At 67.6% G+C, this 57,671-nt stretch carries 46 protein-coding genes and 2 tRNA genes (2 of these 48 only partly in view); 28 read left to right on the forward strand and 20 right to left on the reverse strand.

What is annotated here, in order from left to right; genetic code table 11:
- The 3 genes from ACF8ML_RS02655 to ACF8ML_RS02665 form a co-directional block, all read left to right on the forward strand.
- Positions 1-1,939, forward strand: the 3' portion of a protein-coding gene (locus ACF8ML_RS02655; protein WP_047326582.1) for an ATP-binding protein. Its footprint begins 41 nt before the window's first position; 1,939 of the gene's 1,980 nt are visible here — the last part of the coding sequence; its start codon lies off the left edge, out of view; its stop codon occupies positions 1,937-1,939.
- Positions 1,927-3,996, forward strand: a complete 2,070-nt coding sequence (locus ACF8ML_RS02660) for an ATP-binding protein (RefSeq protein ID WP_392406210.1) — start codon at positions 1,927-1,929, stop codon at positions 3,994-3,996. The genes ACF8ML_RS02655 and ACF8ML_RS02660 overlap by 13 nt, the downstream gene beginning before the upstream one ends.
- Positions 3,997-4,109: 113 nt before the next feature.
- The gene (locus ACF8ML_RS02665; RefSeq protein WP_392406212.1) at positions 4,110-5,426 is read left to right on the forward strand and encodes a methyltransferase domain-containing protein; all 1,317 of its coding nucleotides are present in this window, start codon (positions 4,110-4,112) and stop codon (positions 5,424-5,426) included.
- Positions 5,427-5,435: 9 nt separating this feature from the next.
- Here the strand turns inward: ACF8ML_RS02665 and ACF8ML_RS02670 are convergent, their stop codons facing one another.
- The gene (locus ACF8ML_RS02670) at positions 5,436-6,044 is read right to left on the reverse strand and encodes an HNH endonuclease (protein ID WP_016445747.1); all 609 of its coding nucleotides are present in this window, start codon (positions 6,042-6,044) and stop codon (positions 5,436-5,438) included.
- 157 nt (positions 6,045-6,201) lie between these two features.
- Here ACF8ML_RS02670 and ACF8ML_RS02675 point away from each other — a divergent pair, with 157 nt between their 5' ends.
- From ACF8ML_RS02675 to ACF8ML_RS02690, 4 genes are all read left to right on the forward strand, one after another.
- Positions 6,202-7,251: a bifunctional riboflavin kinase/FAD synthetase gene (locus tag ACF8ML_RS02675; RefSeq protein WP_034399628.1), complete on the forward strand. Its 1,050-nt coding sequence runs from the start codon at positions 6,202-6,204 to the stop codon at positions 7,249-7,251.
- Between the two features lie 105 nt (positions 7,252-7,356).
- Positions 7,357-10,212, forward strand: coding sequence for an isoleucine--tRNA ligase (gene ileS, locus ACF8ML_RS02680; protein ID WP_016445745.1), 2,856 nt, complete (start codon positions 7,357-7,359; stop codon positions 10,210-10,212).
- Between the two features lie 18 nt (positions 10,213-10,230).
- Positions 10,231-10,746, forward strand: a complete 516-nt coding sequence (gene lspA, locus ACF8ML_RS02685) for a signal peptidase II (protein ID WP_016445744.1) — start codon at positions 10,231-10,233, stop codon at positions 10,744-10,746.
- Positions 10,747-11,002: 256 nt separating this feature from the next.
- Positions 11,003-12,667 carry a Na/Pi cotransporter family protein gene (locus tag ACF8ML_RS02690; protein WP_016445743.1) on the forward strand — a complete coding sequence of 555 codons (1,665 nt, stop codon included), beginning with the start codon at positions 11,003-11,005 and terminating at the stop codon, positions 12,665-12,667.
- A 21-nt stretch (positions 12,668-12,688) separates the two neighbouring features.
- Here the strand turns inward: ACF8ML_RS02690 and ACF8ML_RS02695 are convergent, their stop codons facing one another.
- Entirely contained in the window at positions 12,689-13,513 is an 825-nt protein-coding gene (locus tag ACF8ML_RS02695; RefSeq protein ID WP_392406214.1) for an NUDIX domain-containing protein, read from the reverse strand.
- Positions 13,510-14,490: a quinone oxidoreductase family protein gene (locus ACF8ML_RS02700; RefSeq protein ID WP_392406216.1), complete on the reverse strand. Its 981-nt coding sequence runs from the start codon at positions 14,488-14,490 to the stop codon at positions 13,510-13,512. The genes ACF8ML_RS02695 and ACF8ML_RS02700 overlap by 4 nt, the downstream gene beginning before the upstream one ends.
- Before the next feature lie 141 nt (positions 14,491-14,631).
- Here ACF8ML_RS02700 and ACF8ML_RS02705 point away from each other — a divergent pair, with 141 nt between their 5' ends.
- A complete protein-coding gene (locus tag ACF8ML_RS02705) occupies positions 14,632-15,543 on the forward strand; it encodes a DMT family transporter (RefSeq protein WP_016445740.1) in 912 nt (303 codons plus the stop codon).
- Here ACF8ML_RS02705 and ACF8ML_RS02710 read toward each other — a convergent pair.
- From ACF8ML_RS02710 to ACF8ML_RS02750, 9 genes are all read right to left on the reverse strand, one after another.
- Positions 15,518-18,268: an EAL domain-containing protein gene (locus ACF8ML_RS02710; RefSeq protein ID WP_046984437.1), complete on the reverse strand. Its 2,751-nt coding sequence runs from the start codon at positions 18,266-18,268 to the stop codon at positions 15,518-15,520. The two genes, ACF8ML_RS02705 and ACF8ML_RS02710, sit on opposite strands and share 26 nt — an antisense overlap.
- A 183-nt stretch (positions 18,269-18,451) precedes the next feature.
- Positions 18,452-19,249, reverse strand: a complete 798-nt coding sequence (locus ACF8ML_RS02715; protein ID WP_392406219.1) for an SDR family oxidoreductase — start codon at positions 19,247-19,249, stop codon at positions 18,452-18,454.
- Positions 19,250-19,389: 140 nt separating this feature from the next.
- Positions 19,390-20,706, reverse strand: a complete 1,317-nt coding sequence (locus tag ACF8ML_RS02720; protein ID WP_016445737.1) for a DUF3422 family protein — start codon at positions 20,704-20,706, stop codon at positions 19,390-19,392.
- 152 nt (positions 20,707-20,858) lie between these two features.
- The gene (locus ACF8ML_RS02725) at positions 20,859-22,370 is read right to left on the reverse strand and encodes a tripartite tricarboxylate transporter permease (protein ID WP_016445736.1); all 1,512 of its coding nucleotides are present in this window, start codon (positions 22,368-22,370) and stop codon (positions 20,859-20,861) included.
- Positions 22,371-22,385: 15 nt separating this feature from the next.
- Positions 22,386-22,874, reverse strand: a complete 489-nt coding sequence (locus tag ACF8ML_RS02730; protein WP_016445735.1) for a tripartite tricarboxylate transporter TctB family protein — start codon at positions 22,872-22,874, stop codon at positions 22,386-22,388.
- 196 nt (positions 22,875-23,070) lie between these two features.
- Entirely contained in the window at positions 23,071-24,873 is a 1,803-nt protein-coding gene (locus ACF8ML_RS02735) for a GspE/PulE family protein (RefSeq protein WP_016445734.1), read from the reverse strand.
- A 69-nt stretch (positions 24,874-24,942) separates the two neighbouring features.
- A complete protein-coding gene (locus tag ACF8ML_RS02740) occupies positions 24,943-25,743 on the reverse strand; it encodes a hypothetical protein (protein WP_016445733.1) in 801 nt (266 codons plus the stop codon).
- A 20-nt stretch (positions 25,744-25,763) separates the two neighbouring features.
- Positions 25,764-26,309 carry a DNA-deoxyinosine glycosylase gene (locus tag ACF8ML_RS02745; RefSeq protein ID WP_016451089.1) on the reverse strand — a complete coding sequence of 182 codons (546 nt, stop codon included), beginning with the start codon at positions 26,307-26,309 and terminating at the stop codon, positions 25,764-25,766.
- 75 nt (positions 26,310-26,384) lie between these two features.
- Complete coding sequence (locus ACF8ML_RS02750; protein ID WP_043789797.1) at positions 26,385-27,206, reverse strand: TatD family hydrolase; 822 nt, start codon at positions 27,204-27,206, stop codon at positions 26,385-26,387.
- A 214-nt stretch (positions 27,207-27,420) separates the two neighbouring features.
- Here ACF8ML_RS02750 and ACF8ML_RS02755 point away from each other — a divergent pair, with 214 nt between their 5' ends.
- Positions 27,421-28,887 carry a methyl-accepting chemotaxis protein gene (locus ACF8ML_RS02755; protein ID WP_392406223.1) on the forward strand — a complete coding sequence of 489 codons (1,467 nt, stop codon included), beginning with the start codon at positions 27,421-27,423 and terminating at the stop codon, positions 28,885-28,887.
- Between the two features lie 43 nt (positions 28,888-28,930).
- Here ACF8ML_RS02755 and lolD read toward each other — a convergent pair whose 3' ends face one another.
- The 3 genes from lolD to ACF8ML_RS02770 all read right to left on the reverse strand — a co-directional run bounded on the left by lolD (position 28,931) and on the right by ACF8ML_RS02770 (position 31,425).
- Positions 28,931-29,647, reverse strand: a complete 717-nt coding sequence (lolD, locus tag ACF8ML_RS02760) for a lipoprotein-releasing ABC transporter ATP-binding protein LolD (RefSeq protein ID WP_013800885.1) — start codon at positions 29,645-29,647, stop codon at positions 28,931-28,933.
- Complete coding sequence (locus ACF8ML_RS02765) at positions 29,640-30,893, reverse strand: lipoprotein-releasing ABC transporter permease subunit (protein ID WP_026062761.1); 1,254 nt, start codon at positions 30,891-30,893, stop codon at positions 29,640-29,642. Before ACF8ML_RS02765 ends, lolD begins: the two co-directional genes overlap by 8 nt.
- A 61-nt stretch (positions 30,894-30,954) precedes the next feature.
- A complete protein-coding gene (locus tag ACF8ML_RS02770; RefSeq protein WP_016445728.1) occupies positions 30,955-31,425 on the reverse strand; it encodes a MarR family winged helix-turn-helix transcriptional regulator in 471 nt (156 codons plus the stop codon).
- Positions 31,426-31,604: 179 nt separating this feature from the next.
- Between ACF8ML_RS02770 and ACF8ML_RS02775 the strand changes: the two genes are divergently transcribed.
- The 7 genes from ACF8ML_RS02775 to ACF8ML_RS02805 all read left to right on the forward strand — a co-directional run bounded on the left by ACF8ML_RS02775 (position 31,605) and on the right by ACF8ML_RS02805 (position 38,605).
- Complete coding sequence (locus ACF8ML_RS02775) at positions 31,605-32,627, forward strand: tripartite tricarboxylate transporter substrate binding protein (RefSeq protein WP_392406225.1); 1,023 nt, start codon at positions 31,605-31,607, stop codon at positions 32,625-32,627.
- Between the two features lie 44 nt (positions 32,628-32,671).
- Complete coding sequence (locus tag ACF8ML_RS02780) at positions 32,672-33,997, forward strand: sulfatase (RefSeq protein WP_392406227.1); 1,326 nt, start codon at positions 32,672-32,674, stop codon at positions 33,995-33,997.
- A 66-nt stretch (positions 33,998-34,063) separates the two neighbouring features.
- Complete coding sequence (locus tag ACF8ML_RS02785) at positions 34,064-35,062, forward strand: hypothetical protein (RefSeq protein ID WP_063328199.1); 999 nt, start codon at positions 34,064-34,066, stop codon at positions 35,060-35,062.
- A gap of 10 nt (positions 35,063-35,072) precedes the next feature.
- A complete protein-coding gene (gene recJ / locus ACF8ML_RS02790) occupies positions 35,073-36,791 on the forward strand; it encodes a single-stranded-DNA-specific exonuclease RecJ (protein ID WP_392406229.1) in 1,719 nt (572 codons plus the stop codon).
- Positions 36,792-36,889: 98 nt separating this feature from the next.
- A complete protein-coding gene (locus ACF8ML_RS02795) occupies positions 36,890-37,570 on the forward strand; it encodes a CsgG/HfaB family protein (RefSeq protein ID WP_016445723.1) in 681 nt (226 codons plus the stop codon).
- The gene (locus ACF8ML_RS02800; protein ID WP_034364091.1) at positions 37,567-37,941 is read left to right on the forward strand and encodes a DUF4810 domain-containing protein; all 375 of its coding nucleotides are present in this window, start codon (positions 37,567-37,569) and stop codon (positions 37,939-37,941) included. Before ACF8ML_RS02795 ends, ACF8ML_RS02800 begins: the two co-directional genes overlap by 4 nt.
- A 1-nt stretch (position 37,942) precedes the next feature.
- Entirely contained in the window at positions 37,943-38,605 is a 663-nt protein-coding gene (locus tag ACF8ML_RS02805; RefSeq protein WP_017407772.1) for a DUF799 domain-containing protein, read from the forward strand.
- Between the two features lie 57 nt (positions 38,606-38,662).
- On the opposite strand, the gene ACF8ML_RS02810 is transcribed toward ACF8ML_RS02805, so the two are convergent.
- Positions 38,663-40,435, reverse strand: a complete 1,773-nt coding sequence (locus ACF8ML_RS02810; RefSeq protein WP_046984442.1) for a methyl-accepting chemotaxis protein — start codon at positions 40,433-40,435, stop codon at positions 38,663-38,665.
- 211 nt (positions 40,436-40,646) lie between these two features.
- Between ACF8ML_RS02810 and ACF8ML_RS02815 the strand changes: the two genes are divergently transcribed.
- Both ACF8ML_RS02815 and ACF8ML_RS02820 read left to right on the forward strand, forming a co-directional pair.
- On the forward strand, positions 40,647-41,510 hold the full coding sequence (locus tag ACF8ML_RS02815; protein WP_016445719.1) for a 3',5'-nucleoside bisphosphate phosphatase: 864 nt from the start codon (positions 40,647-40,649) through the stop codon (positions 41,508-41,510).
- A 25-nt stretch (positions 41,511-41,535) separates the two neighbouring features.
- Positions 41,536-42,180 carry an L-threonylcarbamoyladenylate synthase gene (locus ACF8ML_RS02820; protein ID WP_016445718.1) on the forward strand — a complete coding sequence of 215 codons (645 nt, stop codon included), beginning with the start codon at positions 41,536-41,538 and terminating at the stop codon, positions 42,178-42,180.
- 72 nt (positions 42,181-42,252) lie between these two features.
- Here the strand turns inward: ACF8ML_RS02820 and ACF8ML_RS02825 are convergent, their stop codons facing one another.
- Entirely contained in the window at positions 42,253-43,578 is a 1,326-nt protein-coding gene (locus ACF8ML_RS02825) for a methyl-accepting chemotaxis protein (RefSeq protein ID WP_392406233.1), read from the reverse strand.
- A gap of 176 nt (positions 43,579-43,754) precedes the next feature.
- Between ACF8ML_RS02825 and ACF8ML_RS02830 the strand changes: the two genes are divergently transcribed.
- The 5 genes from ACF8ML_RS02830 (at position 43,755) to ACF8ML_RS02850 (ending at position 50,802) form a co-directional block, all read left to right on the forward strand.
- Complete coding sequence (locus ACF8ML_RS02830) at positions 43,755-44,432, forward strand: site-2 protease family protein (RefSeq protein ID WP_016445716.1); 678 nt, start codon at positions 43,755-43,757, stop codon at positions 44,430-44,432.
- A gap of 75 nt (positions 44,433-44,507) precedes the next feature.
- On the forward strand, positions 44,508-45,800 hold the full coding sequence (locus ACF8ML_RS02835) for a tryptophan--tRNA ligase (protein ID WP_047326568.1): 1,293 nt from the start codon (positions 44,508-44,510) through the stop codon (positions 45,798-45,800).
- A gap of 95 nt (positions 45,801-45,895) precedes the next feature.
- Positions 45,896-46,609: a response regulator transcription factor gene (locus ACF8ML_RS02840; RefSeq protein ID WP_016445714.1), complete on the forward strand. Its 714-nt coding sequence runs from the start codon at positions 45,896-45,898 to the stop codon at positions 46,607-46,609.
- Complete coding sequence (locus ACF8ML_RS02845) at positions 46,606-48,396, forward strand: FecR domain-containing protein (protein WP_047326567.1); 1,791 nt, start codon at positions 46,606-46,608, stop codon at positions 48,394-48,396. Before ACF8ML_RS02840 ends, ACF8ML_RS02845 begins: the two co-directional genes overlap by 4 nt.
- A gap of 27 nt (positions 48,397-48,423) precedes the next feature.
- A complete protein-coding gene (locus ACF8ML_RS02850) occupies positions 48,424-50,802 on the forward strand; it encodes a CHASE2 domain-containing protein (protein ID WP_392406236.1) in 2,379 nt (792 codons plus the stop codon).
- 79 nt (positions 50,803-50,881) lie between these two features.
- Here the strand turns inward: ACF8ML_RS02850 and ACF8ML_RS02855 are convergent.
- The 3 genes from ACF8ML_RS02855 to hrcA form a co-directional block, all read right to left on the reverse strand.
- Positions 50,882-50,958 (reverse strand) — tRNA-Arg (locus ACF8ML_RS02855).
- Positions 50,959-51,136: 178 nt separating this feature from the next.
- Positions 51,137-51,215 (reverse strand) — tRNA-Ile (locus ACF8ML_RS02860).
- Between the two features lie 67 nt (positions 51,216-51,282).
- Positions 51,283-52,287 (reverse strand): heat-inducible transcriptional repressor HrcA, encoded by a 1,005-nt coding sequence (gene hrcA / locus ACF8ML_RS02865; protein ID WP_016445711.1) that lies wholly within the window; start codon positions 52,285-52,287, stop codon positions 51,283-51,285.
- A gap of 30 nt (positions 52,288-52,317) precedes the next feature.
- Between hrcA and ACF8ML_RS02870 the strand changes: the two genes are divergently transcribed.
- The 5 genes in view from ACF8ML_RS02870 to creC are tightly spaced (at most 30 nt apart) and all read left to right on the forward strand, a layout consistent with a single transcriptional unit that may run on beyond the window.
- A complete protein-coding gene (locus ACF8ML_RS02870) occupies positions 52,318-53,214 on the forward strand; it encodes an NAD kinase (protein WP_016451050.1) in 897 nt (298 codons plus the stop codon).
- Positions 53,215-53,216: 2 nt separating this feature from the next.
- Entirely contained in the window at positions 53,217-54,992 is a 1,776-nt protein-coding gene (gene recN / locus ACF8ML_RS02875) for a DNA repair protein RecN (protein WP_046986090.1), read from the forward strand.
- A 4-nt stretch (positions 54,993-54,996) separates the two neighbouring features.
- Entirely contained in the window at positions 54,997-55,899 is a 903-nt protein-coding gene (rapZ, locus tag ACF8ML_RS02880; protein WP_016445709.1) for an RNase adapter RapZ, read from the forward strand.
- Between the two features lie 30 nt (positions 55,900-55,929).
- Entirely contained in the window at positions 55,930-56,652 is a 723-nt protein-coding gene (gene creB, locus ACF8ML_RS02885) for a two-component system response regulator CreB (protein WP_016445708.1), read from the forward strand.
- A 16-nt stretch (positions 56,653-56,668) separates the two neighbouring features.
- Positions 56,669-57,671, forward strand: partial view of a two-component system sensor histidine kinase CreC gene (gene creC / locus ACF8ML_RS02890; protein ID WP_279494389.1) — the 5' portion only. 458 nt of this gene lie beyond the right edge of the window; 1,003 of the gene's 1,461 nt are visible here — the first part of the coding sequence; its start codon is at positions 56,669-56,671; the stop codon falls past the right edge of the window.

A 57,671-nucleotide genomic window follows, 5' to 3' on the forward strand; every position in this document is an offset into this window, starting at 1 on the left:
GCCGATGCAGGTGCTTGCCGATGCGGGCCGCAGCATGACCATTGAACAGGTCGCGGCCCTGCCCGATGATGCCTTCGAAACCCGGCGCACGCCTCTGAACGAGGGCTATACCCGCCAGGCTTACTGGGTGAGGGTTGCCATGCCTGCCCTCGCACCCGCCAGTGCGCTGGCCGGCAATGATCCGCTGTGGCTGGAGATCACGCCCACCTATCTGGACAGGGTCACGCTCTACCAGCAGGCGAATGGCCTGTGGCAGGCACGCGAAAGCGGCGACACGGTGCCCATGGCCCAGCGCATCCATGTGCGCCAGCTGGTGTTTCCACTGCGCGCCGGCCAGCCCTTTGTGCTGCGCATCGAGACCAGCAGCGCCATGCAGCTGTACGCCACGGTCTGGCGCAGCACGGGGCTGATGGCCTGGCTGTCCAGCGTGGAGTGGGCCTCGGGGGTGCACCAGGGCGTGAACCTGGTGCTGACCTTGCTGATCGCCGGCGCAGCCCTGGCCCTTCGCATGCGCAGCCTGATGGCCATGACGCTGCTGGCGTTCGTGGTTCTGACCCACAACGCCAATGTGCGCGGCTATGCCCAGCTGTGGCTGCCCGAGCCCTGGGCGCCGCATGCGGATATCTGGGTGAGCGTGGGCGTCTTCCTGCTGCCTGCCGCCTTTGCCTGGCAGGCACGCGAGACCTTGACGCGCGGCACGATCTGGCGCCGCATCGACCGCATGCTGGTGCTGCTGACCTTGGCGCCGCTGCTGGCCTTGCTCAGCATTCCCATGGGGCACTACACGCAATGGGCCTGGCTCGGAGTCAGCGTCCCCTGGATGGCCAGCATGCTGAGCGCTCTGGTGGCCTGGAAGAACCTGCTCCGCCAGGGCCCCAGCATCGTCAACCTGCTGGTGCTGATTCCCTACACGCTGCATGCGGTCATGGGCATCCACGTGGCTGCAGCGTTCACGGGGCTGGTGTCCTCCGACATCGAAGCCGGCATGTACTGGCAACTGGAATCGCTGCTGCTGTACATCCTCATCATCATTGCCGTGGGCGCCAGCCTGGTCGAGAAATTCCAGAACTCCATGGACAGGCAGGCGCAACTGGTGGAGTCATTGGCCCGCTCCGAGCACGCGCTCGAAGGCCGGGTACGCACACGCACGGCCGAGCTGCTGCATGCACAGAACGCGCTGCAGGCCGCGCTGCACGGCGAACGCACCCTGCGGCTGGAGCAGCGCCAGTTCTTCAACATGGTCAACCATGAATTCCGCACGCCGCTGGCCGTGGTGGACAGCGCGGCCACGGAGCAGTTGACCTTTCCGTCCACCGATATCGACTCCCAACTGGAGCGGGCCGCCCAGATCCGGCGTGCCTGCAGGCGCCTCACGGCCCTGGTGGACAACTGCCTGGTCAGCGACCGCCTGGACGCGCCTGCGTTCCGGCTGCAGCTCGACCGGGTTCCGGTGACGGACCTGATCGACGATGCCGTACAGCTCGTGCACTGGTCGCGCCGCCATCATCTGAGACTGGAGACTGCGGGCATCCCCGCCTCCTGGCAGTGCGATCCCACGCTGGTGCGCATCGCCCTGTCCAACCTCGTGGACAACGCCGTGAAATACGCCCAGGCCGGCGAAATCGCCGTGTGTGCCCGCCTGGACGGGCAGGGCCGGCTGGAGCTCACCGTCAGCGACGAGGGCCCTGGCCTGGCGCCCGAGCTGGCGCAGCGCATCTTCGAGCTGCACGAGCGCGGAGAGCGCTCGGACCAGACCCGAGGCTTCGGCCTGGGCCTGTGGGTGGCCCGGCGCGTGGCCCAGATGCATGGCGGCGATGTGCAGGTCACGCCAGCTGCGGGCGGAGGCACCTGCTTCACGCTGACGCTGCCCTGCAGCATTCCCGAAGACAGCGGCCTTGCCACAGCTGCAACACAGCCCGCCTCGCCATGCGTATCCTGAACCTGCTGCGTGTCCTGAACCGTCTGGCGCTGCCGGGCTGGCTGGTGTTTTCGCTGGTGCTGGTGGTCTGCTTCATCCTCAGTCCGGCCTGGCAGTCCCTTCCAGCCAAGCGCCTGCAGCTGGGCACGGACCTGCCCATGCTGGCGCTTGTCGATGCGCAGGGCAGCCTCACCATCGACCAGGTGGCAGCCCTGCCCGATACGGACTTCACCGCGCTCGACACACCGCTGAACAAGGGCTACACGCACGATGTGTATTGGCTCAAGGTGCAGGCTCCCTATATCGCGGCCGGGAAGATCGACCCCGAGCAGGACCCTCTGTGGCTGGAGATCCTGCCCAGCTACCTGGACCAGGTCGCGCTGTACCAGTACATGGACGGCGCCTGGCGCATGCGCAGCAGCGGCGATACGGCAACCGGCGAACCACGGGTCCATGTGCGCCAGCTCGTGTTTCCGCTGTACACGGACCAGCCCTTCATCCTGCGCGTGCAGACCTCAAGCCCCATGCAGCTGGACGCCACGATCTGGCGCAGCAGCGGTCTGATGACGCAGTTCTCGGCCGTGGAATGGGCATCGGGCATCCACCAGGGCATCAACCTCATGCTGGCCCTGCTGATCATCGGGGCAGCCCTGGCCTTGCGGTTGCGCAAACTGGCCGCCATGGCCGTGGCAGCCATCGCCGTACTGATACACGGCGCCAGCGACCGGGGCTACCTGCAGATCTGGCTGCCCGACCATCTGGCGCACTGGGGCCATCTGTGCGTCAGCCTTGGCACCCTGATGCTTCCCGCCGCCCTGGCCTGGCAGATGCGCGAGCTGCTGACCCGCGACACACGCTGGCGGCGCATGGACCGGGCCCTGCTCGCCCTGGGAATCATCCCGTTGCTGTGCCTGCCAAGCATCCCGCTCGGCCGCTACCAGGACTGGGCCTGGATAGGGGTCGGCGCGCCCTGGGCCATCAGCGCGCTGTTTGCGGTGGTCGCATGGAGCAATCTGCTGCGCGATCGTGCCAGCCTGGTGCATGTGCTGATGGTCGTTCCCAGCACCATGTACGGGCTCATGGGGCTGTATGTGACGGCAGCCTATGTGGGCCTTGCCAGCCTGCCCACCATAGAGACCAGCGTTTTCTGGCAGCTCAACACCTTGCTGGTCAACATCGTGATCACCGTGGCCGTCGGCGCCGGCCTGATCCAGAAATTCCGGGACTCCATGGCGCGCCAGGCACAACTGCTCGAATCCCTGGCCAAATCCGAGCATGCGCTGGAAGAGCGCGTGCGGCTGCGCACGGCCGAGCTGCTGCGGGCGCAGAACGCGCTGCAGGCGGCGCTGCACAGCGAACGCACGCTGCGACTGGAGCAGCGGCAGTTCTTCAACATGGTCAACCATGAGTTCCGCACGCCGCTGGCCGTGGTGGACAGTGCCGCCACCGAGCAACTTTCCTTTCCCTCCCCCGACATCGACTCCCAGCTCGAACGCGCCGCCCAGATCCGGCGCGCCTGCAGACGCCTCACGGCCCTGGTGGACAACTGCCTGATCAGCGACCGCCTGGACGCTCCCGCCTTCAGGCTGCAGTTGCACCGCGCTCCCGTCATGGAGCTGGTCGATGATGCCGCGCAGCTCGTGCACTGGTCTCGCCGCCACCGTCTGCGCCTGGACAGCGCGCAGGCGCCCGCCATCTGGGAGTGCGACTCCACGCTCATCCGCATCGCACTGTCCAACCTCGTGGACAACGCCGTGAAGTACGCCAAGGCCGGAGAAATCACCGTGCGCGCGCGCACCGACGACCGTGGTCAGCTGGAACTCACCGTCAGCGACCAGGGCCCAGGCCTGGCGCCCGAGCTGGCGCTGCGCATCTTCGAGCGCTTCGAGCGCGGCCACCGCTCCGACCAGGCCCGCGGCTTCGGCCTGGGCCTGTGGGTCGCCCGACGCATTGCGCGACTGCATGGCGGCGACATACAGGCGGCACCTTCACCGGAGGGTGGCACGAGCTTCACGCTCACGCTGCCGCCGCATCCCGCTCCCGCTGCGCAGTCCAAAACCTTGCAGACAGCGGCTTGAAACATGATGCGGCGAAGAATCCACGATAATGAAAAGTTCGCCACTGGCGTGGCCTGTCGGCATTTGCCGCCATCAAGGCCCGCCTCATCCTGGCCATAAACACACACCTGTCCATGAGCGCTACTTCCATCCCCGCCGATATCAACCGCAAGCACCTGGAAATGGCTCGCCAGCAGATCGCGAAAGGCGACCTGCAAAAAGCCGCCCAGACTCTGAACAAGGCTCACCGCCAAGTGCCTGGTGACGCTCGCGTCTTCATGTTGGGCGGACTGATGGCTGAAAAGGCCGGGAACCACGCCAAGGCCGAAGAAGCCTTCGCAAGATGCCTTGAGCTGGCACCCATGTGGGGGCCGGGCCTGCTGGAGACAGCACTCTTTCGCGCAAGGCATGGTCAGTTCGATTCAGCCATTGAACTGGCAGAAAAGGTGTCCCGCATTGAGCCCCAAAATTCCCAGGTGCTCGCTGGCGTGATCGATATTGCGCACCGTGCCGGGAATCTGCAGATGGCCGTCAGGCACCTGCGTCGAGGCCTAGAAATGCATGCGGGTGATGCCACGCTGCGCAAGCATCTGGCCAGCGATCTGGGCAACCTTGGGGAGCATGCGCAAGCATTGCAGATGTGGAATGCATTGGTGGAAGAGCATCCTCAGCAGCCGCAATTCAGAATGGGGCGGATCAAGCACATCGTGGCGCACGGTCAGGCCTCGGATGCCCTGGGTGACATCCGGATACTGGAAGAGCAATTCCCGGAAGATGCCACCCTGGCATATTACGCGGCATTGGCAAAGGGAACGACTCCGGCGCATCTGCCAGAGGAAATGCACCGGACCTTGTTCGACAATATGGCGGACAAGTTTGACCAGCATCTGGTCCAGGGATTGGGCTACCAACTGCCCAAACTTGTTGCGCAGCAATTGACTGCACGTCATCCGGAAAAAGATGTCAATGTGCTCGACCTGGGATGTGGCACTGGCTTGCTGGGGCTTTGCCTTGGCCCCATGCAAGGTTACCTGATTGGTGTGGACAGCTCTCTCAAGATGATCGAGCAGGCAGCCAAGCATGGCGTCTATGACCGTTTTCACCATGTCAACCTGCTGGATGCGTTGAGCAATACACCAGACCAGGAATACGATGTGATCACCTGCCTGGATGTGCTGGTCTACATCGGTGACTCTCAGCCGGTCATCCCCAATGCGGCACGCATTCTCAAGACCGGCGGCGAGTTCATCTTCTCATGCGAAACAGCTCCGGAAGATGGCCCGGACCTCATTCTTCAGCCCAGCGAGCGCTACGCCCACAAGCGCAGCCATATCGAAGCACTGTGCAAGCAAGCGGGCTTCAGCGTATCGACCGAGGAACTGGTGCTGCGGCAGGAAGGCGGGCAACCGGTTCAGGGCTTCGTCGTGACCGCAACCAAGACCGCTGCCTGACAGTTCTCATCAAGCCCACGCCACCTCGTGCGTGGGCGCCCCACCGTCCCCGACGAGGCTATCGCGCGCCCAGCGCGAGCTTCTGGGCACATGCAGAAGCAGAAACTCCATCTGGTCCGCCAGAATCCGCCGGTTGCGCAGGATGAAGTCTTCCCAGAGGCTGGGTACATAGGGCGTGTAGAGCAGGGGCATGCGCGCCTGTTCAGGCGTGCGGGCGCCCTTGCGGTGGTTGCAGGAACGGCAGGCAGTCACCAGATTCATCCAGTGATGGCCGCCGCCTGCGGAGATGGGCACGATGTGTTCGCGCGTGAGGTCGTTTTCATGGAAGACCCGGCCGCAGTAGGCGCAGATGCAGCGGTCGCGTGCGAACAGCTTGCCGTTGGTCAGGCCCGGCTGCAGGCTGTGCGGATTGATGGAGGGCGCACCGCGCGTGCCGATGATGCTGTTGATGTGGATGACCGACTGGCAGCCCGTGACGGCATTGTGGCCACCGCGGAAACAGGCGACTTCCCCGCCGGACTCCCAGCGCACATCGTCCGCCGCGTAATGCAGCGCCGCCTGCTCCAGCGTAATCCAGGATTGGGGCAGCCCTTGGGCCGACAGCTTCAAGACCTTCACGACACGCCTCCTCTGACACCAAGGTGAACGGGAATGCAGCCAGTGCACAGGGCCTGCAAGGCAGGCCTTATCGAGGCAATATACTCTGTTTCCGTGTCGGATTGACAGCCTGCGCTGGCTGCGCGCGTGCCAGCCGCTATTGAAAACAAAGCGTCCCATGAAGATTTTTCGAGGCTTCAACCATCCAGGGCGAGAACCGGCCTGCGCCGTCACCATCGGCAATTTCGATGGTGTTCACCGGGGTCACCAGGCCATGCTGGCCCTGCTGTCGGCTGAAGCTGCCCAGCGTGGCGTGCCCACCTGCGTGCTGACCTTCGAGCCCCATCCGCGCGACTACTTCGCCCAGGCCCTGGGCCGGCCCGAGATCGCGCCGGCGCGCATAGGCACGCTGCGCGACAAGCTGTCGGAGCTGCAGCGCTGCGGCGTGGACCAGACCGTGGTGCTGCCCTTCAACCGGGCGCTGGCCAGCCAGGCGCCCCAGGCCTTCATCGATGAGGTGCTGGTGGCCGGCCTGGGCGCGAAATACGTGCTGGTCGGCGACGATTTCCGCTTCGGCGCCCAGCGCGCGGGCGACTACGCCATGCTGGACGCGGCAGGCCAGCGCCAGGGCTTTGACGTGGCCCGCATGAACAGCTACGAAGTGCATGGCCTGCGCGTGTCCAGCACCCATGTGCGCTGCGCCCTGGCCGAGGGGCGCATGCAGGATGCGGCGCGGCTGCTGGGTCATCCCTACACCATCTCCGGCCATGTGGTCCACGGGCGCAAGCTGGGCCGCAGCCTGGCCGAAAGCCGCCAGGGCGCGGGCGACGGCTTTCGAACGCTGAACCTGCGCTTCAACCATTGGAAGCCCGCGGCCAGCGGCATCTTCGCGGTGCTGGTCCACGGACTGCATGAGCGTCCTCTGCGCGGCGTGGCCAACCTCGGTGTGCGCCCTTCCCTGGACCCGACGGATGTCAACGGCGGGCGCGTCCTGCTGGAAACCCACTGCCTCGATTGGCCCGGCGCGCCGGGTGGCGAAGAGGCCTACGGTAAAATCATCCGCGTGGAACTTCTGCACAAACTGCACGACGAGCTGAAGTACGACAGTCTCGACGCCCTCACCGCCGGCATCGCCAAGGACTGCGATGACGCGCGCGCGTTCTTCGCCACCATCCACACACCCATCTACACCGAGACCCGTCGCCAGACCACGCGCGACCGAATTTGACGATCTCCGTCACCTGCCCGGGCGCGGGTGCGCACCAGGCTTCCTCCCCTTTTTCCCGTGCCTGGACCAGACGGTCCGGGCTCTGGCCTGCTTTCAAGGTTCTCCATGTCTGATTCGAAAGTCTCTCCCAACGCCAATGCGGGCTATCGCGCCACGCTGAACATGCCCGACACGCCCTTCCCCATGCGCGGCGATCTGCCCAAGCGCGAGCCGGGCTGGGTCCAGGAATGGGAGGACAAGGGCATCTACAAGAAGCTGCGCGATGCGCGCCACGGTGCGCCCAAGTTCATCCTGCACGACGGCCCGCCCTACGCCAACGGCAAGATCCACATCGGCCATGCGGTGAACAAGGCGCTCAAGGACATGATCGTCAAGAGCCGCCAGCTCGAGGGCTTCGACGCCATGTACGTGCCGGGCTGGGACTGCCACGGCCTGCCCATCGAGAACGCCATCGAAAAGCTGCATGGCCGCAATCTGCCGCGCGACGAGATGCAGGCCAAGAGCCGTGCATTCGCCACCGAGCAGATCGCCCAGCAGATGGTGGACTTCAAGCGCCTGGGCGTGCTCGGCGACTGGGACCATCCCTACAAGACCATGAACTACGCCAACGAGGCCGCCGAGCTGCGCGCCTTGAAGCGTGTCATGGAGCGCGGCTTCGTCTACCGCGGCCTCAAGCCGGTGTACTGGTGCTTTGACTGCGGCTCCTCGCTGGCCGAGTTCGAGATCGAGTACGCCGACAAGCAAAGCCAGACGCTGGACGTGATGTTCCCCACGGCCGAGCCCGACAGGCTGGCGGCCGCCTTCGGCCTGACCTCGCTGGCCAAGCCCGCCTTCATCGTCATCTGGACGACGACGGCCTGGACCATCCCCGCCAACCAGGCGCTCAACGTCAACCCCGAGCTGGAATACAGCCTGGTGGATACCGAGCGCGGCCTGCTGATCGTGGCCTCCGCCCTGGTCGACAAATGCCTGGCACGCTGGAAGCTCGAAGGCCAGGTCCTTGCCACCGCCGTGGGAAGGAAGCTGGACCACCTGCAGTTCAAGCACCCGCTGGCCCACGTGGACAAGGGCTTTGACCGCGTCTCGCCCGTGTTCCTGGCCGACTACGCCACGGCCGATGACGGCACCGGCATCGTGCACTCGGCCCCCGCCTACGGCGTGGACGACTTCAACAGCTGCATGAACAACGGCATGACGCGCGATGACATCCTGAGCCCCGTGCAGGGCAACGGCGTCTACGCACCCGAGCTGCCGCTGTTCGGCGGCCAGCACATCTGGAAGGCCGTCCCCGTCATCATCGATGCGCTCAAGCTGGGCGACCGCCTGCTGGATACCACGACCATCACCCACAGCTACCCGCACTGCTGGCGCCACAAGACGCCGGTGATCTACCGCGCCGCCGCCCAGTGGTTCATCCGCATGGATGAGGGCGAGGGAGTGTTCACCAAGCCCGGTGACAAGCCCGCGCAGACGCTGCGCCAGATCGCGCTGGAAGCCATCGAGCACACCCAGTTCTACCCGGAGAACGGCAAGACCCGCCTGCGCGACATGATCGCCGGCCGGCCCGACTGGTGCATCTCGCGCCAGCGCAGCTGGGGCGTGCCCCTGCCCTTCTTCCTGCACAAGGACAGCGGCGAACTGCATCCGCGCACCATGGAGATCATCGACCAGGCCGCCGCCATGGTCGAGCAAGGCGGCATCGAGGCCTGGAGCCGCGTGACGGCCGAGGACATCCTGGGCGCCGAGGAAGCCGTGCACTACACCAAGAGCACCGACATCCTCGAAGTCTGGTTCGACTCCGGCTCCACCTTCTGGCATGTGATGCGCGGCACGCACGCCGACATGCACCACGACCAGGGCCCCGAGGCCGACCTTTACCTGGAAGGCCATGACCAGCACCGCGGCTGGTTCCATTCGTCGCTGCTGCTGGCCTCGGCCATCTTCGGGCGCGCGCCCTACCGCGGCCTGCTGACCCACGGCTTCACCGTGGACGGCCAGGGCAAGAAGATGTCCAAGTCGCTGGGCAACACCGTCGCCCCGCAGGACGTGAGCAACAAGATGGGCGCCGAGATCATCCGCCTGTGGGTGGCCTCGACCGACTACTCGGGCGACCTGGGCATCGACGACAAGATCCTGGCCCGCGTGGTGGACGCCTACCGCCGCATCCGCAACACGCTGCGCTTCCTGCTGGCCAACGTCAGCGACTTCGACGCGGCGAAAGACTCGGTTGCCACCGAAGATCTGCTGGAAATCGACCGCTGGGCCCTGGCCCGCGCGGCCCAGTTCCAGGCCGAGCTGCTGGCCCACTACAAGGTCTACGAATTCCACCCCGTGGTGGCCAAGCTGCAGCTGTTCTGCTCGGAAGACCTGGGCGGCTTCTACCTGGACGTGCTCAAGGACCGCCTGTACACCAGCGCGCCCAAGAGCCTGGCCCGCCGCAGCGCCCAGACCGCGCTGCACCAGATCACGCACGCCATGCTGCGCTGGATGGCGCCCTTCCTGTCCTTCACGGCCGAAGAGGCCTGGAAGGTCTTCGGCGACAGCGAGTCCATCTTCCTGGAGACCTACACCGACCTGCCGGCCGGCGACGAGGCCCTGCTGGCCAAGTGGGCCCGCCTGCGCGAGATCCGCGACGTGGTGAACAAGGACATCGAGGCCGTGCGCACCGAAGGCCGGGTCGGCTCCTCGCTGCAGGCCGAAGTCCGTGTCTCGGCGCAGCCCGAAGACCTGGCCCTGCTGCAAAGCCTGGGCGACGACCTGAAGTTCGTCTTCATCACCTCGGCCGCCGAGGCCCTGGCGGGCGAGACGCTGCAGGCCGCCGTCACACCCAGCAGCCATGCCAAGTGCGACCGCTGCTGGCACTACCGTGCCGACGTGGGTATCAACCCCGAGCACCCCAGCCTGTGCGGCCGTTGCGACAGCAACCTGCACGGTGCCGGCGAAGAGCGCCGCAAGGCGTAATCCCACCGAGGCGCTGCCATGACCCCTAGCTTTGCCGCAGTCCCCGAATCCCGCAGCCGCCGCATCTGGCCCTGGCTGGCCTGGTCGCTGGCGATCATCGCCATCGACCAGCTCACCAAGCAGTGGATCCTTGATGCCTACCAGCTGGGCGACTGGACGCCGATCACGGGCTTTTTCAATATCGTGCGGGCCCACAACACGGGGGCGGCCTTCTCGTTTCTGGCTGGAGCCGGTGGCTGGCAGCGCTGGCTGTTCGTGGGCATCGGCGCGGCGGCCACGCTGCTCATCGTCTGGCAGTTGCGCAAGCATCCGGGGCAGAAGCTGTTTTGCTTCTCGCTGGCCAGCATCCTGGGCGGTGCCATCGGCAACGTGGTGGACCGCCTGCAGCACGGCTACGTGGTGGACTTCCTGGACTTCTACTGGGGCCGTTCGCACTTTCCGGCCTTCAATGCGGCCGACATCGCCATCAGCGTGGGCGCGGCCCTGCTGATCCTGGACGAGGTGCTGCGCGCACGGCGGGCCAAGGGCGCCTGATCCCTGCCGCAACCGGAGCCGCCGCCGCCAGCCCCTCTTGCGAGGGGCTTTTTCATTGAGGGGGCCACCGGCTGCATGCCGGCGGGTTTTCCTCGGGTTTTCCTGAGTGCGTTTTGGGTCAACCGAAATTCTTTTCGATTCGTTTTATTTCTACAATTTTCCTTATTTCGCACCAAACTGTGCGCTCATGCGGCCGACTCTCCTGCGCGCAAGCCGGGACCGGGGTTATATTGGTCCGCTTCTCCGCTCACAGCACATGAAGCACTTACTCAATCTACTGGCCGCCATCGCCCTGCTGGTCTGGGGCACGCACATGGTCCGCACCGGCGTGCTGCGGGTGTTCGGCGCCAACCTGCGCAACCTGCTCGCCCACAGCATGAGCAACCGCTTCTCGGCCGCGCTGTCCGGCCTGGGCGTGACTGCGCTGGTGCAGTCGAGCACGGCGACCTCGCTGATGACCTCGGCCTTCGTGGGCCAGGGCCTGATCTCGCTGCCGGCCGCGCTGGCCGTGATGCGCGGCGCCGACGTGGGCACGGCGCTGATGGCCGTGCTGTTCTCCACCGACCTGTCCTGGCTGTCGCCGCTGTTCATCTTTGTCGGCGTGGTGCTGTTCATCACGCGCCAGGACACCACGGCCGGGCGCATAGGCCGCGTGCTCATCGGGCTGGGCGTGATGCTGCTGGCCCTGCGCCTGGTGGTCGATGCCACCGAGCCGCTGCTGGAAGCCCCCGCCGTGCGCACCCTGCTGGCCTCTGTCACCAGCGACATCTTCATGGAGCTGCTGCTGGGTGCGCTGCTGGCCGTGATGGCCTATTCCAGCCTGGCCATCGTGCTGCTGATCGCGGCCATGGCCAGCTCGGGCGCGATTCCCATGGAAGTGGCGCTGGGCCTGACGCTGGGTGCCAACATCGGCAGCGGCCTGGTGGCCGTGCTGACCACGGCCAAGTCCAGCGTGGAAGTGCGCCAGGTCACCATCGGCAACATGCTGTTCAAGATCATGGGCGTGGCCATCGTGGCGCCCTTCCTGGGGCTGTGGGCCACCTATGTGATGCCGCTGATCGACGGCAAGGGCCAGAACATCGTGCTGTTCCACCTGGCCTTCAACATCTTCAACAGCCTGTGCTTCATCGGCCTGACGCAGACCGTGGCGCGCTGGGTGACGGCCCTGCTGCCCAAGCCCGAGGCCAGCTCCACCAGCCTGCTGCGGCCCCGCCACCTGGACCCCTCGGCGCTGAGCACGCCGTCGCTGGCCATTTCCTGCGCCGCGCGCGAGGCCCTGCACCAGGCCGACATGGTCGAGTCCATGCTGATCGGCATGCAGCGCGTGCTGGAGACCGACGACCTCAAGCTGTCCCAGGAGCTGCGCGAACTCGAAGGCACGGTGGACGACCTGTACTCGGCCATCAAGTACTACATGACCAAGATCTCGCGCGCCGAACTCGACGAACGCGAGGGCCAGCGCTGGACCGAAATCATCAGCTTCACCATCAACATGGAGCAGATCGGGGACATCATCGAGCGCGTGCTGCTGGACATCGAGGACAAGAAGATCAAGAAGGGCCGCCAGTTTTCCGAGGCCGGCACGCAGGAGATCCGCGAGCTGCTGCACCACCTGCTGGACAATCTGCGCCTGGCCATGAGCGTCTTTCTCAACGGCAATGTGCGCGAGGCCCAGAAGCTGCTGGAGGAAAAGGCGCGCTTTCGCGATCTGGAACTGGCCTACTCGGCCACCCACCTGGCCCGCCTGTCCGACAACACCGTCTCCAGCATAGAGACCAGCTCGCTGCACATCGACCTCATCAGCGACCTCAAGCGCATCAACTCGCTGCTGTGCTCTGTGGCCTATCCCATCCTGGAATCGGCCGGCGCCCTGGCGCCCAGCCGGCTCAAGGAATCGGCGCTGGACAAGGCGGCGCGCTGAGGCGCAGCAAGCCTTGCCCGTTCACCAGCCCAGCCAGGCCGCCAGCACCTGGGCGGCCTCGGGCGTGAAGCGGTCCTGCAGCAGCCATTGCACGAGCTGGTCGCGCTCTATCAGTGCAAAGGCCTGCACCTCGCCATCCTGGTTGCTGGGCTCCAGCGCAGCCGGCACGGTGGCGCTGAACCAGTCGATGCGTTCGCGCATGAAGCCACGGCCCTCGGCCTCGTCGCTGGGGCGCTCGAACAGTACGTGGCCGCCATGGCACAGGCCCTGCAGCTCGCCCACGCGCAGGCCGGCCTCTTCCCAGGTTTCACGCTGCACGGCTTGTTCCAGGGTATCGTGCGCGGCCACCATGCCGCCCATCAGCGTGTCCCACATGCCGGGGTTGGTGGGCTTGCTGTCGGCGCGCTGCTGCACCCAGATGCGGCCGTCGGCGGTCTCGCCCACCAGGTGCACGGCCAGGGTGGCAATGCCCAGCGGACGCACGGCGCCACGCTCCACGGTGCCAATGCGCTGGCCCTGGCCGTTGCACACGGCCAGTTGCTCATTGCGCCAGGGGCCGCTGTGGCCGCAGGCTCGCAGCACGCGCGCCAGGGCGTTGAGCAGGGCCGTGGCATCACCTTCGCCCTGCAGGTGCCAGTGGCCGGCCTGCTGCCGCAGCGCCACGCCATGGGCCTGCATCACCCCGTCCGGCAACTGCGCAGCCAGCCCATCTTCCAGCGAACCGATTTCCTCTGCCGCCACCTGAAGCGGCCGGCGCGGCTGCAGCGCAGGCTGGCGGGTTGCGGCGCGCACCCGGTTCAGCCATGCCTGCACGCCTGGGTCGGCTGGGCTCTTTTCCCCGTTCATGGCAGCAAGATGGTGGAGCCCGTGGTCCTGCGTGCCTCCAGGTCCAGATGGGCCTGGCGCACCTCGGCCAGCGGATAGCGCTGGTCGATGTGGATCTTCACGGCACCGCTTTCCACCACGGCGAACAAATCGTCGGCCATGGCCTGGGTGGCCTCGCGGCTGGTGATGTGGGAGAACAGGGTCTGGCGCGTCACATACAACGACTTGGCGGCCAGCACGGCGGGTGCGAAAGGCGCCACGGGACCGGATGCGTTGCCGAAGCTGACCATCAGCCCAAAGCGCCGCAGGCAGGCCAGCGAGCCTTCCCAGGTGTCCTTGCCCACGCTGTCGTAGACCACCTTCACGCCCTGGCCGCCCGTGATTTCCTGCACGCGTTCGGCGAAGTTCTCGCTGCGGTAGTTGATGGCATGGGCCGCGCCGTTGGCCAGGGCCAGCGCGCACTTCTCGTCCGAGCCTGCCGTGGCGATGAGCTGCAGGCCAATGGCCCTGGCCCATTGGCAGGCAATCAGGCCCACGCCACCGGCCGCCGCATGGAACAGCACGGCATCACCCGGTGCCAGGCCCTCCACCGGAATGCATTTCTTGAGCAGGTACTGGGCCGTCAGGCCCTTGAGCATCATGGCGGCAGCCGTCTCGAACGCGATGGCGTCGGGCAGGCGGCACACGCACATGGCGGGCATGACACGCACTTCGCTGTAGCTGCCCGGCGGATTGCTGGCATAGGCCACGCGGTCGCCCACGCCCAGGTGCTGCACGCCCTCTCCCACGGCCTCGACCACGCCTGCGCCCTCCATGCCCAGGCTCAAGGGCATGGGCAGCGAGTACAGGCCCGAACGCTGGTAGACATCGATGAAGTTCAGGCCCACCGCATGGTGGCGTATGCGCACCTGGCCCGGCCCGGGCTCGCCCACGGCGACCTGCACCAGCTCCAGGACTTCGGGGCCGCCGTTGTGGCGGATCTGCACTGCAATACCCATGGGATGCACTCCTGCAAAAAACCAACAAGAGCGGCATCGTGCCATGTTTCGGGAGGCCACGCGCAAGACGCTGCACCGGGCCCGCACAGGACTGGCGCAAGGCCGGCAAAGAGCGTTCGCAGCACCTATAGTGGCGGGCCTATGAGCCACACGAGCCCGCCGCTGAAGCTGTCCACCGCCGCCATCCTGACGCTGCCGCCCCTGCTGTGGGCCGGCAACGCCATCGTGGGCCGCCTGGTCCATGACCTGATCTCGCCGTTTGCGCTGAACTTCCTGCGCTGGGCCATTGCCTTTGTCCTGCTTGTGCCGCTGGCAGGATGGGCACTGGGCCGCAGCAGCGGCACCTGGAGCCACTGGCGGCAGTTCGCCGTGCTGGGCCTGCTGGGCATCGGCTGCTACAACGCGCTGCTGTATCTGGCGCTCAAGACCTCGACGCCGCTGAACGTCACCCTGGTCAGCTCCAGCATGCCGGTGTGGATGCTGGCCCTGGGCCGCATCGTATGGGGCATTCCCGTCAGCCGGCGCCAACTGCTGGGCGCACTGCTGTCGATGCTGGGCGTGGCCGTGGTGCTCTCGCGCGGAGATCCCGAGCTGCTGCTGCATCTGCAGCTCGTGCCCGGCGATCTGTTCATGGTGCTGGCCACCATGGTCTGGGCCCTCTACACCTGGCTGCTGTCCAAGGCGCAAGTCCCGCAGCGGCTGCGCTCGGACTGGGCAGGCTTTTTGCTGGCCCAGATGGTCTTCGGCCTGGTATGGTCCGGCCTGTTCACAGGCGGCGAGATGGCCATGGGCCAGTTCCACATTCAGTGGGGCTGGCCGCTGGGCGGGGCACTGCTGTTCATCGCCCTGGGCCCGGCCATCCTGGCCTACCGTTTCTGGGGGCTGGGCGTGCAGCGCAGCAGCCCGGCCGTGGCGGGCTTTTTCGGCAATCTGATCCCGCTGTTCACCGCCCTGCTGTCGATCGCGCTGCTGGGCGAAGCGCCGCGCCTGTACCACGGCCTGGCGTTCGTACTCATCGTGGGCGGCATCATGGTGTCTTCGCGCCGGGGATAGCCTTGGGCAGGCCGTGTGCCGCGGTGCGCACGGGCACCTTGGCCAGCAGCTGTTCGAACGCGCGGATGGGAACGGGCGGGCTGAACAGATAGCCCTGGAAGTACTCGCAGCCGTAGTGCGCCAGCAGGGCGCGCTGCTCCAGCGTTTCCACGCCTTCGGCGATCACATCCAGGTTGAGGTTGCGAGCCATGCCGATGATGGTCTGCACGATCACATCGTCGGTATGGCGCATGCCCAGGTGGCGCACGAAGGACTGGTCGATCTTGAGCTGGTTCAGCGGCAGCTGGGTGAGGTAGGTCAGCGAGGAATGGCCGGTGCCGAAGTCGTCCATGGAAAAGCACACGCCATGGCTGCGCAGCTGCTTCATCTTGGCGATGGACTCCTGCACGTTCTCGATCACCAGCGACTCGGTCAGCTCCAGCTTGAGCAGATGGGGGGCGATGCCTGCGCTGCGCACCTGCTCGATGACCTGGGAGGCAAAGTCCTGGTGGCGGAACTGGCGGGCACTGACATTCACGGCCACCTGCAGATGACGCAGCCGCGCATCCTTTTGCCAGGCAGCCAGCTGCTCGCAGGCCGTGCGCACCACCCACATGCCCAGCGGCACGATGATCTCGCTTTCCTCAGCCACGGCGATGAACATGCCGGGCGGCACCAGGCCGCGCTCGGGGTGGCGCCAGCGCAGCAGGGCTTCGGCACCGATGACCTCGCCTGCCAGCGTGAACTGGGGCTGGTAGTGCAGCTCGAACTGGGACTGCGCCAGGGCCTGGCGCAGGTCGCCCTCCATGCGCACGCGCTGGTGGATCTCCACCTGCATCTGCGGATCGAAGAAGCACAGGCCGCTGCCGTTGCGCGCCTTGATCTGGTACATGGCGATGTCCGCCTGCTTGAGCAGCTCGGCCGCCGACTGCGGCTGGCGGCCGAACAGCGTGGCGCCAATGCTGCAGGCGCTGCGGTGCAGGTGGGCACCCAGCACATAGGACTGGTTGAGCCGCGCCAGGATCTTCTCGCCAATGCGCTGGGCCAGCGTGGCCGCCTCGGCAGGCTCGTGCGACAGCTCGCAGAGCATGACCACGAATTCATCGCCCCCCAGGCGCGCCACCGTGTCCGAAGAGCGCACGGCGCTGCGCAGCCGGTGCGCCACCTGCTGCAGCAGCTGGTCGCCCACTTCATGGCCGAGCGTGTCGTTGAGCATCTTGAACTGGTCCAGGTCCAGGAACAGCAGCGCCCCGGTCCAGCCTTCGCGCGCAGCCAGCACCGTGGCCTGGGCCAGGCGATCCAGCAGCAGGCGGCGATTGGGCAGGCTGGTCAGAGGATCGTAGAAGGCCAGGCTTTCGATCTCGGCCGTGGCCAGCCGGATATCGGTGACATCGTTGTAGGTGATGACCACGCCGCCCTCGGCAGCCGGGCGCGCCGTCATCTGCACGAAACGGCCGCTGGCCAGTTGCTGCTCCATGGGGACGCCAGGACGCAGCACCAGTTGCCGGTGCAGGTCCTTCGCCTCATCGATCTGCTCCGGCGCCGCCACCAGACCCACGGCGCTGGGGCTGGCATCCAGCAGGGATTGCAGGGGCCGGCCGGGCTCCAGCTGATCCGCATGCCATGGAAACATCTCCTCGTAGCAGCGATTCCAGCGCAGCACGCGCTGCTGTGAATCCAGCAGCAAAAAGCCGCTGACCATGCTGTCCAGCGCCTGGTCCAGCCATTGCTCGGAGCGCTGTGCCTGACGGCGCGCGGCATGCAGGCGATCCATGTAGCGGTGGACCGTCCAGCCCAGTATGGCCAGCAGCACGCCGAAGATCATCACGGCCAGCACCATCAGCCAGGCCGCCACACGCCAGCCCGCCAGCACGGAGGACATGGGCAGGCTGGCCGTGACCCACAGATTGCCCTTGGGCAGCGGATGCGCGGCCACCAGGGCGGGCACGCGGCTCAGGCGTGCGGCCATGGGCATGACGCCGCTGGACGCCAACTGCGATGTCGCCGGCAGCAACCGCGCAGCCGAGGCCTCGCCGTAGGGGGGCATGGACAGCAGCAGCTCGCCGCTGCCCTGCTCCAGCGTGACTTCCAGTCCGTCCAGCACGCCGCCCTGGGCCAGCACCGCGCCCAGCGCCGCCACCGGCACCTGCATCAGCACATAGCCACCCTGCTGCGCACGGCTCAGCGGGCGCACCAGATAGAGCATGCGCTCGCCGCCCGGCGGCTGCGGCGCCACGGAGGGCGGGCTGGCCAGCAATTCTGAGCGGCTTTGGGCCGCAAGGCGCTCCCAGGCCTGGGCCGGCAGATCAATGGCCGGGCCATCGCCCGAAGCCGCCAGCTCGCGGCCCTTGGAGTCGTGCACGGAGGCGCGGCGCGCCAGCGTGTTCTGCCGCTCCATGGCGTGCAGCATCTCCTGCAGTTGCGGCTGCGAGGCCGATGCGGGATCGCGCGAACCCAGCCATTCATCCACCCCCATGGCCAGTGCGTCCAGGGATTCAAGGCTGCGGCTGATGGCCGCCTCGGTACCGAGCACAAAGCGCACCAGGCGCAGCGATGCCTCTTCCTGCGCGGTGGTGCGCATGCCGCTGAGCAGCCAGACGACGGCGGCCGCCAGGGCCACCGTCAGCAGCACGAGCATCAGGCCCAGGGTATGGCGCACGCCTGGGGGACTGAGCGCAGCCGCCGGGCGCGCGGAGGGGCCTGCAATCGCCTGCGACCAGTCCGTCTGGTGGGACAGTTCGCTCATCTCCCGGCTCCCTGCATGGCATGCGACATGGGCAGGCTGCGGCGAGGCCGCTGGCCGCGATGCAGGGCCGGGGTTTTCAAGACCGCCCCTGTCCGCCGCCCGTTTGCAACTGCGCGGCCATGCCTGGCACTGCCCGGGGCTTGCGGGCTCCGGAGGCGGTCATGGTCGCAGTGCCCTGGCGCATCAGAAGGTTCCTGCGTACAGGCCACCGTCGGGCAGGATGTTCTGGCCCGTCATGTAGCCTGCGTGGGCGCTGCACAGGAAGGCGCAGATGGCGCCGAATTCATCGGGCGTGCCGAAGCGGCGCGCCGGCACCTGGGATTGCTGCACCAGGCGCACATCGTCCAGGCTCTTGCCGCTCTTGTTGGCGGCGGCCGTGAAGGTGGTGCGCAGGCGGTCGGTGTCGAACTTGCCGGGCAGCAGGTTGTTGATGGTCACGCCCTTGGCCGCGATGCCGCTGCGCGCCAGGCCCGCCACAAAGCCCGTGAGGCCGCTGCGCGCGCCGTTGGACAGGCCCAGGATGTCGATGGGCGCCTTCACGGCGCTGGACGTGATGTTGACGATGCGGCCGAAGCCGCGTGCCGCCATGCCGTCCACCGTGGCCTTGATCAGCTCGATGGGCGTGAGCATGTTGGCGTCCACGGCCTTGAGCCAGGCCGCGCGGTCCCAGTCACGGAAATCGCCGGGAGGCGGGCCGCCCGCATTGGTGATGACGATATCGAAATCCACGCCCGGGCCGCCGGCGGCCGACAGCACGGCGGCACTGCCTTCCTCGGTGGTGATGTCGGCGGCAACGGCCAGCACCTTCACCTGCGGCGCGAGGGCCGCAAGGCTGGCCGCGGCCTCCTGCAGGGCCTCGGGATTGCGCGCATTGATCACCAGGTTCACACCCTCTTGCGCCAGCGCCTTGGCACAGCCAAAGCCCAGGCCCTTGCTGGCGCCACATACCAGGGCCCACTTGCCCGCGATTCCCAGATCCATGTCTCACTCCTGAACAAACACAACCTTGCTCGATCCTTGCAGAACGGCAGCGCACATTGTGCGCGAGGCTTCGACGCTTTCACGCCAAACGTGAGAAAACGTGAACTCGCCGGCGCACCGGCGAGCCCCTGGCGCTGCCTTCAATGCGCGCCGCCGCCGTGCTGGCCACGGAACAGCCTGTGGTGCAGCCTGCGCAAGGACCACCACACACCCAGCGCCACCACGGGAATGGCGACGGCGGCCGTGCTCTCCGGCGACCAGGGCCAGCCCAGGGCCTTGGCGCCCTTGGCCAGATAGCTGATCAGGCCCGTGAAGTAGTAGGTGATGGCGGCCACGGACAGGCCTTCCACCGTGGACTGCAGCTTGAGCTGCATGTCCTGGCGCTGGTTCATGGCGCCCAGCAGTTGCTGGCTGCTTTGCTGCTGCTCGATCTCCACGCGCGTGCGCAGCAGGCTGCTGACGCGCGAGACGCGCTCGGACAGCGCGTTCTGCCGCCGCGCCGCCCATTCGCAGGTGCTGCGCGCCGGCGTCAGGCGCCGGTCCATGAACTCGCGGATGGTCTGTATGCCGTCGATGCGTGATTCCTGGATGTCCTGAATGCGCTTGTCCACCAGCTCGAAATAGGCCGCACTGGCGGAAAAGCGCGAGTGCGTGGTGGCGTACTCGCTCTCCACCTGCCCGGCCAGGCGCGTGAGCCGGTCCAGCAGCGCCGGCTCGGCATCGCGGTCCGCCAGGCGGATGGAATGGGCCAGGGCCGCCAGGTCCCGCTCGGCCGTGGCCAGAACGGCAGCGGCCTGGCGGGCGGCAGGCAGGCCCAGCAAGGCCGCCATGCGGTAGGTCTCGATCTCCAGCAGGCGCTGCACCAGCCGCCCCAGGCGGCGCGGCGACAGCGATTCGCCGGCCAGCAGCAGCATGCGCGAGAAGCCATCGGCATGGATGGCGAAGTCCGTGTAGACCTTGCCCGCATCGCCGGCCACGCGTGCGCCCACCAGCGTGTCTTCCTGCAGCAGGTGGCGCACCAGGTGCGGCTCGTTGATCGCCTGTTCCTGCAAGGCCCACAGGTGCAGGCCGCTCAGGCACTGGCCAGGCAATGCAGCCAGCCAGTCGCGCGGCACGTAGTCGATGGCGGCCTCGGGCTCGCGCACATCGTCCATGCCGGCCTGCGACATGGGCTTGCTGAAGGTCCAGCAGACGAATTCCGTGTGCAGCTCCCAGCGCAGGTGAAAGGCGCCCAGATCGATGAGCACATGCGTGGTCGCCGCATCGGGCGGGGGCAGGTGGTGGTTGCGCAGCAGGGTGGCCACATGGGCGCGGCTGGCCTCGCGCTGGGCCGCGTCGGTGAGCATCACCACGTGGGTGATGGCCAGCGGCGCCTGCATTTCCTCGGCTGGACGCGCATGGATCTCGTTGTGCAGCAGCACGCGCAGCGGGTGCTGGGATGACAGAAGTGGGGACATCGTGACCTCGAAAGACTGCGCGCTATTGTGCAGGCACGGGCGCTGCGTCCTCCTGCCATCCGGGATCAACAGCTTTCACGTGCATTTCTCGTCGACGCAAAAAAAACGGCCCCGAAGGGCCGTCAAGCAACATGGTTGCAGCGCTGAGGCGATCAATCCTCGACGAATGCTTCTTCGCGCTTGTTCTTCACTGCGGGCATCAGCACCACCACCAGCAGCACCACGGCGGCGAGCAGCAGGCCGGCCGAGATCGGACGGGTCACGAACACGCTCCAGTCGCCACGCGACAGCAGCAGCGCACGGCGCAGGTTTTCTTCCATCATCGGGCCCAGGATGAAGCCCAGCAGCAAGGGAGCCGGTTCGGTGCCCAGCTTGTGGAACACATAGCCCACGAAGCCGAAGATACCCACCATCCACACGTCCCAGGTGTTGTTGTTGGTACCGTACACGCCGATCGCGCAGAACAGCACGATGGACGGGAACAGCCAGCGGTAGGGCACGGTCAGCAGCTTGATCCAGACGCCGATCAGCGGCAGGTTCAGGACGATCAACATCAGGTTGCCGATCCACATCGAGGCGATCAGGCCCCAGAACAGCTCGGGGTTGCTGGTCATCACCTGCGGGCCCGGCTGGATGTTGTGGATGGTCATCGCGCCCACCATCAGTGCCATCACGGCGTTGGGCGGAATGCCCAGCGTCAGCAGCGGGATGAAGGAGGTCTGCGAACCTGCGTTGTTGGCCGACTCGGGCGCGCACACGCCACGGATGTTGCCTTGGCCGAAGGGGACTTCGCCCGGCTTGAGCTTGGTCTTCTTCTCGATGGTGTAGGCAGCAAAGGCCGACAGCATGGCACCGCCACCGGGCAGGATACCCAGGGCAGAACCCAGGGCCGTGCCGCGCAGCATGGCAGGCAGCATGCGCTTGAAGTCCTCGGCGGTGGGCATCAGGCCCGTCACCTTGGCTGCGAACACTTCGCGCTCGTCCTCGGGCTTGGACAGGTTGGCAATGATTTCGCCGTAGCCGAACACGCCCATGGCGATCACGACGAAGTCGATACCGTCGGTCAGTTCGGGAATGTCGAAGCTGTAGCGGGCCACACCGGAGTTCACGTCGGTACCGACCATGCCCAGCAGCAGGCCCAGCACGATCATCGCAATGGCCTTGAGCAGCGAGCCCGAAGCCAGCACCACGGCGCCGATCAGGCCCAGGGTCATCAGCGAGAAGTACTCAGCAGGGCCGAACTTGAAGGCCACTTCCGTCAGCGGAGGCGCGAAGGCGGCCAGGATCACGGTGCCCACGCAGCCTGCGAAGAACGAGCCGAGTCCTGCGGCAGCGAGAGCGGGTCCCGCTCGCCCCTTTCTGGCCATCTGGTAGCCGTCGATCACGGTCACCACGGACGAGGATTCACCCGGCAGGTTCACCAAAATGGCGGTGGTCGAGCCACCGTACTGCGCACCGTAGTAGATACCGGCCAGCATGATCAGCGCCGCCACCGGAGGCAGGGCGTAGGTCGCTGGCAGCAGCATGGCGATCGTTGCCACGGGGCCGATGCCTGGAAGCACGCCGATGAGCGTACCGAGCAGACAGCCGACGAAGCAGTAGATCAGGTTCTGGAAAGTGAAGGCGACGCCGAAGCCGGTCGCCAGGTTCTGAAAAAGTTCCACGGACGATGCTCCTGCTTAGCCGGTGATGAAGCTGGGCCAGACGGGGAACTGCAGATTCAGTGCCCACACGAAGGCCACATAGCTGCCTACGGCAAGAACGGTGGCCAGAATTGCCACTTCCTTGAAGTTGAAGCTATGGCCGCCCAGGCTGGCGATGAACACCAGCGCATAGATGGCGACGATCAGACCGAACTGGGGAATGCCCAGATTGGGAACGCCGACCAGCAGGATGCCGAAGGCAAAGTTCGCGGCCAGGATGAAGAACACCTGCTTCCACGCCCACTTGCCGATCTTGTCACCGCCGGAGGGTCCCTTGGTCAGGCCGGAGAAGCAGATGGCCGTGCCCAGAATGGACATCAGCACACCCAGGATCAGCGGGAAGTAGCCCGGGCCCATGCGGGCACCGGTGCCGACGGTGTAGTTGGTTGCGCCGATCGCAAAAGCGAGGCCGACAACCAAAAACATCACGCCGGAAAAAAAGTCTTTCTGACTCTTGATTTTCACGAGAATGTCTCCTTACGGAATCACGACCCGGCGATTTTGCGTTCAGAAAAACTGTGTCCGAATGTGGATTCCACCTACAAAGGGCATACCCTCATGTCCTACCCGCATGAGGAAAAAAGGGTGCCCATGCCAGGCACCCCATCCATCATTGGCAACGGCCTGCGCAAGAGCAGGCACTTACGTTTTTATCCGCCAGTCAGCCCAGCAGGGGCGTGCTGGCCATGACCTCTTGCAGCGTGGTCACGCCTTCGGCCACGCGCAGGGCTCCGGCCAGGCGCAGCGGACGCATGCCGTCCTGCACGGCCTGGCGGCGCAGCGCATCCATGGACGGCGAGGTGTGGATCTGCTGCTTGAGCGCCTCGCTCACGGTCAGCAGCTCGTACAGGCCCATGCGCCCGCGAAAGCCCGTCATGCGGCAATCCACGCAGCCCACGGGCTTGTAGGGCTGGTAGCTGCCTGACAGTTTCCAGGGCCGCACGGCCTCGGCCAGCGTGGCGGCCGAAGTCTCCTCGTCGCGCTGCTTGCATTGCGGGCACAGCGTGCGCACCAGGCGCTGGGCCAGCACGCCCAGCAGCGTGGCGTTGATCAGGTAGGGCGGCACGCCCAGCTCCATCAGCCGGCTCACGGCGCTGGGCGCATCGTTGGTGTGCAGCGTGGAGAACACCAGGTGGCCGGTCAGCGCGGCCTGCACGGCCATCTCGGCCGTGGCCAGGTCACGGATTTCGCCCACCATGATGATGTCCGGGTCCTGGCGCATCAGCGAGCGCAGTCCCTCGGTGAAGCCGAAGTCCAGCTGCGTCTGCACCTGGGTCTGGTTGAAGCTGGGCTCGATCATTTCGATCGGGTCCTCCACGGTGCTGACGTTGACCTCCTCCGTGGCCACGCGCTTGAGCGTGGAGTACAGCGTGGTGGTCTTGCCCGAGCCCGTGGGACCGGTCACGAGGATGATGCCGTGCGGGCGGCGCACCAGCTCGTTCCAGCGCTGGGCGTCATGGCTGGTGAAGCCCAGGGCGTCCAGGTCCTTGACCGTGTTGTCGGGGTCGAAGATCCGCATCACCAGCTTTTCGCCAAAAGCCGTGGGCAGCGTGGACAGGCGCATTTCCACCTCGTCGCCGCGCGGGTTGCGGGTCTTGATGCGCCCATCCTGGGGGCGGCGCTTTTCCACCACGTCCATGCGCCCGAGCAGCTTCACGCGCGAGACCATGGCGTTGAGCACGCCCATGGGCACCTGGTAGACCGGATGCAGCACGCCGTCGATGCGAAAGCGGATCACGCCCTGGTCGCGCCGGGGCTCCATGTGGATGTCGCTGGCGCGCTGGTCGAAGGCGTATTGCCACAGCCAGTCCACCACGCGCACCACGCCCTGGTCGTTGGCATCGAGCTGCTTGCTGCTGTTGCCCAGCTCCACCAGTTGCTCGAAGCTGGCCGCGCTGGCCGCACCGCCGGCCTTCTCGGCAGCGCGCACCGACTTGGCCAAGGCGAAGAACTCGCCCGTGTAGCGCTTGAGGTCCACCGGACTGGCCAGCACGCGGCGCACCTTGCGGCGCGCCTGGCGCTCGACCTCGGCTACCCAGTCGTCGATGAACGGCTCGGCCGTGGCCACCACCACTTCCTGCGGCGACACCTGCACGGGCAGCACCTTGTGGCGCTCGGCATAGCTGGCGCTCATGATTTCGCCCACGCGGCCCGCATCCACGCGCAGCGGGTCGATGCGCAGGTAGGCCAGGCCGCTGCGGCTCGCCAGGTACTGGGTCAGCTCCTCGATGTCCAGCGCGCGCCCGTCACCGGCCCGGGCCACGCCCACGTTGGCCAGCCGGACCAGCGGGTGCTGGGTGCTCTCGGCCTGCGAGCAGCGCGCCACGGTGCGCTGGGCCTCTTCGGCCGTGATCACGCCGTCGGCCTGCAGCCACTGCACCAGCCTGCGCCAGTCCAGGGGCCCCGAAGGATTGCGCGGAGCGACGGCGGTTGTGGGCTGTGCGGTGGAGGTCGGGTCGGACATGGCGTTGGGCCGGAAGCTGAACTGCGCCCTATGGTAAGCCTGCCGGCCTCCCTGCCCGGCCAGCCCGCTCTACCAGGGCCGCACGAAGATCTTGGGCCAGCGCGTGGTGGGCAGGTCCCAGCGGGCCTGCACCTGGGCGCTGGCGGCCTGCAGCGCTGCGGGGTCGAGCGCGCGCGGGGTGCGCTGGGCCAGCACCACGGTGTTGCCTTCGCGCGTGGGGCGGAAGGCCCACATGGCCTCTTCGCCAAAGGCTTCGGCCATGCGTGCCAGGCTGCGCTCGTAGCTGGAGGTGCGGCCGAACAGGTTGACGGTCATGATGCCGTCCTCGGTCAGCAGATTGCGGCAATCGGCATAGAACTCGGCGCTGTCCAGCACGGGCGCGGCCGCATCGTGGTCATAGAGATCAACGGCCAGCGCATCGACCGTGCCCAGCCACTGGCTCTTGCGGATTTCCTGGGCCGCATCGGCCAGCACCACGCGCAGCGTGTCGCTGTCGGGCGGCAGCTTGAACCAGCTGCGGCACACGGCCAGCACCTGCGGGTTCAGCTCGATGGCCGTGGTGCGCATGCGCAGCTTCTTGTGGCAGAACTTGGTGATGGCCGCGGCGCCCAGGCCCAGCTGCATGGCATGGCGGCCGGCCACGCTGGCGGGTTCCATGAACAGCAGCCAGCCCATCATGCGCTGCACGTACTCCAGCTCGATCTCGAAGGGCTCGCGTATGCGCATGGAGCCCTGTATCCAGGGCGTGCCCAGGTGCAGGTGGCGCACATCGCCATCGTCGGAGACGCTGACTTCGGGCAGCTCGGCATCTGCGGCGTTGGCGGGAGAGGAAGGGGCGGCCTTGGCGGCGCCACGGGTCTTGCGTATCACGTCGGGAAAAATGGAAAGATTCAGAGCAGTTGATGGAGAGCCAGCGCCTCGCGCCAGGCCTGGACCTTGCGTTCGAAACGCCAGCTCGCGTTGGCCGGGCTGGTCGATGGCAGCTTCACGGCAGCCAGGCCCAGGGCCTGCGTGCGGCCGGCGTGCTTGTAGCTTTCTCCACCGTTGTGCAAGGCCAGCGTCAACTGCGGGCAGTGCGTGCGCAGCCCAGCGAAGTCGTTCACCTCGGCAGCGCGGATGGCGCTGTCCAGGCTGCCTTCGCGCTCGCAGCTGGCGTACACATCCCACAGCCCCAGGCCCCGGGCCAGCAGCCATTCGCAGCGGCCCGCATAGTCATCGCGGCCGGGCTGCGGATACTCGGGCCACAAGGCCTGGAGCAGGGGCCAGAACTGGTTTTGCGGATGGGCATAGTACTGCTGCAATTGCAGCGATCGCAGGCCCGGAAAGCTACCCAGCACCAGGGCCCGGGTCCGCGCATCGGCCACCGGCGCCAGGCCCTGCCAGCGCGGGGTGCCGGGGGGCGGCAGGTCGGGAACGGTCAAGGACATGGCCGGCATTGTCGCCCAGCGGTCGCCGGGCTGCTGGCAGCGGGCGGCAAGACCGCTCAGGTTCAGGTTCCGCTCAAGCCTGGTTCAGGCCATGGCGGGCAGGCCTCGCAGCGCGGCACGCGCGTTGCGGCCCGTGGCCTCGGCCAGGGCCTGGGGCGTGATGCCGCGCAGTTGCGCAATCACATCCGCAATGCGTGCCAGCTCGGCCGGCGTGTTGCGGCCCTGGGCCTGGCCCTGGGCGCGCTGCCCGGCCGTGGTGTAGAGCCAGTGCGGCGGAATGTCGGGAGCGTCGGTTTCCAGCACCAGCGCGTCCAGCGGCAAGCTGGCTGCCAGCTCGCGCAGCCTGAGCGCGCGGTCATAGGTCACGGCGCCGCCGAAGCCCAGCTTGAAACCCAGGTCGATGAAGGCCTGGGCCTGCTGCCCGCTGCCGTTGAAGGCATGGGCAATGCCGCCCGCCACGGGCCGTGCACGCAGGGTCTTGAGCAGCCGGTCGCTGGACTTGCGCACATGCAGGATGACCGGGAGATCGAACTCGCGCGCCAGCGCGATCTGCTGCTCGTAGAACCAGACCTGCCGCTGTGCGTCCAGCCCCGGCACGAAGAAGTCCAGCCCGATCTCGCCCACGGCCACCAGTTGGGGATCGCCACGCAGCCGGTCCAGCGTCTCGCGCAATGCGGCAATGTCCTGCTCGCGGGCATTGGGCGTGTACAGCGGATGGATGCCCAGCGCATAGCTGTCGCCATGGCGCCGCGCCAGCGCCACCACCGTGTCCCAGTGCTCGCGCGCCACGGCCGGAATCACCAGATGCGCAACGCCTGTCTCGGCCGCCTGCGCGCGCACGGCATCGCGGTCGGCATCGAATTCAGGGGCATCGAGGTGGCAGTGGGTGTCTATCCAGGCGGGCATGGCCGCATCATGCCACCGGCCCGGGCAGCGCCCGTCCAAGGGGCAGACGAGGCCCGGAGCAAGGGCAAACCCTTGGCTTATTGCGAGTCAGCTCCGTTTGACAAAATCAATACACGAATGGCTTGCGCCTCCATAAAAATACATAAAGTAACACTTACACCCCGCATCGGGCTCCCGCATCACCGGCCGGCATGCTTTGGAGAGAGGAATTCCCATGAAGCGCTCAGCATGGAGTCGAATCCTGGACCTCGGTGGCGCACGCCGCAAGGCGGAGCTTGACGGGCAATTGGCCGCCATACACAAGTCCCAGGCGGTGATCGAGTTCGACCTGCAAGGCCATGTGCTGGCTGCCAACCAGAACTTCCTGGACACCATGGGCTACGAGGAGCACGAGGTCATCGGCCAGCACCACCGCATGTTCGTGGACAGCCAGGTCAGCGAATCCCCCGAATACGCCCAGTTCTGGCAGCGCCTGGGCAGCGGCATCCACGATGCGGGGCGCTACCGGCGCATCGCCAGGGATGGGCGCGATGTCTGGCTGCAGGCCAGCTACAACCCCATCTTCGACCGGCATGGCCGGCCCTTCAAGGTGGTGAAGTACGCCACCGACATCACCGAGCAGCAGCGCCGCAACGCCGATGCCGAAGGCCAGCTGGCGGCCATCTCCAAGGTGCAGGCCATCATCGAGTTCGACCTGGACGGCAACATCCTCCATGCCAACCGCCTGTTCCTGCAGGCCATGGGCTACACGCTGGACGAGGTCGTCGGGCGGCACCACAGCATGTTCGTCCAGCCCCATGAGCGCCAAAGCGCCGAATACGCGCAGTTCTGGCGCAAGCTGGGCAGCGGCCAGCACGATGCAGGCCAGTACCTGCGCATCGGCAAGCACGGCCGCCAGGTCTGGATCGAGGCCAGCTACAACCCCATCCTCGATGCCGACGGCCGGCCCTTCAAGGTAGTCAAGTACGCCCGCGATATCACGCGCCGCTTCACGGCCGCGCAGACCCTGGGCGAGGCCATGCAGGGCCTGAGCGAAAGCGCCGAGCACGCAGGCCAGGCCAATGAACTGGCCCGCCAGGCCTGCCTGGTGGCCGAGCAGGGCGGGCGCACGGTGCACGAGGTGATGGGCACCATGGAGTCCATCAGCGCCAGCTCGCGCAAGATCAGCGACATCATCGGCGTGATGGACGGCATCGCCTTCCAGACCAATATCCTGGCGCTGAACGCCGCCGTGGAGGCGGCCCGCGCCGGCGAGCAGGGCCGGGGCTTTGCCGTGGTGGCCGGCGAGGTGCGGGCACTGGCGCAGAACAGTGCCGCCGCCGCCAAGGAGATCAAGCAGCTCATCCACACCTCGGTGGAGCAGGTGGCTCTGGGCGCCGAGCAGGTGCGACAGGCCGGCGGGACCATGCAGGAAATCGTGGATTCCTCCCACCAGGTCACGGCCATCATGGGCGACGTGGTGCAGGCCTCCATGGCGCAGTCTGCGCGGCTGCGCGAGGTCACGGCCGACCTGACGGCCCAGAGCGTGAACATCGGCGACACGCCCCGCGCGCAACCCGTGCGCAAGTCGCTGCCGGCGGCCATGGTTCCCGAGGCCCCGCAGATCAAGGCGGCGCCAGCGCCCTCCGTGGTGCCTGTGCGCACGCCGCACATGGGCGGCAAGCTGCTGCGCATGGCCTGACGCCGGAGCGCGCAGGACGGCGCACGCAGGACCCAGTACAGGGTCAGGCCAGCTGTCCCTGCACCAGGCGCACCATGCGGTCGCAGCGCGCCGCGAGCTGCTCGTCGTGCGTGACCATCACAAAGGCCGTGCCATGGCTGCGCGCCAGCTCCAGCATCAGGCGGAACACGGTGTCGGCCGTGCTGCGGTCCAGGTTGCCGGTGGGCTCGTCGGCCAGCACGCAGGCAGGCTGCGTGACCAGGGCGCGGGCAATGGCCACGCGCTGGCGCTCGCCCCCCGACAGCTCGGCCGGCCGGTGCAGCATGCGTTCGCCCAGGCCCACGGCCGCCAGCATGCGTGCGGCGCGCTCCATGCACTCGGCCCGGTCGTCGCGGCGTATGCGCAGCGGCATGGCCACGTTGTCCTGGGCGCTGAATTCGGGCAGCAGATGGTGGAACTGGTAGATGAATCCCAGGTGCCTGTTGCGCAGCGCACCCTGCTTCTGGGCGCTGAGTTCATGCAGGGGCTCGCCCTTGAGGGTGACGCTGCCGCTAGTGGGGGCATCCAGCCCGCCCAGCAGGTGCAGCAGCGTGCTCTTGCCCGAGCCCGAGGCGCCGACAATGGCCAGCGTCTCGCCCGCACGCACCTGCAGGTCGACCCCTGCCAGCACCTGCACGTTGAGCCGTCCTTCGGCGAAGCGCTTGGTCAGGCCGCGCGCATCGAGGACCACGGCGCCCTGCTGGGACACTTCGAAACCGGGCATCACATTCACTTCATTCATAGCGCAGCGCCTCGGCGGGGTTCACGCGGCTGGCGCGCCAGCTGGGATAGATGGTGGCGACAAAGGCCAGGACCAGGGAGATCACGGCGATGGGCATGATGTCGCTGTACTGCGGATCGCTGGGCATCTTGCTGATCAGGTAGATGTCCTTGGGCAGGAAGTTGGCATGCAGCAGGCGCTCGATGGCCGGCACGATGACATCGATGTTGAAGGCAATGCCCAGGCCCAGCAGCAGGCCCGCGAAGGTGCCGATGACGCCCACCATGGCGCCCTGCACCATGAAGATTCCCATGATGCTGGACGGCGAGGCGCCCAGCGTGCGCAGGATGGCGATGTCGGCGCGCTTGTCGGTCACCGTCATCACCAGCGTGGACACGAGGTTGAACGCAGCCACGGCCACGATGAGCGTGAGGATGATGAACATCATGCGTTTTTCCAGCTGCACGGCCGCGAACCAGGTGCGGTTCTGCTGGGTCCAGTCGCGGATCAGCAGGCGGTCGGTGATGGTGTGGGCCAGTTCCATGGCCACGCGCGGCGCCTCGTGCAGGTCCTTGAGCTTCAGGCGGATGCCAGTCGGCCCTTCCAGGCGGAACAGGCGCTGCGCGTCCTCGTAATGCATCATCACCAGGGCCGAGTCGTATTCGTAGTGGCCGGAGTCGAAGGTGCCTGCCACATGCATCTGCTTGAGGCGCGGCACCACGCCGGCCGGCGTGACCTGGCCGCCCGGGGCGATCAGCGTGACCATGTCGCCCTGGCGTACGCCCAGCGAGCGCGCCAGCTCCACGCCCAGCACCACGTTGAACTCGCCAGGCACCAGGCGCTTGAGCACCTCGGCATTGGTGGCGGCCACGTCGGTGACCTCGCCCTCGCGCGCCGGATCGATGCCGCGCACCAGCGTGCCCTTCATGTCCTCGCCACGCGCCAGCAGCGCCTGGGCCGCGACGAAGGGTGCGGCGCCCAGCACGTCGGGGTTGGCGCGCGCCTCGCGCATGGTGCGCTCCAGATCGGGCAGCGCCGCACCCTGGGGCGCGAAGATCTCGATGTGCGAGACCACGCTGAGCATGCGGTCGCGCACTTCCTTCTGGAAGCCGTTCATCACGCTGAGCACGATGATCAGCGCCGCCACACCGAGGGCGATGCCCAGCATGGAGACGCCGGAGATGAACGAGATGAAGCCGTTGCGGCGCGTGGCGCGCCCGGCCCGGGTGTAGCGCCAGCCGACGGCCAGTTCGTAGGGAAATTGCATGGGCATGCATTGTGTCATCGCCCGCAGGCCCTGCATGGCGGCAGGCTTTGCCGTCGGCGTGTCAGCGCCGGTGCCGTCCGCGGTCCACGCGCGGCAGGGCGTCGTAGCGGCCCTCTGCCTCCAGCGTCAGCGCATGGCGCTGCAGCCTGGCCAGCAAGGTGTCGAATTGTTCAAGTTCCTCGTCGCTGAGCACGGACACCAGGTCCAGATGGATCTGGGCCATGCGCGGCAGGATCAGGCCGTACATGCGCCGCCCCTCGGCGGTCAGCGACACGGCCACGCGGCGGCGGTCGCCGGGCAGGGGGCTGCGCTGCACCCAGCCCTTTTCCTCCAGCCCGCTGAGGGCGCGCGAGGTGCGTGCGCGGTCCAGCTGCGCGCGTTCGGCCAGCTCCGACGACAGCAGGCCCTCGTTGGCAGCCACCGTGGCCATCACGCCCCACTCGCGGCGCGTGATGCCGAAATGCGCCTCGCACATGCGCATGGCCACGCCGCCGGCCGCACCAAAGTAGCGGTTGATGCGAAACAGCAGCATCTGCTGGATGGACGTGGGGGCTGGACGGGTATTCACGGGGAACAGTTGATTAGATCAATTGCTGCAGGGACTTCTACAGTGGCCCCGTCCGGAAAGGAGACAACGGGAGCCACCGTCCGGAGCCGGCCTGGGGATTCTCGCAAAGCCCGGCGCCCCCGCAGCGCAGAAAGTTCGCCACCATGTTTTCCCTGTTCCAAGCCACCCATGCCACCCATGCCTTGCGCAGCCCGCTGCTGCGGGCCGGCCTGGCCCTTCTGCTGGGCCTGGGCTCCGGCGCTGGCGCCCGGGCCGATGCGGCCGCCGATGCTGCCGCCTGGCCCGCCAAACCCGTGCGCATCGTCGTCGCCTTCGCGCCCGCTGGCGCCGCCGACATTCTGGCGCGCAGCCTGGGCGAGGTACTGCAGCGTGAGCTCAAACAGCCCTTCGTCGTGGACAACCGGCCCGGCGCGGGCGGCAACATCGGCACCGACAACGCGGCCAAGGCACCCGGCGACGGCTACACGCTGCTGGTCGGCATCGACACGACCTTCACCGTCAATCCCTTCATCTACAAGAGCATGCCCTTCAAGGGCACGGACCTGCGCCCCGTGATGATGATCGCCTCGCAGGGAATGATGGTGGCCGTGAATCCCCGCACCGGCCTCAGGACCCTGGACCAGTTCATCGCCCAGGGCAAGAGAAGCGGCCTGACGCTGGGCTCGGCCGGCTACGGCACGCCGGGCCACCTGGCCTCGGCCATCCTGACCCATGCCACGGGCGCCAAGGTCAGCCACGTGCCCTACAAGGGCAACGCCCCGGCCAGCACGGCCGTGCTGGCCGGCGAGGTGGACGGCGGCATCATCAGCTCCTCGGCCATGCTGGGCCAGGTGGCGGCCGGCAAGGTCGTGCCGCTGGCCGTGACCACGCGCCAGCGCAACCCGCTGGTGCCCGGCGTACCCACCGTGGGCGAGCTGGGCCACAAGGAGCTGGAGCAGGAAGTGCTGTTCGCCCTGTGGGTGCCGGCCGCCACGCCCGAGCCGCTGGTCGCCAGGATCCAGGCCGCGCTGGAAAAGGCCATGAAGGATCCGGCCCTGCGCGAGCGCATGCGCGCCAACGACCTGTTCTATGAAGGCCTGACCGGCCCGGCCGCCGCCGAACGCATACAGGCGCTGGCCGACCGCTACCGGACCGTGATCCAGTCCACCGGAATGAAGATGGAATGAGCGCCGCCGCTTCCCGCCCACGACCCTGCACAGAGCGCATTTCCATGTCCCGTCCCAACATCCTCTTCATCGTGGCCGATGACCTCGGCTATGCCGACCTCGGCTGCTACGGCGGCCGCGCGGCCGACTTCGGCCCGGTATCGCCCGTGCTCGACCGCCTGGCCGCCGGCGGCCTCAGGCTCACCCAGGGCTATGCCAACTCGCCCGTGTGCTCTCCCACGCGCTTTGCCCTGGCCACGGCGCGCTACCAGTACCGCCTGCGCGGTGCGGCCGAGGAGCCCATCAACAGCAGGACACGCGGCACGCCGCTGGGCGAGAAGCTGGGCCTGCCGCCGGACATGCCCACCGTGGCCTCCATGCTCAGGGATGCGGGCTACCGCACGGCGCTGATCGGCAAATGGCACCTGGGCTACCCGCCGCACTTCGGCCCGCTGCGCTCGGGCTACGAGGAATACTTCGGCCCCATGTCAGGCGGCGTGGACTACTTCACCCATCTGAGCAGCTCGGGCCAGCACGACCTGTGGGTGGGCGAGGAGGAGCACCACGACGAGGGCTACCTGACCGACCTGCTGTCGCAGCGCAGCGTGGACTTCGTCCACCGCATGGCCCAAGGCGATGCGCCCTTCTTCCTGAGCCTGCACTACACGGCGCCGCACTGGCCCTGGGAAACGCGCGAGGACCGCAGCACGGCCGAGGCCCTGGGCGCAGGCATTGCCCACCTGGACGGCGGCAACATCCACCAGTACCGCCGCATGATCCACCACATGGACGAAGGCATAGGCTGGATCGTCGAGGCGCTGCGCGCCAACGGACAGCTGGACAACACCCTCATCGTCTTCACCAGCGACAACGGCGGCGAACGCTTCTCCGACAACTGGCCCCTGGTCGGCGGCAAGATGGACCTGACCGAGGGCGGCATACGCGTGCCCTGGATCGCGCACTGGCCGGCCGTGATCGCACCGGGCCGCAGCAGCCCCCAGCACTGCATGAGCATGGACTGGTCGGCCACGGTGCTGGATGCCGCCGGCGTGCAGGCGCCGGCCGGCCATGCGCTGGACGGCGTCTCCCTGCTGCCCGTGCTGCGCGCCGAAGATGCCGAATTCCCGCGCACCCTGCACTGGCGCATGAAGCACCGCGGCCAGCGCGCGCTGCGCGACGGCGACTGGAAGTACCTGCGCGTGGACGGCATCGACTACCTGTTCGACCTGGCCAGCGACGAGCGCGAGCGCGCCAACCAGGCAGTGCGCGCGCCCGAGCGTCTGGCCGCCATGCGCAGCGCCTGGGAAGACTGGAACCAGGGCATGCCGCCCATCCCCGAGGACGCCACGGTCAGCCTGGTCTCTTCGGCCCGGGACATGCCCCAGCGCTGAACCGCGCTCCAAGGGGAAAAACGAAGGCGTCGGCACTGCGGCACCCCATGCCCGACAATAGCGGCCATGCTTTTGACCGCGCCCCTGGTGTCCTCCACCCAAGCCCCGCTGGAGGAAACGACCGAATGGATCATTCCCTATGCCGGCGGTCCGTCCTCGGATGCGGCGGATGACGCTGCCGTCGCGGCCGTCTGGGGCGGACTGGAGCTGCCCCATCTCCAATCCCTGCTGGCGCTGATGCAGCCCGCGCCCGCACAGACCGGCACGGAGATGGATTTTTCTCCCCCCCACGAACGCGCCCTGGCGCGCTCGCTGGGCCTGCCCGATGCGCCGGGCCTGATTGCCTGGGCCGCCTGGCAGGCCGGTGAGACGGCACAGGCCTGCGCCTATGTCACGCCCTGCCACTGGCACATAGGCGCAGACCAGGTCCACCAGAGCGATCCCGCCACCACACCCCTCAGCGATGAGGAATCCCGCCAGCTGCTGGCCCTGCTGGCGCCCTGGTTCGCTGACGACGGCATCGTGCTGGAGTACCAGCAGCCGCAGCGCTGGCTGGCGCGCGGTGCGCTGTTCGATGACCTGGCCACGGCCTCCATGGACCGCGTCATCGGCCGCGACGTGCGGCCCTGGCTGCCCGATGCGCAGCAGGCGCGCGCCCTGCACCGCCTGCAAAGCGAGGTGCAGATGCTGCTCTACACCCATGTCTTCAACGACGCCCGCGCCGCCCGCGGCCAGGTGCCCATCAACGCCTTCTGGGTCCACGGCGCCGGGCGCCTGCAGCCCGGCACGGCCACCGGCGCCAAGGCCGCCGTGCAATGCCTGGACGACCTTCACGCCGCAGCCCTGCAGGGCAACCCCGCTGCGTGGCGCGAGGCCTGGAAGGCGCTGGACGCCGGGCTCATCGCCCGCCTGCTGGAGCGCGTGCGCGCAGGCCACCCGCTCACGCTGACGCTGTGCGGCGAACGCCATGCCATCGCATGGAGCAGCCGCCCGCCGCGCTGGCTGGACAGGCTGACGGGCCTTTTCGGCCCCCGCGCCCTGCCCGACCTGGGCCGCATGCTCTGACACATTGCCCATGAAAATCATCCCCCGCGAGATTCCTGCACAGCAGGCCTGGGCACTGCGCCAGGCCGGCGTCCACCCGCTGCTGGCCCAGCTCTACGCCGCACGCGGCGTGTGCTCCGCCGACGAACTGGACGACACGCCTGCACGCCTGCTGGCCCCCTCCGGCCTGCTGGGCATGGAGGCCGCCGTGCGGCTGCTGGCCGATGCCATAGAGCGCGGCCTGCGCCTGTGCATCGTGGCCGACTACGACTGCGACGGCGCCACCGCCTGCGCCGTGGGCTGGCGCGGCCTGCGCATGCTGGGCGCGACCGAGGTCGGCTACCTGGTGCCCGACCGCGTGGTGGACGGCTACGGCCTGACGCCCCCCATCGCGCGCCGTGTCAAGGAAACCGGCGCCGACGTGATGGTCACCGTGGACAACGGCATTGCCAGCGTCGAAGGCGTGGCCGAGGCCAAGTCCCTGGGCCTGCAGGTGGTCGTCACCGACCACCACCTGCCCGGCAACCACCTGCCGCTGGCCGATGCCATCGTCAACCCCAACCAGCCCGGCTGCAGCTTCGAGAGCAAGTCCATGGCCGGTGTCGGCGTGATGTTCTACGTGCTGCTGGCCCTGCGAGCCGAACTGCGCACGCGCGGCCGCTTCGACAAGACCAGCCAGCCTCGTCTGGAGGCCTTGCTGCCCCTGGTCGCCCTGGGCACCGTGGCCGACGTGGTGAAGCTGGACGCCAACAACCGCCGCCTGGTCGCCCTGGGCCTGAAGCAGATACGCCGGGGCCAGATGCAGCCGGGCCTGCAGGCCTTGTTCGACGCGGCCGGCCGCAAGGCCTTTGCGGCCACCACCTTCGACTTCGGCTTCGCGCTGGGTCCGCGCATCAATGCGGCCGGCCGGCTGTCCGACATGACCATCGGCATCGAGTGCCTGACCACGGACGATGCGGGCCGCGCCGCCAACCTGGCGCAGATGCTGGACGCCATCAACCGCGAGCGCCGCGAGCTGGAAGGCGGCATGCGCGAGCAGGCCCTGCTCATGGCCGAGGGCCTGTGCACGGACGGCATGACGCCGCCGGCGGCCATCAGCGTGTTCGACCCCGATTTCCACGAAGGTGTGGTCGGCATCGTGGCCTCGCGCATCAAGGACCGCATGCACCGGCCCAGCTTCGTCTTCGCAGCCAGCGGCGCGCCGGGGCACGAGCATGAACTCAAGGGCTCGGGCCGCTCCATTCCCGGCTTTCACCTGCGCGACGCGCTGGACCTCGTATCCAAGCGCCACCCCGGCCTGCTGCTGCGCTTTGGCGGCCACGCCATGGCGGCCGGCTGCACCATTGCCGAGGCCGGTTTCGCGGTGTTCGAAAAGGCCCTGGCCCAGGTGGCACAGGAATGGCTGGACGCGGCCACGCTGACGCGCCGCATAGAGACCGACGGACCGCTGGACCCGGATTTCCGCAAGCCCGAAATGGTCGAGCAGCTCAATCTCGCGGTCTGGGGCCAGGGCTTTGCCCCGCCCACCTTCAGCGAACAGCTGGAAGTGCTCTCACAGCGCCTGGTCGGTGAAAAGCACCTGAAACTGCAATTGCGCCATCAGGGCGAAACCGTGGACGGCATCTGGTTCGGCCATACCGACCCGCTGCCGTCATCGGCCTGCATTGCATTTCGCATGGACATCAATGAATGGCGCGGAGAGCGCAAGGTGCAATTCCTGATCGAGGGCGTTCATTCGGACATTTCCTAGAGATCCCACCGGCCCTTCACGGCGCCGCTCGGTTAATATCCCCGGTTTTTTGCAACAATTTATTGCAAATTCATTCCAAGAAAACCGGGGAAAAACTCATGACTTCTCGCCTGTGGCCTTGCACGGCCATTGCCATCACCCTGGCCGCCGGCCTTTCCGGCTGCGCCACCACCGAGCAATCGCGCACGCTTGAAACGGCCAAACCCGCTTCTGCATACAGCGCCTATCAAGGCCCGCGCAGCCCCATTTCCGTGGGCAAGTTCGACAACCGCTCCAGCTTCCAGCGCGGCATTTTCTCGGACGGAGTCGACCGCCTCGGTGGCCAGGCCAGAACCATCTTGGTAACCCACCTGCAGCAAAGCGGCCGATTCAGCGTGCTGGACCGCGACAACATGTCCGAGACCCGCCAGGAAGCGGGCTTCAACCGGCAGGAGCAGGCGATCAAGGGCGCCACCTACGTCGTGACCGGCGACGTGAGCGAGTTCGGCCGCAAGGTGGTCGGGGACCGCCAGTTCTTCGGCGTGCTCGGCCGTGGCAAGGAGCAGGTGGCCTATGCCAAGGTCAGCCTGAACATCGTCCGGGTGCAGACCTCCGAAGTCGTCTATTCGGTACAGGGTGCGGGCGAATACAGCCTGTCGAACCGCGAAATCGTGGGATTCGGCAGCACGGCCGGCTATGACTCCACACTCAATGGCAAGGTGCTGGATCTGGCCATCCGCGAAGCCGTGGACAAGCTGGCGGCCGGCATGGACAGCGGTGCATGGAAGCCCGCCCAATGAAGCAGATTCCCCATTCGGCCGCAACCCTGGCTGCACTGGCCGTTTGCGCCTCGTTGGCCGGCTGCGCCGCACCGCGCCAGCCGCTGTATGCCTGGAACGATTACCAGCCCCAGGTCTATCAATACCTCAAGGATGACGGAAGCACAGGCGCCGAGGACCAATTGCTCAAGCTGGAAGAAACCCGCCTGAAGGTGCAGGCCGAGGGAAAGGCTTTGCCCCCCGGCTATCGCGCCCATATGGCCATGCTGTATTCCCGGACCGGCAACAACGAAAAGACGGTGCAGCAATTGGCAGAGGAAAAGCAGCATTTCCCCGAATCCGCCAAGTTCATGGACACGCTGCTGCAAACCTTCACGGCCCGCAAGGATTGAGATGCGCCTGAGCACACACATCAAGACCCTGGCCCTGGCCATGACCGTCGCACTGACCGGGTGCGCCACCACTGCGCCCTATGACTATTCGGCACTGCGGGCATCCAAGCCTGCATCCATCCTGGTCATGCCCGCGCTGAACCAGTCGCCGGAAGTGAATGCGCCGGCCGGCGTGCTGTCGCAGATCACGCTGCCGCTGGCCGAGGCTGGCTACTACGTCCTGCCCGTGGCGGTCACCGAGGAAATGTTCCGCCAGAACGGCATCGTCAGCGCCGACGATGCGCAGGAACTGCCCGTGGCCAAGCTCCGTGAAATCTTTGGCGCCGATGCGGCCCTGTACCTGAACATCCGCAACTACGGCACCAGCTATGCGGTGATCAGCAGCGCCTCGGTGGTCACGCTGGACGCCAAACTGGTGGACCTGCGTACCGGCACACAGCTGTGGGACGGCAGCGCCACGGCCTCCAGTGCCGAAGGCCAAAGCTCGGGCGGCGGACTGGTCGGCATTCTGGTGACGGCACTGCTCAACCAGATCCTGGACACCATGAACGACCGCAGCGTGCAGATCGCCTCCATCGCCAACCAGCGCCTGCTGTCGCCCATGGCGCAGCGCGGACTGCTGCCGGGCCCGCGCTCGCCCGACTACGGCAAACCGCGCAACTGACGAAGGCCCGCAGGCCGGCGCACATGCACGCGCCGGCCTGCATCCCCGCTCCTCCCGCTAGAAGGTCTCCCAGTCGTCGTCCGCGCCGGCCTTGGCAGGTGCCCGGGCGGGCGCCTTAGCCACAGGCGGCTGGATCTGGGGCGCCGGTGCATTGCGCACGGCGGCAGCCGGGCGTGCCGCGGGCGCGGGACGCGCCGCCGCTGCAGGGGCTGCTGCCGGTCGGCGCGCCACGGCGGCTGAACTGGCGGGCGCCTGCGCCCGGGCCGGTGCCAGCGCACTGCCTTCCTGCCCCAGCTTGAACACCGCCACCACCTCGGACAGGCGCCGCGCCTGGTCCTGCATGGCCAGCGCAGCCGCGCTGGATTCCTCGACCAGGGCCGCATTCTGCTGCGTCATCTGGTCGAGCTGGCTCACGGCCTGGTTGACCTGGCCAATGCCGTCGCGCTGCTCGGTGGACGAGGCGGTGATCTCGCCGATGAGGTCGCTGACGCGGCGCACGCTGGAGACGATTTCCTCCATGGAGCGCCCCGCCTGCTCCACCTGCTGCGAGCCCGACTGCACGTTGTCCACGCTGGTGGTGATCAGCAGCTTGATCTCCTTGGCGGCCTCGGCACTGCGCTGCGCCAGCGAACGCACCTCGCCGGCCACCACGGCAAAGCCCCGGCCCTGCTCGCCTGCGCGGGCCGCTTCCACGGCGGCGTTGAGCGCCAGGATGTTGGTCTGGAAGGCAATGCCGTCGATCACGCCGATGATGTCGGCGATCTTGCGGCTGCTGTCCGTGATCTGCTGCATGCTGGTGACCACCTGGGCCACCACGGCGCCGCCCTGCTCGGCCGCCTGCGCGGCCGTGGCGGCCAGCTGGTTGGCCTGGCGCGCCGTATCGGCCGACTGGGTGACGGTGGCCGTCAGCTCCTCCATGCTGGCCGCCGTCTCCTCCAGATTCGCCGCCGTCTGCTCGGTACGCGAGGACAGGTCCTGGTTGCCGCTGGCGATCTGGTTGGAGGCCGTGGACACGGACTCCACGCCCGAACGCACCTCGCCCACCACGCCGCGCAGCCGCTGGGCCATGCCGTTGAGCGCCTGCAGCAGATGGCCCAGTTCATCGCCCCGGTTGCTTTGCACCGACCCCGTGAGATCGCCTGCGGCAATGCCGTCGGCCAGCGCCACGGCCTGGTCCAGCGGCCGTGTGATGGAACGCATGATGGCCATGCCCATGAACAGGCCCAGGGCCACGATGAGCGCGCTGGCCAGGGCGCCGATCCAGTAGGCCCGGGTGCGGTGGGCGACGCCCTCCTCGCGCGCCAGCTCGCTTTGGCGCTCCTGCTGCTGAACAAAGGCTTCCTGCGCCGTGTTGTAGCGCTCGGCCGCCGGGCGCAGCTGCTTTTCCACGATGTCGAAGGTGGAGGCGAAGTCGCTGGCCTTGCGCGCATCCTGGGCCGCCGAGTTGGCCTTGAGCGTTTCCCGGCGCTCGGCCGCCACGGCCTCCAGCGCCTGCTTGCCCTTGGCATCGAGCTGCAGCTCGCCCACCTGCTTTTGCAGCACGTTGATGCGTTCTATGCCCTTGCTCATCAGCGCGCGCTGCTGCGCGGCCAGCGTCTCGTCGGGTGACATGGCCGCGACGATGGAGCGCTCCACGCTCATCTGGGTCAGATGCCGCCACTCGCGCGCCAGCGTGGCGCCGCGCTGCGCGGTCATCACGTCGGTGTTGATCTTCTCGTTGACTCCGTGCAGATAGAACAGGATGCCGCCGTTGACCGCCAGCATGCTCACCAGCAGTCCCAGCACCAGGGCCCAGAGTTTCTGGGCGACGGTGATTTGATTCAGATTCATGGAAAAACCGATCTTTTTTCTAACAATGCCGGAGCTTGGCCATGGCGCCCCGCCGACCTTCGCTCCGGGCAATCATTCTTGTCCACCCTTGACGGCGCCTGGCTGATCATCGTCATGCCGCTGTCACTATTGAGGGCGGTAAACCCGCACTCAGGGAAGTCCCCAGCCGCAGCGCCAGGCTCGGAAAAGGACCGACACCTACAATGGGCCGGTGCCCAAGTCCTATCTGAATGCCGATCTGCACAGCCACTCCGTGGTCTCGGATGGAACGCTGACGCCTGAACAACTGGCCGAACGTGCCGCGGCCCGCGGCGTGCAGCTTTGGGCGCTGACCGACCATGACGAGGTCGGCGGCCAGCACCGCGCAGCCGCCGCAGCGCGCGCCTGCGGCCTGGACTACCTGACGGGCGCAGAGATCTCGGTGAGCTTTGCAGGCACCACGGTGCACATCGTGGGCCTGGGCTTTGACGCAGACGACCCGGCCCTGGTCGAAGGCCTGCATGCCACGCGCGACGGACGCGGTCCCCGCGCCCGCGAGATGGCCCGCCAGCTGGAGCTGGCCGGCATTGAAGGCAGCTACGAAGGCGCGCTGCGCTTTGCCGGCAATCCCGCGCTGATCTCGCGCACGCATTTCGCGCGCTTTCTCGTGGAATCCGGCCGCTGCCGCGACACCGGCGAGGTGTTCCGCCACTACCTGACCGAAGGCCATCCCGGCTACGTGCCTCATACCTGGGCGCGCCTGGCCGACGCCGTGCGCTGGATCACGCAGGCCGGCGGCGTGGCGGTGATCGCCCACCCGGCCCGCTATGCGCTGACGGCCAACGAGGAGTACGCGCTGTTTTCCGAATTCAAGGCCCATGGGGGCCAGGGCGTGGAGGTCGTCACCGGCAGCCACCGCCCCAGCGAGTACGCCGTCTATGCCGACATGGCCCGCGAGTTCGGCCTGGCCGCCTCGCGCGGCAGCGACTTCCACAGCCCCGAGGAGTCGCATACCGACCTGGGCGACCTGCCCTACCTGCCGGGCCAGCTGACGCCGGTATGGGAACTGCTGGGCGAGCGCATTCAGCCGGCCTGAGCCCTTCCCGCAAACAACGCACACCATGGTCCTACGCTTCGAAGCCCACCCCGACAATCCCCAGCCCCGTCTCATCAAGCAGGCCGCCGACATGCTGCGCCAGGGCGCCATCCTGGCCATTCCCACGGACTCCAGCTATGCACTGGTCTGCCATCTGGACGACCGCCCTGCGGTGGAGCGGCTGCGCCGCATCCGCCAGATCAACGACAAGCACCACCTCACGCTGCTGTGCCGCGACCTGTCGGAGCTGTCCAGCCATGCGCGCGTGGACAACCGCCAGTACCGGCTGTTGAAGCTGGCCACACCGGGGCCGTACACCTTCATCCTGGAAGCCTCCAAGGAAGTGCCCAAGCGCCTGAGCCACCCCTCGCGCAAGACCATCGGCCTGCGCGTGCCGGACCGCAAGGGCACGCAGCTGCTGCTGGAGCAGCTGGGCGAGCCGCTGATCGCCACCACGCTGATCCCGCCCGGAGAGACCGAGGCCCTGCATGACGCGGATGCCATCCTGGAGCGCTTTCCCCACGAGCTCGATGCCATCGTCGATGCAGGTGCCTGCCCCTCGGAGCCGACCACGGTGATCGACCTGGTGCCCATGGCCCTGGGCAATCCGCCCACCGTGGTGCGGCAAGGCCGGGGCAGCCTGGAGGCCCTGGGCCTGGAAATGACCTGAATCACCCCCCCCGCAAAAACAGACGCCGGGCATGCCCGGCGTCTGTTTTTGCAGCTTGATCCTGAAAGGCGTTCAGTGCTGTGCCCACTCCAGGGGCCGGGGTGCAGCAGCCGGCGCGCGCTGCAACGGCCTCGTCACAGCGGCGGACAAGGCTGCGGCGGGAGCCATCGACGGCTTCTGCGGCTGCACCCGCACGCCAGCGCCAGCATCCTGCGGCTCGTCATCGAGCTTGAAGGCACCCACGGCCTGCTCCAGCTCCTGGGCGCGCTCGCTCAGCGCTGAGGCCGCACGCGAGGCCTGATGCACCAGGGCCGCGTTCTCCTGGGTGGCGCTGTCCATGTGGCCCACGGCGGCGTTGACCTGGGCAATGCCTTCGCTTTGCTCGCGCAGGGCCTGCGACATTTCGCCGAGCAGGCCCGAGACCTGGCCCACGGCGCCGACAATCTCCTGCATGGTGGCGCCCGCCTGGTTGACCAGGCCCGCGCCGCTTTCCACCTGGCGCACGCTGGTGGTGATCAGTTCCTTGATCTGCTTGGCAGCCTCGGCCGAACGGCCGGCCAGGCTGCGCACCTCGCTGGCCACCACGGCGAAGCCCCGGCCCTGATCGCCCGCGCGTGCCGCCTCCACGGCCGCGTTCAGCGCAAGGATATTGGTCTGGAAGGCAATGCCTTCGATGACCTGGATGATGTCCACGATCTTGCGCGAGCTGCCGCTGATGGCCTCCATGGTCTGCACCACCTCGCCCACCACGGCCCCCCCGCGCCTGGCCGTGGACGATGCATCGACGGCCAGGCCGCTGGCCGAATGCGCGCGCTCCGCGTTCTGGCGCACGGTGGCCGTGAGTTGCTCCATGCTGGCCGCCGTCTGGGCCAGCGCCGAGACCTGGGCCTCGGTGCGGCGCGACAGGTCGGTGTTGCCGGCGTCGATCTCACCGGCCGACAGGCCGATGGAATCCGTGGACTGCTTGATGCGGCCGACCAGCTCGGTCAGCGTGTCTTCCATGGTGCCCAGCGCGCCCAGCAGGCGGCCGAAGTCGCCCTGCAGCTCGGTCGAAAACTCCTGGCTCAGGTCGCCGGCGGCCACCGTTTCGGCAATCAGGATGGCCTGGCCCAGCGGCTGCACGATGCCGCGCCGCAGGCTGAACCAGGCCACCAGGGCCAGTGTGCAGACGGCCGCCCCCAGGCCCAGCACCCACCAGCGCGTGTGCACCAGCGCCTGCTCGGCCACCGTGGTCGCCCCGCCGGCCGCCAGCGCCTGCTCGGCCTGCCCCAGCGAGAGCACCGTGACCGCCATCATCGTGAACACCAGCAGATTGATACCGCCGAACGCAATCACCAGCCGCCAGCCTATCGGCAGCCTGCCCAAGCCCAGTACGCCCACGTGCCACCTCTTGTCCATATGGCCCGAGGGCCTTGGTGAAAAACCTGTTGATTCGCCCATCGCATTGCTGTTTCATTTTGCAACATAGAGGCGGCTGTTGCCAATCCGCGGGAAACCACCATATCCGGTCGGCCGCAGCGCTGCGCACGGGCTCTGGCGGTGCCCAGCGGCAAGGGTGGCCGCCGTCTGAGACAATGCCCGCCGTGGACATCTCCAACCTCATCCAGACCGTACTCATCTATGCCCTGCCCGTGCTCTTCGCGATCACGGTGCACGAGGCTGCCCACGGCTATGCCGCACGCCACTTCGGCGACAACACGGCCGCCATGATGGGACGCATCACGCTCAACCCCATCAAGCACATCGACCCCATCGGCACCATCCTGATGCCGCTGCTGCTGTATTTCGCCACCTCGGGCGCCTTCCTGTTCGGCTACGCCAAGCCCGTGCCCGTGCGCTTCGACCAGTTGCGCAACCCCAAGCGCGACATGATCTGGGTGGCCCTGGCGGGCCCGGCCTCCAATTTCGTGCAGGCGCTGATGTGGGGCGTGCTGCTCGTGGTTCTGGTCGGATCGGGAGTGGGCGAGCGCTTCTTCATTGAAATGTGCCGCGCCGGCATCCTGGTCAATCTGGTGATGTGGGCCTTCAACCTCTTCCCGCTGCCGCCGCTGGACGGCGGGCGCATCCTCGTCGGCCTGCTGCCCTGGCGCCAGGCGCAATGGGTGGCGCGGATCGAACCCTGGGGATTCTTCATCGTCATGGGACTGGTCATCGCCGGCGTGGTCGGCAGCCTGTGGCTGCGGCCGCTGATGGATCTCGGCTATGCCGTGATCGATCTCGCGTTGACGCCGCTGATCGCGCTGCTGCGCTGAACGCGCGGCAGACCCGCCCAGCCTGCCCGTCAGATTCCCTTCTTTTCTCTCTATTGCCTGTCGCAGTCTCCCGTCATGAGCACCATCCGTTTCCTCACCGGCATCACTCCCAGCGGAACCCCGCACCTCGGCAACTATGCCGGCATGCTGCGCCCGGCCATCGCGGCCAGCCGCTCGCGCGAGGTGGAGAACTTCTACTTCCTGGCCGACTACCACGCACTGATCAAGTGCCAGGACCCGGCGCGCGTGCAGCGCTCCACCATCGAGATCGCGGCCAGCTGGCTGGCGGCGGGGCTGGACCCCGAGCATGTGACCTTCTACCGCCAGTCCGACATCCCCGAGATCCCCGAGCTGTGCTGGCTGCTGACCTGCGTGACCGGCAAGGGCCTGCTCAATCGCGCCCACGCCTACAAGGCGGCCGTGGACAAGAACCACGCGGACGGCGCCGAGACCGATGACGGCGTGACTGCCGGCCTGTTCATGTACCCCGTGCTGATGGCTGCCGACATCCTGGCCTTCAACGCCCACAAGGTGCCCGTGGGCCGCGACCAGGTCCAGCACATCGAGATGGCGCGCGACATGGCCTCGAGCTTCAACCACATCTATGGCGACGAGTTCTTCACGCTGCCCGAGGCACAGGTCGAGGACAACGTGGCCACGCTGCCCGGCCTGGACGGCCGCAAGATGAGCAAGAGCTACAACAACACCATCCCGCTGTTCTCCACGCGCGAGCAGCTGCGCAAGCTCATCGGCAGCATCACCACCGATTCGCGCACGCCCGGCGAGCCCAAGGAAGTCGAGGGTTCGGCCCTGTTCCAGATCTACCAGGGCTTTGCCAGCGAGGAAGAAACCGAGGCGCTGCGCCGCCAGTACGCCGAAGGCATTGCCTGGGGCGACGCCAAGCAGCAGCTGTTCGAGCGCATCGACCGCGAGCTGGCCCCCATGCGCGAACGCTACGAGCACCTGGTGGCCCATCCGGGCGAACTGGAGGACATCCTGCAGGCCGGCGCCACCAAGGCCCGCCGCGAGACCCTGCCCCTGATCCGCGAACTGCGCTCGGCCGTCGGCCTGCGCAGCCTGGCCCAGGCCCCCGTGGCCGCCAAGGCCAAGGCCGCGAAGCAGGCCCTGCCCCAGTTCAAGCAATACCGCGAAGCCGACGGCAAGTTCTACTTCAAGCTCGTGGCTGCCGACGGCCAGCTGCTGCTGCAAAGCCTGGGCTTCGACGCCCCCAAGGAAGCCGGCCAGGCCATCGGCCAACTGCAAAGGGAAGGCGAGGCGGCCCTGTCCGCACTGCAGTCCCGGCTGCAGCCCGCCGACGCGCAGTTGGTGCTGACCGCCCTGCAGCAACTGCGCGATGCTTCGGAGTAAGGGTAAGCTTCGCTTGAGAAACCGCATATTTGCGGGCAGTCTTGCCCGCAAGCCCTGCGCCCGGGATTCTGGCGCTTGCGTGAAAGGACATTGGGATGCGTATCGCTGCTCTGGACGATGATCCGCTGCAACTGGAGATGCTGCGTCAGGTTGCGCTGGAGACGGGCCACAGCTGCCACACCTACCAGACGGGCTCGGCCCTGCAGTTGGAACTGCGCCGCGAGAGCTTCGACCTTCTGATCGTGGACTGGCACCTTCCGGACATGGAAGGAACGGACCTGGTGCGGTGGACGCGCGGCCATGTGAGCCGCGAGCTGCCCATCCTCATCATCACCCACCGCAGCGAAGAGGCCGACATCGTCGAAGGCCTGTCCTGCGGCGCAGACGATTTCATGGTCAAGCCCGTGCGCCACGGCGAGCTGCGCGCGCGCATGGCCGCCCTGCTGCGCCGCGCCTATCCGGTGAACACGCAAAGCGTGCTGGAGTTCGGCCCCTTCCGGTTCCTCACCACCACCAACAGCCTGGAAATGAATGGCCAGCCCATCGAGGTGACGCACCGCGAGTACACGCTGGCCCTGACGCTGTTCCAGAACCAGGGCCGTCTGCTGTCGCGCGAACACCTGCGCGAAGCCGTGTGGGGCCACAACGCCGAAGTGCAGTCGCGCTCGCTGGACACACATATCTCGCGCCTGCGCGCGCTGCTGAACCTGCGCGCCGGTCAGCCCTACGCCATCAGCGCCGTGTACGGCTACGGCTACCGCCTGGACGTGCCTGACGAGGCATTGCAGGCGGCACCTCAAACACCATGAACAGACTCTTGCTCGCCGCCAGCCTGCGCGGGCCCGTCGCGCGGGCCTGCCTGCTGGCAAGCCTGGCCCTGCTGGGCGCTGCCGCCACACAGGCCCAGATCAAACCCGCCGCCAGCGGCGGCGACATGCTCGCCCACCGCGTGGCCACAGGCGACACCCTGGAACAGCTGGCCAACCGCTACCTGGGCGATGCACGCCAGTGGACCCAGCTGCAGCAGCACAACGGCGTGGCCAACCCGTACCGCCTGCGGCCCGGCTCCGTGCTGGAGATTCCCGTGCGCCTGCTGCGCGCCGCCGTGGCCTCCGTGGAATTCGTGCAGGGCGATGCGCGCAGCACACGCGCGCTCGACCATCTGGCCGACACGCAAGGCGGCTCGGCCGAAGACGCAGGCCAGGTCCTGCGCAAGGGACAGACGCTGCAGGAAGGCGATCGACTGCAGCTTGCGCCGGACGCCTTTGTGGCCGTGCGCCTGGCCGACGGCTCTTTGGTGCGCGTGCAGTCGCAGTCCGATGTCCTGCTGCGCCAGATGCGCCGCAAGGGCCGGGCCGGCAGCCTGCAGTCCGTGATCGACCTGCGAGAAGGCAGCGTGGAGGCCTCGGTCCCCCCCGAGCAGGGCAATGCCCAGCGCCGCTTCGAGGTGCGCACGCCTGCGGCATCGACCAGCGTGCGCGGCACGCGTTTCCTGGTGCAGACCGATGCGGCAGGCAGGACAGCGGCCGCCGTCGACGAAGGCACGGTCGCCGTGGGCTCGGACGCCTCTGGCGCACCTTCCGGCGATGCGCTGCTGCACCCCGGCCAGGGCGTGGACGTGGCGGCAGACGGCCGCGTCGGCCAACCCCGCCCCATGCTGGGTGCGCCCGACATCACCGCCTGGCCCGCCTTGGCGGAAGACGCCAACTGGATCAGCCTGCCCCTGCCGGCCTTGCCCGGCGCCGTGCGTTACCAGCTGCAGCTGTCGCGCGACGCGGACATGACCCAGGTGCTGCGCAGCGCCAGCTTCCAGGCCACGGCCTCACCGCTGCGCCTGGCAGGCGTGGACGATGGCGACTATGTACTGTCCCTGCGCGGCATCGACGCCCAGGGCATTCCGGGTGCAGCCAGCCGGCGCGCCCTGCGCGTCAAGGCCCATCCCGTGCCGCCGCTGTACGAATCACCGCAGGCCGACGCCACCGTGGGCCTGGGCCGCGCCGGCCTGCAGTGCACCAAGGTGGTGGGCGCCGTGCGCTACCGCATCCAGGTCGTTTCTGCCGATGCCCAGGCCGGCTTTGCCGAACCTGCCATCGACGCGCGCGACCTGAACGACTGCACATTGCCCGCAGCCGCGCTGGCCCGGCTGCCGGCCGGCCGCTATCTCTGGCGTGCCGCCAGCATTCGCACGCTGGCCGATGGACAGCCCGACCAGGGCCCGTTTGCCGCAGCCCAGGCCATGCAACTGGCGGCCGTTCCTCCCCAGCCCTCGGCCAGCGCGCTGCAGATGGGCGACGGCCCGGCCGAAGGCAGCCGCCAGATCCGCTGGAGCGGCGAGCCCGGCCAGCGCTACCACGTGATGGTGGCACGCGACCAGGAGTTCACCGCGCCGCTGGTGGACCTCTGGACCGACCAGCCGCAATGGAGCACCGAGGAGCTGCCCGCAGGCAGCTACTACCTGCGGCTGCAGATCGAGGACGCCAACGGCCTGCGCAGCGATTTCTCGGCCGCACGCCAGTTCCGCACCGGTAGCTGGATCGTCGATGCCAGCGGCGAGATGATGCAATCGGGCAGCGGAGAGCGCCTGCAGCGCCAGTAACCGCACCCGTTCAATCCTTGACCGCGCTTGTCCACCCTGCCGCCTTCGCCTGACAGTCTCGCCACGCCGGCGCAGCAGGTGCAGCCGGCGCCCGCGCGTGGCCGGGGGCTGCGGCGGGACTGGCTGCTGCTGGCGGCGGGACTGCTGTCCCTGGTGTTCTGGCTCAGCGGTGATGGGCAGCTGGAGCGCATCAACGGACTGGTGCAGGACACGGCCAGCTGGCTGCACCGCCCCAAGGCATCTCAGGACATCGTCATCGTGGCCATCGACGATGCCAGCATCGACGCCATAGGCCGCTGGCCCTGGAGGCGTGCCCTGCACGCCGGCCTGCTGGAGCGCATCAGCCAGGCCCCGCCGCGCGCCATCGGCCTGGACGTGATGCTCAGCGAAGAAGATCTGGACTATCCCGGCGATGACCTGCTGCTGGCGCGCGTCCTGCAGCGCAGCGGCCGCACCGCCTTGCCCGTGGCGCCGGGCACGGATCCGCTGCCGGCCTTTGCACAGGCTGCGGCAGCGCTGGGCCACACCCAGCTGCCCGTGGATTCCGACGGCGCCGTGCGCAGCTTCCATGCCATTGAAGGCAGCGCGCAGCAGCCCTGGTGGCACATGGCGCTGGCCCTGCACTGCGTGGGCCAGCACGGCCGCGCATGCGCCCGCCCCGAACCCGTGCCGCCGCTGGACCCCGGCACACCCGCATGGCAGCGCCGCCAGCGGGAGATCATTGCCTTCGCACAGGCCAGGCCCGAGCAGGGCGCGCGTGACCGCTCGCCCTTCACCACCTATTCGTACATCGACGTGCTGCGCGGCCGCATTCCTGCTGCGGCATTTCGCGGCAAATACGTGCTCATAGGAACGACGGCCGCCGGACTGGGAGCGCAGTTCACCGCACCGCTGGGTGCCAGCGCGCGCCCCATCTCCAGCGTGGAAACGCTGGCCCATGTGCTCAACGGCAGCCTGCAGGGCTCGCACGTACACCGCGCTTCGGCGGGGCTGGACCGTGCGCTCAACACCGCAGCCGTGCTGCTGGCCCTGCTGGCCCTGGCCTGGCTGGGCCCTTCGGGCGGCATGCTGGCCTGCGCGCTGCTGGCCCTGGCCTGCCTGTCGCTGGCCGGGCTGGCACCACGCATCTTGCAGGTGCAGACGGCCCCTGCCGCAGCCCTGCTGGGCCTGGCCCTGGCCTATCCGCTGTGGAGCTGGCTGCGCCTGCGCGCCGCCGCCCGCTTTCTGGCGCTGGAACTGCGAGACCTGCAGGGCCAGGGCCTGCCCACCGCGCTGCGCCTGGGCGGCGACCTGCTGGACCAGCGCATTGCCGCCGTCGAGCAGGCTTCGCGGCAACTGCGCGCCCTGCACCATTTCGTCAGCGAAAGCCTGCGCCAGCTGCCCTCGCCCACCTTTGTCTGCGACCGCCAGGGCCATGTGCTGCTGGCCAATGCCGCGGCCCATGCCTATGCGCGCAGCCTGGATCACGACCTGCGCGCTGGCGACTCCCTTCCCAGGCTGCTCGATGGCCTGCAGGCGCTGGACACGGCGCCCGGCCCGCAAGCCGGCAGCCCGCTGCTCACGGCCAGGGCGCTTGCCGCCGGCGGCCTGCCGCTCAGCAGCGAGGGGCGCGACGGCCGCGGCCGCAGCCTGATGCTGCTGGTCCAGGCCTTCGAGGCTCCGCCCACCACGGGCTGGCTGATCACCCTGGTCGATATCAGCGATCTGCGCAGCGCCCAGGCCCAGCGCGACCAGGCCATGCAGTTCATCTCGCACGACATACGGGCGCCCGTGGCATCCATCATCACCTTGCTGGAGATGCAGCGTGGTTCCGTACAAGCGCCCGACCTGGGCATGCTGCTCCCGCGCATCGAAGGCTATGCCCAGGCCTCCCTGCAGCTGGCCGACGATTTCGTGCACCTGGCTCGTGCCCAGCAGCAGGCGCTGCGCCAGCAGCAGCTGGACCTGGGCCTGGTGCTGGACCAGGCCGTGGAAAGCTGCTGGGCCCAGGCCAGCGCCGCCCATGTGCAGCTGGAATTCAGCCTGCCCGAGCAGGAATGCCCCGTGCTGGGCGACCCGGGCATGCTCCACCGCGCAGCCGTCAACCTGATCGGCAACGCCATCAAGTACGGAGCGCACGGGCAACAGGCAAGCGGCGCCACGGTGCAATGCCTGCTGCTGCAGGACGCCGGCCATTGCCGCATCGCCATCCGGGACCACGGACCCGGCATGGATGCGCAGGCCGTCGCCCGCCTGAGCCAGCCCTTCGAGCGCCTGGACCACCATCAGCACCTGGACGGCGCAGGCCTTGGGCTGGCCTTTGTCCGCACCGTGGCTGCCCGCCATGGCGGGCAGCTGCAGATAGAAAGCGCGCCAGGCCAGGGAAGCACCTTCAGCATCGTGCTGCCGAAGGCGCAGCAAGCCTGACCGGGGGTGTCATCCCGGCGGATGGCCCGTGAAAACGAAAAAGCCCTGAAGTCTTTCAACTTCAGGGCTTTGCGTTTTTTGGTGCGGCTGGCAGGAATCGAACCCACGACCCCTTGGTTCGTAGCCAAGTACTCTATCCAGCTGAGCTACAGCCGCAACGCTTCGCATTGTAGCAGCGGGTTTTGGAGCTTCCAGGCAAAAGCGCCATATTTCTGCAAAAAACCTGGAAGTCGCATTCAATGGCAGCCAGGCGCAGCCATGCCAGCCGGCAGCGTCGCGCCCAGCAAAAAAGCCTGCCGCCCGGAAAGGCGGCAGGCTTTTTCATACCAATGGATGGTAGGGCCTCCCAGAGTCGAACTGGGCACCAACGGATTATGAGTCCGCTGCTCTAACCAAGCATGAGCTAAGGCCCCTGATTCACCAAGGCAGCGCGGATGCACGCCATGGCAAACGGCTATTGTAGATCCTAACCTGCGCGGCTCAGCGCTTGTGGCTCAGCGCGTTGCTGACCAGCTTGGAGGTGATGTCCACGATCTGGATCATGCGGTCGTAGTGCATGCGGGTGGGGCCGATCACGCCCAGCGTGCCCACCACCTTGCCATCGAGCTCGTAGGGCGCGCTGACCACGGACAGCTCCTCGAAGGGCACGACCTGGCTTTCGCCCCCGATGTAGATGCGCACACCTTCGGCCTGGCTGGAGAAATCCAGCAGCCTGAGGATCTGGGTCTTTTGCTCGAACAGGTCGAAGGCGCGGCGCAGATTGCCCATGTCGCTGGAGAAATCGCTGACCGACAGCAGGTTGCGCTCGCCCGCGATGACCACGTCCTCCTGGGCACTGGTCATGGCCTCCGTGCCCACGTTGACGGCTGCCTGCATGAGGGTGGCCACCTCGCCGCGCAAAAGCTCGACCTCGCCCTTGAGGCGCTCGCGCACCTCTTCCATGGCCAGGCCTGCGTAGTGGCTGTTGAGAAAGTTCGATGCCTCGATCAGCTGAGAGGCCGAGTAATCCACGTCGGTGAAGATGACGCGGTTTTGCACGTCACCGTCGGGCGAGACGATGATGACCAGAAAGCGCCGCTCCGACAGTCGCACGAATTCGATGTGCTTGAACACCGAGGTGCGGCGAGGCACCAGCACCACGCCCACGAACTGGGAAAGGCTGGACAGCAGATTGGCGGCGTTGGCGATGACTTTCTGCGGCTGCTCGGGCACGAGCTCGGGCGTCACGATATCTGCACGGTCCGCCGTGAGCATGGTGTCCACGAACAGCCGGTAGCCCCGGGCGGTCGGAATGCGGCCGGCCGAGGTGTGCGGACTGATGATCAACCCCAGGTCTTCGAGGTCAGCCATCACATTGCGTATCGTGGCAGGCGACAATTCAAGCCCCGACGCACGCGACAGGGTCCGCGAGCCCACAGGCTGGCCGTCAGCGATGTAACGCTCGATCAGCGCTTTGAGCAACAACTTGGCACGTTCGTCGAGCATGTGATGATTTTAATGATGTAATTTCCAGAAATGACGTCCACGTTTCGCCACGTTGCCTTGATCGGGAAGTACCACGCTCCCAGCGCAAGCGCCCCGTCCGAGAATGCCAGCAACGCGCTCGAGCGCATTGCGGACTTCCTCAGGCGCCAGGGCTGCGAAGTCGTGCTTGATACCCAATCGGCCCTGCACGCAGGGCTCACAGACTACCCCACCCTCGATGTCGATGGCCTGGGCAGGCATTGCGACCTGGGCCTGGTCGTCGGCGGCGACGGCACCATGCTCGGCGTGAGCCGGCACCTGGCGCAATACGGAACGCCCCTGATCGGGGTGAACCAGGGCCGCCTGGGCTTTGTCACCGACATCGCGCTGGAGGACTTCGAGGCCACGCTCACCCCCATGCTGCAGGGCGAGTACGAAGAGGACCTGCGTCCCCTGATGTGCGCCCGCGTGATCCGCGAGGGCGAATGCGTGTTCGAGGCCCTGGCCATGAACGACGTGGTGGTCAACCGCGGCGGCACCTCCGGCATGGTGGAGCTGCGCATCGAGGTGGGCGGCCGCTTTGTCTCCAACCAGCGCGCCGACGGCCTGATCGTGGCCACGCCCACGGGCTCCACGGCCTATGCCCTGTCCGCTGGCGGGCCGATGATGCATCCGTCCATCCCCGCCTGGGTGATGGCACCCATTGCGCCGCACAACCTGTCCAATCGCCCCATCGTGCTGTCCGATGCCAACGAGGTCACGATCGAAGTCGTGGCCGGGCGCGATGTCAGCGCCAATTTCGACATGCAGTCGCTGGCCTCGCTGCAGCACGGCGACCGCATCCTCGTGAGCCGCGCCCACCACAGCGTGCGCTTTCTGCACCCCAAGGGCTGGAACTACTTCGCCACGCTGCGCAAGAAACTGGGCTGGAACGAGGGAGGCGCCTGACCATGGCGCTCAAGCGCATCGTGCTGCGCGACTTCGTGATCGTGCAGGCCCTGGATCTGGACTGGCATGCGGGCTTCACCGTGCTGACCGGCGAGACCGGCGCCGGCAAATCCATCCTGATCGATGCATTGCAGCTGGCCCTGGGCGCCCGCGCCGACGCCGACGTGGTGCGCGAAGGCTGCCCCCAAGCCGATATCTGCGTGGAGTTCGACGGCTGCGCGCGGCTGCGCCCCTGGCTGGAGGCGGCAGGCCTGGCCTGCGAGGACAACAGCCTGCTGCTGCGGCGCACGGTGGACACCCAGGGCCGCAGCCGCGCCTGGATCAACGGCACGCCGGCCACGGCCACGCAGCTGCGCGCCCTGGGCGAGCAGCTGATCGACATCCACGGCCAGCATGCCTGGCAAAGCCTCACGCGACCCGACGCAGCACGCGCGCTGCTGGACGCCTATGCAGGCATAGACAGCCGCGAGGTCCAGGCCTGCTGGAGCCGCTGGAGCCAGGCACGACAAGCCCTGCAGCATGCGCAATCCGCCCAGGACAGCCTGCAGCGCGAACGCGAACGGCTGCAGTGGCAGATCACCGAACTCGACAAGCTGGCCCCGCAGGCCGACGAGTGGGACGAGCTCAATGCCCAGCACACGCGCCTGTCGCATGCCCAGACCCTGATAGACACCGCCCAGACCACGCTGCAGATGCTGGAGGACGACGAGGCCGGCGTGATCACTCCGCTGGGCCGTGCCAGCCATCTGATACAGAACCAGGAACACCTGGAGCCCGAGTTCCAGAACATCGCCGATGTGCTGGCCTCGTGCACGGCCCAGGTGCAGGATGCGCGCCATTCGCTGCAGGCCTATCTGCGCCGCGCCGACCTGGACCCCGAACGCCTGGCCGAGCTGGATGCGCGCCTGTCGCTGTGGATGCAGCTGGCGCGCCGCTACCGCCGCACGCCCGATGAGCTGCCGGCACTGCTGGCCGGCTGGCGCCAGGAGCTGCAGCAGCTGGACGCCGCCGTGGACATCGAGGCCCTGCACGCTGCAGAGCAATCCGCGCAGCAGCACTACCAGGCCAGCGCCCGGGTGCTGTCGCAGCAACGCGCCCTGGCTGCGCCGCGCCTGTCGCGCGCCATCACCCAGGCCATGCAGGGCCTGGGCATGGAAGGCGGCCTGTTCGAGGCCGCCCTGTCCACGGCCGACTCCCCTGGTGCCTTTGGCGTGGACAGCGTGGCCTTCCTGGTCGCCGGCCATCCTGGAGCCAGCCCCAAGCCGATTGCCAAGGTGGCGTCGGGCGGCGAGCTGTCGCGCATTTCGCTGGCCATTGCCGTGACCACCAGCGAGCTGGGCGAGGCCGGCACGCTGATCTTCGACGAGGTGGACTCGGGCGTGGGCGGCGCCGTCGCCGAGACCGTGGGCCGCCTCATGCATGCGCTGGGCCGATCGCGCCAGGTGCTGTCCGTCACCCATCTGCCGCAGGTCGCGGCCTGTGCCGACCACCACTATCTGGTGGCCAAGCAGCGCGCAAGGCAGGGCACGCTCAGCACCGTGCAGCCGCTGGACAGCACCGCGCGCGAGGCAGAGCTGGCCCGCATGCTGGGCGGCGAGCGCCAGTCCGAAACCACGATGGCCCATGCCCGCGAAATGCTGGCCATGGCGCGCCAGGCACCCCCGCCCCGCCCGGCGCCGCGCAGGCCCGGCCGGCAGCGGCCGCAGGCCGACGCGCAGCGTACCCGGCCCAAGCCGGGCCGTGCGGCCAACGGCGCGCGCAACACCAATGGAGGCTGATGCCATGTCGCTTGAGATCGTGCTGATCACCGGGATGTCCGGATCGGGCAAATCCGTCGCCCTGCATGCGCTGGAGGATGCCGGCTACTACTGCGTGGACAACCTGCCTCCCGAGCTACTGTCCGCCTTCGTCGAACTGGAGCACGGCCGCCACAGCAACAAGGTGGCCATCGCCATGGATGCGCGCAGCGCCGGGGGATTGCCCCACCTGCCCGGGCAGCTGGAGCGGCTGCAGCGCCAGGGTGTCGTGCCCCACCTGGTCTTTCTGGACGCCACCACGGGCACCCTGGTGCGGCGCTTCTCCGAAACGCGGCGCCGCCATCCTCTGTCGCAAGGGCCTGTCGCCGAGGGCCGCCGCGCCCTGGTGCAGGACATAGAAACCGAGCGCGAACTGCTGGGCGAATTGCGCGAGAAATCGCATGTCATCGACACCAGCCACCTGCGCTCGTCCCAGCTGCAAAGCTATATCAAGGAGCTGATTGCGGCCCCGGTGGGCCAGATGACCCTGGTCTTCCAGTCCTTCGGCTTCAAGCACGGCCTGCCCTCGGATTCCGACTATGTATTCGATGTGCGCATGCTGCCCAATCCGCACTACGAACCCCAGCTGCGCCCGCTGACCGGCATGGATGCGCCCGTGGCCGAGTTCCTGCGCCAGCAGCCCGGCGTGGACCAGATGCGCCGAGACATCCAGCAGTTCCTGGAGTCCTGGCTGGACATGATGGCCAGCAACCACCGCAGCTATGTCACCGTGGCCATCGGCTGCACGGGGGGCCAGCACCGCTCGGTCTTCCTGGTCGAGGAACTGGCGCGGCACTTCGCCCCGCGCTGGCCCACGCTGTGCCGGCACCGCTCGCTGGACAGCCGGCCCACCCCCAAGCCTGCCGACCTGCTTGCGCACGACATCTGAAGCGCCAGGGCCCGCTCCCGGAGTACTGCGATGCAAGGCATGCCGATGACGAACGCCCCGCGCGTGTTGCTGGTGGAGGACGACCCCGCTATCGCGCGCACCGTCTGCTATGCGCTGGAGCGTGACGGCATCGCCGTGCGCCACTGCCTGCAGCTGGCCGATGCACGCGCGCAATGGCAGGCGCAGCCGCCCGATGCCCTGCTGCTGGACGTGGGCCTGCCCGATGGCAACGGCCTGGACTGGTGCCGCGAGCTGCGCCAGGCCGGCGCCGCCGTGCCGCTGCTGGTGCTCAGCGCACGCGGCGAGGAAATGGACCGCGTGCTGGGCCTGGAGCTGGGCGCCGACGACTACCTGACCAAACCCTTCAGCCCGCGCGAGCTGGTGGCCCGTACCCGCGCCCTGCTGCGCCGTGCGCAGCGCCTGCAGCCCGCGCCCACAGCCAGCACAGCGCCGCCGGCAGATGCCCTGTTCAGCATCGATACGCAAGGTCAGCGCGTGCGCATGCAGGGCGTGCCCCTGGAGCTGACGCGGCGCGAGTACCAGCTGCTGCGCTGCCTGCTGGAGCGCCCCGGACGCATCCTGAGCCGCGAGTTCCTGCTCGACAGCATCTGGGGCCAGGACAGCGACAGCACGGACCGCACCGTGGACACCCACGTCAAGACCCTGCGCGCCAAGCTGCGTGCCCAGGTGCCGCAGCAGGACTTCATCACCACCCACCGCGGCATGGGCTACAGCCTGACGCTGCCGGGCTGACACGCCGCCGCACGCCATGCGCCTCGGACTGCGGCTGTTCTTCGCCTTTTTCGTCATCAACGGCCTGGCCGCATTCTTCGTGCTGCGCGTCTTCATGGTCGAGGTCAAGCCCAGCGTGCGCAAGGTGACCGAGGACACGCTGGTCGAAACCGCCTACGCCCTGGCCGCGCTGGCCAGCGACGACATGGCCAGCGGCGTGCTGCAGCAAAGCCCCGCGGACAGCCGCTTCGCGCACCACATGCAGGCCTATGCCAACCAGACCGTCAAGGTCTGGATCTGGGACACGCGCAAGACCAGCCTGGACATGCGCGTCACCATCACCGACCAGCAAGGCCTGGTGCTGTTCGACTCGGCCGGCCTGGACCAGGGCGCCGACTACTCGCGCTGGCGCGACGTGCACCGCACGCTGCGCGGCGAATACGGCGCACGCACCACGCGCGAGGTGCAGAACGACGAGGCCAGCAGCGTCATGTATGTGTCGGCACCCATCATGGTGGAAGGCCGCATTGCGGGCGTGCTCACGGCCTCCAAGCCCGCGCACTCGGTGCAGAAGATCGTTGACAGCGCGGAAAGCAAGATGCTGCGCGGCGGCCTGCTGTTCCTGCTGCTGTCGGCCGGCGTGGGCTTTGCCGTGACCTGGTGGCTGGTCATCCATGTGCGGCGCCTGCGCAGCTATGCCCAGCAGGTACAGGCGCCCACGCTCAACGAGGCCGCCTCCCCCACCACCGCCCCGCCCATGCCCGAGGCGCCACGCATGCCCGGCGAGCTGGGCGAACTGGCCCGTGCCATGGAGAACATGCGCAGCCGCCTGGAGGGGCGCGACTACATCGAGGGCTATGTGCGCGCCCTCACGCACGAACTCAAGAGCCCCGTGGCCGCCATCCGTGGCGCAGGCGAGCTGCTGCAGGAAGACCTGCCCGCCGCCGACCGCGAGCTGTTCGCGCGCCAGGTGGTGGACCAGTGCCAGCGCCTGCAGAACCTCGTGGACCAGTTGCTGCGCCTGAGCCAGCTGGAGCAGC

This window comes from Delftia sp. WSY_10 (genome assembly GCF_043104705.1).
Taxonomy (GTDB): Bacteria; Pseudomonadota; Gammaproteobacteria; order Burkholderiales; family Burkholderiaceae_C; genus Comamonas; species Comamonas tsuruhatensis.

Excerpts from the sequence above, each read along its gene's own strand:
- ACF8ML_RS02660 (WP_392406210.1), top strand. The coding sequence starts at position 1,927 with ATGCGTATCCTGAACCTGCTGCGTGTCCTGAACCGTCTGGCGCTGCCG.
- ACF8ML_RS02665 (WP_392406212.1), top strand. The coding sequence starts at position 4,110 with ATGAGCGCTACTTCCATCCCCGCCGATATCAACCGCAAGCACCTGGAA.
- ACF8ML_RS02675 (WP_034399628.1), top strand. The coding sequence starts at position 6,202 with ATGAAGATTTTTCGAGGCTTCAACCATCCAGGGCGAGAACCGGCCTGC.
- ileS (WP_016445745.1), top strand. The coding sequence starts at position 7,357 with ATGTCTGATTCGAAAGTCTCTCCCAACGCCAATGCGGGCTATCGCGCC.
- lspA (WP_016445744.1), top strand. The coding sequence starts at position 10,231 with ATGACCCCTAGCTTTGCCGCAGTCCCCGAATCCCGCAGCCGCCGCATC.
- ACF8ML_RS02690 (WP_016445743.1), top strand. The coding sequence starts at position 11,003 with ATGAAGCACTTACTCAATCTACTGGCCGCCATCGCCCTGCTGGTCTGG.
- ACF8ML_RS02695 (WP_392406214.1), bottom strand. The coding sequence starts at position 13,513 with ATGAACGGGGAAAAGAGCCCAGCCGACCCAGGCGTGCAGGCATGGCTG.
- ACF8ML_RS02700 (WP_392406216.1), bottom strand. The coding sequence starts at position 14,490 with ATGGGTATTGCAGTGCAGATCCGCCACAACGGCGGCCCCGAAGTCCTG.
- ACF8ML_RS02705 (WP_016445740.1), top strand. The coding sequence starts at position 14,632 with ATGAGCCACACGAGCCCGCCGCTGAAGCTGTCCACCGCCGCCATCCTG.
- ACF8ML_RS02710 (WP_046984437.1), bottom strand. The coding sequence starts at position 18,268 with ATGAGCGAACTGTCCCACCAGACGGACTGGTCGCAGGCGATTGCAGGC.
- ACF8ML_RS02715 (WP_392406219.1), bottom strand. The coding sequence starts at position 19,249 with ATGGATCTGGGAATCGCGGGCAAGTGGGCCCTGGTATGTGGCGCCAGC.
- ACF8ML_RS02720 (WP_016445737.1), bottom strand. The coding sequence starts at position 20,706 with ATGTCCCCACTTCTGTCATCCCAGCACCCGCTGCGCGTGCTGCTGCAC.
- ACF8ML_RS02735 (WP_016445734.1), bottom strand. The coding sequence starts at position 24,873 with ATGTCCGACCCGACCTCCACCGCACAGCCCACAACCGCCGTCGCTCCG.
- ACF8ML_RS02745 (WP_016451089.1), bottom strand. The coding sequence starts at position 26,309 with ATGCCGGCCATGTCCTTGACCGTTCCCGACCTGCCGCCCCCCGGCACC.
- ACF8ML_RS02750 (WP_043789797.1), bottom strand. The coding sequence starts at position 27,206 with ATGCCCGCCTGGATAGACACCCACTGCCACCTCGATGCCCCTGAATTC.
- ACF8ML_RS02755 (WP_392406223.1), top strand. The coding sequence starts at position 27,421 with ATGAAGCGCTCAGCATGGAGTCGAATCCTGGACCTCGGTGGCGCACGC.
- lolD (WP_013800885.1), bottom strand. The coding sequence starts at position 29,647 with ATGAATGAAGTGAATGTGATGCCCGGTTTCGAAGTGTCCCAGCAGGGC.
- ACF8ML_RS02765 (WP_026062761.1), bottom strand. The coding sequence starts at position 30,893 with ATGCAATTTCCCTACGAACTGGCCGTCGGCTGGCGCTACACCCGGGCC.
- ACF8ML_RS02770 (WP_016445728.1), bottom strand. The coding sequence starts at position 31,425 with ATGCTGCTGTTTCGCATCAACCGCTACTTTGGTGCGGCCGGCGGCGTG.
- ACF8ML_RS02775 (WP_392406225.1), top strand. The coding sequence starts at position 31,605 with ATGTTTTCCCTGTTCCAAGCCACCCATGCCACCCATGCCTTGCGCAGC.
- ACF8ML_RS02780 (WP_392406227.1), top strand. The coding sequence starts at position 32,672 with ATGTCCCGTCCCAACATCCTCTTCATCGTGGCCGATGACCTCGGCTAT.
- ACF8ML_RS02785 (WP_063328199.1), top strand. The coding sequence starts at position 34,064 with ATGCTTTTGACCGCGCCCCTGGTGTCCTCCACCCAAGCCCCGCTGGAG.
- recJ (WP_392406229.1), top strand. The coding sequence starts at position 35,073 with ATGAAAATCATCCCCCGCGAGATTCCTGCACAGCAGGCCTGGGCACTG.
- ACF8ML_RS02795 (WP_016445723.1), top strand. The coding sequence starts at position 36,890 with ATGACTTCTCGCCTGTGGCCTTGCACGGCCATTGCCATCACCCTGGCC.
- ACF8ML_RS02800 (WP_034364091.1), top strand. The coding sequence starts at position 37,567 with ATGAAGCAGATTCCCCATTCGGCCGCAACCCTGGCTGCACTGGCCGTT.
- ACF8ML_RS02805 (WP_017407772.1), top strand. The coding sequence starts at position 37,943 with ATGCGCCTGAGCACACACATCAAGACCCTGGCCCTGGCCATGACCGTC.
- ACF8ML_RS02810 (WP_046984442.1), bottom strand. The coding sequence starts at position 40,435 with ATGAATCTGAATCAAATCACCGTCGCCCAGAAACTCTGGGCCCTGGTG.
- ACF8ML_RS02820 (WP_016445718.1), top strand. The coding sequence starts at position 41,536 with ATGGTCCTACGCTTCGAAGCCCACCCCGACAATCCCCAGCCCCGTCTC.
- ACF8ML_RS02825 (WP_392406233.1), bottom strand. The coding sequence starts at position 43,578 with ATGGACAAGAGGTGGCACGTGGGCGTACTGGGCTTGGGCAGGCTGCCG.
- ACF8ML_RS02830 (WP_016445716.1), top strand. The coding sequence starts at position 43,755 with ATGCCCGCCGTGGACATCTCCAACCTCATCCAGACCGTACTCATCTAT.
- ACF8ML_RS02835 (WP_047326568.1), top strand. The coding sequence starts at position 44,508 with ATGAGCACCATCCGTTTCCTCACCGGCATCACTCCCAGCGGAACCCCG.
- ACF8ML_RS02840 (WP_016445714.1), top strand. The coding sequence starts at position 45,896 with ATGCGTATCGCTGCTCTGGACGATGATCCGCTGCAACTGGAGATGCTG.
- ACF8ML_RS02845 (WP_047326567.1), top strand. The coding sequence starts at position 46,606 with ATGAACAGACTCTTGCTCGCCGCCAGCCTGCGCGGGCCCGTCGCGCGG.
- hrcA (WP_016445711.1), bottom strand. The coding sequence starts at position 52,287 with ATGCTCGACGAACGTGCCAAGTTGTTGCTCAAAGCGCTGATCGAGCGT.
- ACF8ML_RS02870 (WP_016451050.1), top strand. The coding sequence starts at position 52,318 with ATGACGTCCACGTTTCGCCACGTTGCCTTGATCGGGAAGTACCACGCT.
- recN (WP_046986090.1), top strand. The coding sequence starts at position 53,217 with ATGGCGCTCAAGCGCATCGTGCTGCGCGACTTCGTGATCGTGCAGGCC.
- rapZ (WP_016445709.1), top strand. The coding sequence starts at position 54,997 with ATGTCGCTTGAGATCGTGCTGATCACCGGGATGTCCGGATCGGGCAAA.
- creB (WP_016445708.1), top strand. The coding sequence starts at position 55,930 with ATGCAAGGCATGCCGATGACGAACGCCCCGCGCGTGTTGCTGGTGGAG.